This is a genomic window from Nonomuraea antimicrobica (genome assembly GCF_039536965.1).
Taxonomy (GTDB): Bacteria; Actinomycetota; Actinomycetes; order Streptosporangiales; family Streptosporangiaceae; genus Nonomuraea; species Nonomuraea antimicrobica.
This window is the reverse complement of record NZ_BAAAZP010000088.1, coordinates 1-54,707: the sequence shown is the minus strand read 5'-3', so window position 1 is coordinate 54,707 and position 54,707 is coordinate 1. Positions and strand designations below refer to the sequence as shown.

Genomic DNA, 54,707 nt, shown 5'->3' with positions numbered 1-54,707 from the left:
GCCGTCGCCGCGATGTCGTACGGGGCCATCACCACCGGCGTCCCGGCCGCCAGGCCCAGCGCGGCGGCGGCCTGCGGGGTCAGCGCGGCGACCGGGCACGGGCGGATCGGGGGGAGCAGCCGCCCGGCGTCCTCCAGGCCGAACAGGGCGAGCAGCTCCGCCGAGTACGCCCGCGTCCGCAGGTCCATGAACGGCGCCGAGGCGTCGGACTCGTCGGCGACCAGCTCTCCGGTCATCCGGGCGAAGATCCAGCCGCCGCAGGTCAGCATGGCGTGCGACCGTTCGAGCCGGGCGGGGTCGTTGGCGCGCAGCCAGGTCAGGATGGCGTGCGGCAGCCCGGAGGCCGCCGAGGAGCCGTTGAGCCGGAAGGCCGTCGCGGGCAGCCCTTCGCGGGTCCAGTCGTCCACGATCGAGGCGGCCCTGGCGTCGTTCCACAGGATGGCCGGGCCGGTCGGCCCGCCGTCGGCGTCCACCAGCCAGCAGCCGTCGCCCTGGGCCGTGACGGCCACGAACTCGGCGCCGCCCACCTGGGCCGCGACCTCGCGCACCGTGGCGGCCACCGCGTCCCAGACGGCGCCCATGTCCTGCTCGGTATGGCCGGGCGCGGGCCTGGACACGACGGTCGCCCGGCGGGCCACGGCCGCCTCCGCGCCCGTGGCGTCGTAGCCGACCGCCTTGATGACCGTGGTCCCCGCGTCCACGCAGATGATCGCCATCAGGCTCTTCCTGATGAGGTCCGCGACCGGCGCGACACGGAGTCGACGATCACGGCGAGCAGCAGCACCGCTCCCGTGACCACGAACCGGATCGAGGAGTCCAGGTTGAGCAGGGTCAGCCCGCTGGAGATCGACTGGATCACGATGATGCCGAGCAGCGCGCCGAAGGCGGTGCCGCGCCCGCCGAACAGGCTCGTTCCGCCGATCACGGCCGCCGCGATCGCGTTGAGGTTGACGTCGCCCGAGCCGCTGCTCTGGTTGGCCGCCGCCAGCCGGGCCGCGGCCAGGATGCCGCCGACCGCGGCGAGACTGGAGCAGAGCACGAACACGGAGGTGTAGATCGCCCGGACGTTGATGCCCGCCCGGCGCGCGGCCTCCACGTTGCCGCCCACGGCGTAGACGGCGCGGCCCCACTTCGTCCGCGACAGCAGGTAGTGCATGATCAGCACCAGCGCCACGAAGAAGACGAACATCCAGCCCACGCCCCGGGTCTGCCCGAGGTACCAGACCACGAACGCCAGCACCGCCAGCAGCGCCACGCTCCTGACCACCAGGGTGGAGACGCTCCTGGCCGACAGCCCCGCCTTGCGCCGCTCCTGCGCGTACAGGTAGCCGCTGACGAACAACCACACGGCGGCGACGACCGCGAACGTGTAGGACAACCACGCCGGTACGAAGTCGAGCTGCGCGAAGTTCACCAGCCCCGAGTCGAACGGCAGGTTGATCGACCCCTTGGTGCCCAGCACGTAGAGCTGAAGCCCGAGGAAGGCCAGCAGCCCGGCCAGGGTGATGACGAAGCTCGGCACTCCGAACCGGTTGAAGAGCTGCCCGTACAGCCAGCCGATGACCGCGCCCATGATCACCGCGGCGCCGACGGCCAGCCAGACCGGCAGCCCCTCGCTCACGAACAGCACGGCCAGCACCGCCCCCGACAGCCCGCTCACCGAGCCGACGGACAGGTCGATCTGCCCCACCAGCAGCACGCACACGATGCCGAGCGCGATGACGCCGACGGCGGCGGACTCCAGCGTGAGGTTCACCAGGTTCGCGCTGGACAGGAAGATCGGGTTGAGGATCTGGAACACCGACCAGATGACCACGAGCCCCACGACGACGGGGATGACGCCCAGGTCGCCGCCGCGGGCCCGGTCGACCACGTCGGCGAGCGCGCCGCGCAGGCCCTCGCGGTTCTGGAGCCGCTCGTCCTGGCGGTCGCTCGTCAATGTGCTCACGAGGGCTGTCCCTTCTGCGCCGCCCGCCGGGAGACCACGTTGTCGGTGGCGCCGGTGATGGCGGCGACGATGTCCTCGGTGGAGACCTGGTCCACGTCGAACACCCCGTTGTTACGGCCGAGCCGCAGCACCGCCACCTTGTCGGCGACGGCCTTCACGTCGGCCATGTTGTGGCTGATCATGATGACGCCCAGGCCGTTCTCGCGCAGCCGCTCGACCAGGTTGAGCACCTCGGCGGTCTGGGCCACGCCGAGGGCGGCGGTGGGCTCGTCCAGGATGATGATCTTGGGGTCGCCGAGCAGCGACCTGGCGATGGCCACGGTCTGCCGCTGGCCGCCCGACAGCGCCGCGACCGGCACCCGTACGCTGGGGATCTTGGCAGAGAGCTGGCGGAGCAACTCCCACGACCGGGTCTCCATGGCCACCTCGTTCAGCCGCAGCGGGCGGAGTTCGTGGCCGAGGAAGAGGTTCTGGATGACGTTGAGGTTCTCGCAGAGCGCCAGGTCCTGGAAGACGGTGGCGATGCCGAGCTTGTGGGCGGCGGCGGGGGCCGGGATCTCGACCTCGCGGCCCTCGAACGTGATCGTGCCCGAGTCGGGCGCGTGCACCCCGGAGAGGATCTTCACGAGGGTGGACTTGCCCGCGCCGTTGTCTCCCACGATGGCCACGACCTGGCCGGCGTCCACGTCGAGTTCGATGTCGGTGAGTGCGGCCACCGCGCCGAAGGTCTTGCTGATCCCGCGCAGGGACAGGACGCTCATTACTTGATACCGAGCTCGCCGCAGCCCTTGGCGTACTCGCCGGTGCAGACGTCGGCGGCCTTCATGATGCCGCTGTCGAAGAGCACCTGCTTGATGTTGTCCTTGGTCACTACCGTGGGCACGAACAGCTCGGACGGCGTGTTGTACAGCGTGGCCTTGCCCCCGGGCTTCTTGCCCTGCATGAACTCCCACGCCACGTTCGCCGACGCCTCGGCCACGATCTTGATGGGTTTGGAGATCGTGTTGAACTGGTCACCCGTGATGATGCGCTGGGCGGCGGCGGTCTCGGCGTCGTTGCCGGTGATCGGCGGCACCTTCACGCCCGCGGCCTTGAACGCGGAGATCGAGCCGCCGCCGGTGCCGTCGTTGGCCGCGACCACGCCGACGATCTTGTCCTTGAACTGGGTGATCTGGCCGCTGACCCACGACTGCGCCAGTTCGGGCTGCCAGCCGGGGGTGTCGTACTCGGCCAGCAGCTCGAACCCGCTCGAGTCCACCGCGCTGTGGACGCCCTTCTTGATCAGCCCGGCCGCCGCGTCCGTCGGCGAGCCGTTGACCTGGAGGATGCCGCCCTCCGCCTGCTCGGTCTTGAGGTGGTCGACCAGGGACTGGGCGATCATCGCGCCGATCTTCTCGTTGTCGAACGAGACGTAGTAGTCGGCGGGGGTGGCCGGGATGGGCCGGTCGTAGGCGATGATCGGCACCTGCTGGGCCTGGGCGGACTTGACGATGGTGGCCGCGGCGGCGGAGTCGACCGGGTCGAGCACGATGGCCTTGACGCCCTGGGCGAGCGCGGAGTTGGCCTGTTGCTGCTGCTTGGCGGCGTCGGAGTCGGCGTTCTGGTAGATGACCTGGCAGCTCTGGCAGAGCTGCTTCATCCTGGCCTCGAACAGCGGCTTGTCCTGCAGCTCGTAGCGGGTGGAGGCGAGGTCGGGCATGAGGAAGGCGACCTTGGCGTTCTGCAGGTCACCACCGTCTCCGGAGGCGCCGGAGCCGCACGCGACCAGCACCGAGCCGGCGAGCAGTGCCACTGCGGCGAAGGCCGAGGTTCGCATATGAGCTCTGTTCACGGGTTTTTTCCTCACTCACGCCGGGTTTCCGAACGCACGTTGCCCCCGTATCGGGGACGCCCTCTCACACGTGCGCAGACCCTGTAGTGCGGCCACGTTAGCGCGGTATCTGAAACTTTGTCCAGCAAAAGTGTTCAGAGCTGGTGGGCTGCGGCCACCAGTCCTTCTGCCGTGGGCGTGTCGGTGACGAGCTGGTTGAAGTAGCCGCCCCGTGCCCCGGCGACGATTGAGAGTACCTTCTCCGCGCCGACCGCGACCGCGATCGTGTGCGGGATGCGCCGCAGCTCGTCCGGCTGTGCGGCGACCAAGCGCTCGCTGCCAGGATACGTGACCGGCGACCCGTCGCGGTCATAGACGCGCATGCACACGTCGCCCACGGCCTGGCGCAGGCTCTCGGCGTCACGTGGCATGGTCGAGGGCGCCATCTGCCGCATCAGGGGCGCCGAGCCGACGCCCACGATCGCGCACTTGGCGTGCGCCCACAGGTCCATGACCCGGCGTACGGAGGGCTCGTGCTGCAGCGAGTAGAACAGCTCGGGGCCGGGGAGCGCGGGCGCGTAGAGGTAGGCGGGCACGCCGCCGGAGCGCTCGGCCAGGATGCGGGTGGTCTCGTTGGTCTGGAACCAGGGCTGCGGCTCCTCCAGGCCGCCCACGGCCGGGGCGATCGTGACGCCTGGGTACTGGCCGAGGCCCTCGCGGGCGCACTCGTACACGGTGGTGCCGGAGGAGACCAGCACGACGTCGCCCGTCTCCAGGCCGACCGTGGCCAGCGCGCGGGCCACGGCGGGGGCCAGCCACGGGCCCACCGAGGGGCCGTTGACCTTGGGCACCAGGTAGACGCGCCGCAGGTTGAGCACCTGCGCGACCTCGGCGGCCAGCGGGCCGTCGGCCAGCATGGCGGGCCGGTGCACCTTGATCTCGACGATGCCCTGCTTGCGGGCCTCGGTGAGCAGCCGGCTCACGGTCGCCCTGCTGACGCCGAGCCGCTTGGCGATGTCGCCCTGGGTGGCCTCCTCCAGGTAGTACTGCTGCGCGGCCGCGTACATCAGCTCATGGGGGAACCTGGCCTGCGCCTCGGGTGCGACGTCGGCAGGATTCATGCGCGCGCTCCTGGGTGCGATGCGGATGCGTGAACAGATTTGCAGAACTGATGCGCAACTACTATAGCTTTGTGCTTCCCGCAGGACAGGCTAGCCGTCGACCAAGGCGTCGCCGAGCGGTGTGCGGGTGTACAGCACGTTACGGCCGATACGCGCGCCGGTGACCAGGCCCGTCCCGCGCAGCGCCGCCAGGTGGCCGCCCGTGGTGCCCAGGCTGTACCCGAGCAGCGCGGCGAGCTGCGTCGTGGTGGCGGGCTCGGCCAGCTCGACGAGGATGCGGGCGCGGCTGCGCCCGATCAGCGCCGCCAGGTCCCGGTCCCGCGCGGGCGGCGCGACCGCGACGCCCCTGGCCGGATAGACCAGCGCGTACGGCCACGCGTCCGCCAGATAGGCGCCGACGGTGTTCATGAAGGCCGAGGGCAGGAAGAGCAGCCCTCTGCCGCCGAGCCGGTGGGCGCTCGGCGAGCTCAGCTCGACCTCGATCCGCCCGCTGGGGCGCCAGCGCACCTGCGGGCTGAGGTCCTCCAGCGCGGCCTGCCAGCCGTACGCGGCCAGCCGCCCGGCCCGATACGCGACGTCCCGTTGCAGGACGGCACGGAAACGCGGCCAGTCGTGGGAGAGGATCTCGCGCCACAGCGCCTCGTACCCGTCCGCGAACCGCGCCACCACCTCGGGACCCAGCAGCAGCCGCCGGACCCACCCGGCCACCGGCGGCCGCCCGGCCAGCGCCCGCTGGATCTCCGCGTGCGCCTGCTCCAGCGGCGTGGCCCGCAGGGCCGCCAGCTCCGCCTCGAACGGCACGTCCACGGCCGTGGGCGGGGGCGCGATGAAGTCGACGTTCATGGTCCCCCTGTTGCCGCTGATCGCCGCGGCGGCGCGCAGCACGGGATGCCCGGCCGCCAGCGCCTTGTACGTCTCCCGCCACCGCGCCGCCCACGGCCCGTGCGGGCCCGCCCGGTAGCGGCCCGCCAGCACCCACTGCGCGTGCATGGTCTCGATCAGCGGCGAGATCGCGAACCTGCTCGCCATCAGATCCTGGGGGACGACCTCGATCGTCACCAGCATCTTTCGGTTATATCCGAAGAAATCGCCTGGACATAGCGGTGGGCCCGAGCATCGAGACCGTGAAGGGCGCGACGTTCGGCGAGGTGTTCGCCGTCAAGGAGTTCCGCGTGCTGTTCGGCAGCTTCGTGCTGCTGGTCGGCGGGGAAGCGATCAAGATGCTGGCCCTGTCCGTGCTGGTGTACGCGCGGACCGGGTCGCCCGGGTTGTCGGCCGCGGCGTACATGGCCGGGTGGCTGCCGTACATCGTGGGCGGGCTGTTCCTGCTCTCGCTGGCCGACCGGATGTCGCCGCGGGCGCTGATGGCGGCAGGGGAGCTGGTCAGGGCCGTCACCTGCGCGCTGCTGGCCTACGCAGGGCTGCCGGTGTGGGCCATGCTGGCGCTGGTGCTGGCCACGGGGCTGTTCTCGCCGGTGTTCCTCGCGGCGCGGGCGGCCATGTTGCCCGAGGTGCTGCCGGGGGACGCGTTCGTGCTGGGGCGCTCGATGCTCAACATGGCCTCGGCAGGCGCGCAGATCGTGGGGCTGGCGGCCGGAGGGGCGTTCCTGGCCTTCACGGGGCCGTCCGGCGCGCTGGCGGCCACGGCGGGGGTGTCGGTGGTGGCGGCCGGGGTGCTGCGCTTCGGGCTGCCGTACCGGGCGGCCAGGGGCGCGGGCGGGCGCGGCTCGGCCGAGCAGGACTCGGGTGAGCAGGGCGTGGGCGGGCAGAGCGGCGGACAGGGGGCGGTGCGGCAGACGTTGCGGGTCAACCGGCGGCTGCTGGCCGACCGGCGGGTGCGCGGGCTGCTGCTGGCCGCGTGGCTGCCGCCCATGTGCCTGGCGGGGGCGGAGGCCATGGTGGTGCCGTACCTCGGCGGGCAGGGGGAGGCCGGGGTGGTGCTCGCGGCGGCGGCCGGTGGGATGGCGGTCGGGCAGTTCGCCGTGGGACGGTTCGCGGCGCCCCGTACGCGGGAGCGGCTCTCGTTGCCACTGGCGGTGCTGCTGGGGGTGCCGTGGCTGGTGTTCGCGTTCACGCCGGGGATCGTGGGGGCGTCCGTGCTGGCGGCGGTGGGGGCGGCGGGGCTGGCGTACCAGCTCGGGCTGCAGCGGCGGTTCGTGGACGCGGTGCCGGAGGAGGCGCTGGGGCAGGCGTTCGGGCTGCAGTCGGCGGGGCTGATGACGGGACAGGCGGCCGGTGCGGCGCTGGCGGGCGCGCTGGGCGAGGTGAGCGCGCCGGGGACGGCCATCGCGCTGTCGGGGGCGGCGGGGGTGCTGGTGGCCCTCGCCCTGGCCCGCGTGCTGCGGCCGGGAGCCCCGGTGGAGGCCGCCGGGAACGGCGAAACCGCCCGGCCGACTGGCCAGGCGGTCTCGTAGTGGTGATGGTGCGCCGCCAGGGACTCGAACCCCGGACCCGCTGATTAAGAGTCAGCTGCTCTAACCAACTGAGCTAGCGGCGCAACAGGTGTAACTGTATCAGCCGCCGCACGGTGCGCGAGCCGCCTCAGCCCAGCCGGTCCGCCAGCCTCTCGTACGCCCCCACCACCAGATCCCAGAACGCCGGCACGTTCAAGGAGGTCGCCACCAGCGCGTTGGCCTTCCGGTCGCCGACCCGGAAGTCCGTCACGGTCATGCCCCGGGTGAACTCCCCGGTCGTCTCCACGTTCACCACGGCCGGGACGCAGGTGAACAGGCCCGGGTCGAGCACGTACGCCACCGCGCACGCGTCATGGATGGCCGGCCCGCCCTCGGCCGTCACCACCCCGTAGAACTGCGCGGCCGGCACCAGCAGGTCCGCCAGCCGCCCCAGCGGCCGCATCCGCTCCAGCACCTCGGTGGTCACCAGGGCCGACAGCGTCACGTCGAGGCCCAGCATGGTGACCGTCCACCCGGCCTCGAAGACGATCGCCGCCGCCTCCGGGTCGGCCAGCATGTTGAACTCGGCGGCCGGGGTACGGTTGCCGCGCGTGTACGAGCCGCCCATGATGACCAGGTCGCGGGCCCACTCGACGACGCGCGGCTCACGGCGTACGGCGAGGGCGACGTTCGTCAGCGGTCCCACGGCCACCAGCGTGATCTCGCCGGGGGCGGCCCGCAGCGTGTCCACGATGAAGTCGACCGCGTGCCCTTCCGACGGCCCCAGCCGCGGCGCGGGCAGCACCACGTCGCCGAGCCCGGTCGTCCCGTGCACCTGCGTGGCCCTGACCGTGTGGCGCAGCAGCGCGCCCGCGCTGCCCGGCGTCACCGGCACGTCGCCCATCCGCAGGAACTCCCGCAGAGCGAGCGCGTTGGCCGTGGTCAGCGGGAGGTCGACGTTGCCGCCCACCGTGGTGACGCCCACCACGTCGAGTGCGTCGGGGGAGCCGGCGGCCAGGGCGAGCGCGAGGGCGTCGTCGATGCCGGGATCGCAGTCGATCAGAACCTTCTTCACGTCACCGGAGGATACGCGTGATCCGCCCGCAGGCGGCAACCGGTGTCCGGACATGGATCGGGCCGGGCAGTTCCCCCAAAGCTGCCCGGCCCGATCGGTTGCGGTCCAGGCCGGCGCTTTTCCCCCAAAAAGCGCCGGCGGTCCCGCACTTTGCGAACCGCGGTCCCCCTCCGCGTCCGCATCGGTGAAGGTCTGTCGGCCAGTCGCCAGTGCTCCTGACCTGGTACAACGCTACCGAGACGAATGCAACGGTCGCGTCATAACGGGGTCGAATATCTGTTTAATCCACCTACGGAAGCTTCAACCGAACCTCTGTACCTTCTTGGAGAGACGTACCCACCGTGCAGTACTTGTCGTGCACGCGCCCGGCGACCGCCCTGAACACCTCCTCGGCCTCCTCGGACGGCACCTCCACCTCGTACGTCACCGTCACGGGCCCGAGCCTGTTCTGCTCGACCTTCTCCGCCTGAACGGTCATCGCCAGCCGCACCAGCCGGTGCCCCCGCTTGGCGGTGAGCGGCTCGACGGTCACGATGTTGCAGCCGCCCACGGCCGCCAGCAGCAACTCGACGGGAGTGAACACCCCCTCCTGGTCGCCGCTCCCGATCAGAACCTCGGCGCCACGGGCGTTGGTGGCCCGGAATCCGCCCTCATCAGTCCGCTCGACACGCACGTTAGCCATGTTTCAGACCCTACTCAGAAAGCTTTAATGTTCGTTCAGGAAAGTGGGGCCATGGCTAGCGAGGCGTACGCCGACCAGGGGCCGGCCCTCTTCTGGAGCGGGGTCGCGGTCGCCGAGTTCGGCGCCATCCAGCCGGGCTTCGGCTCCCCGTGGCGGCCCACCACCTATGCCGCCGCCGCGCTCCTCGTGGCGCTCGGGCTCGTCGTCGTCAGGGCCGCCGACCGCCTGCGCACCCGGGAGGCCGGGCAACGTCTGCGGCTCGGCGGCTGGCTGGCGGGGGCGCTGCTGCTGGCGCACCAGTTCAGCGCCACGGCCCACGTCACGAGCCTCAGCTGGGTGGGTTCGATCCTGCTCTACACGATGGCGGCGGTGATGGCCGTCCTGAATCACCGGCTCCCCGGCGCGACCAGGCCGGCGCTGCTGATCGCGACCGGGCTCGACCCCGGCTCGCTGCGTGAGCGGCTGGCGGGCGAGCGTGACACCGTGGCCGTCTACCGGGCCGAGCGCGCCACCGACGAGCTGCGCGACCTCGAGGCGCGCTACCGTCTCATCCTCGTCGTGGGCGACGAGCACGACCCGCGGGTCAAGGAGCGGGTGAGCGCCTCCGGGCTGAGCCGGGAGATCCCCGACATCGCCGAGCGCGAGGTCGTGGTGGCCGGGCCGCGGCCGTTCAAGCGGTACGTCGCGGGCGCGTTGTCACGCCTTGCCATCCCGAGGTCACAGATTCATTTCAAATCAGGGGAGAAAGTTTAGGCCCACCGTACGCCCTGTCTGGCAGCCTGGGCCGCGGACTAGGAGGCAAGGTGACGACTTTCCCCGGAAGCACCCGTGTCGAGATGGTCATGGGCATGCCCGTCAGTGTGGACATCCGCACAGCCCTTCCGGCACGCGAGCTGACCCCCCTGCTGGATGACGCGTTCGCCTGGCTGAGATGGGTCGATGACACCTTCAGCCCGACGAAGGAGGACAGCCAGATCGGCCGGCTCAACCGCGGCCAGACGATCCGGCAGATCCCCGAGCTCATCGAGGTCCTCCACCGCTGCGACGAACTGAGCGAGGTCACCGACGGCTGGTTCGAGGCCCGCATCAACGGCCGGATCGACCCGTCCGGCTACATCAAGGGCTGGGCTCTCGAACGGCTCTCGCGTGCCCTGTGCAACGCCGGGGCCGTCGACCACCGCATCACCGCGGGAGACGACATCAGGGTGCGCGGCTCGGCCGCGCCCGGGAAGCGGTGGCGCATCGGCGTCCGCGACCCGCGTACCGACGTGGTCCGCAAGGTCGTCTTCGCCCACGACCTGGGCATCGCCACCTCGGGCGGGGCCCCGGTGATCAATCCGCGTACCGGGGAGGTACGGCACGGAATGGGCTTCGTCACGGTGATCGGGCCCGATCTCGGCCTGGCCGACGCGTACGCCACCGCCGCGTACGCCATGGGCCCGCTGCTGGCCCGCCGCTTCGCCACCGACCTGTCCCGCGAAGGGCTCTACGAGACCCTGTTCGTCCTGCCCGACGGGCAGGAGTTCAGCACGCCGGGCTTCGCCCACCACAGCGGCGCCGCGGCTCGTCTCGCTGGCTGACCCACCTGTCGTCGCCCGCCCGGCGCCCCACGCCGGGCGTCGGCGGCTCTCAGCCGGGAACCCCCTGTCGGTCGGGCACGTGTCGGTCGGGCACGGCCGTGGCGCCCGCTAGGCGTCGGGATGTTTGCGCAGATATTCGAGGTAGATTGGGCGTAGCGCCTCGCCCAGCTTGCCTTCGCCGGCCGCGATGGCATCGCTGAGCAGCGCGGAGACCTTGCTGAGGTCGTTGGTGGTTTCGTTCGGGTGACCGCTGGCCGCCTCGGCGGCCGGGATCACCTTCAACAGCTCCCACAGGAACCCCAGGTCCCCGTGGCGTACGGCGTAACGCACCGCCCGGTCGTGCAACTCCGCGGCCGGCAGCGATTCGAGCCCGTTCGCGTCCATCTCGCTCCCTCCCCTGCACGCCTCTTCCCCCGTTGGACCACCATAACCGGCGACTACCGACGGTAACCGGCGGGAATCGTCATGACTGCGCCCTCTATCGAGAGTCGATCTCAAGTGGGAGGATCCATCAGCGTGAGATTCATCATCAGAACGCTCGCAGCGGCAGTGGCCCTGTGGGTGGCCATCCAGTTCATCCCCGGCATCGACGTCAACGCGCCCACCAACACGGCCAGGTACTGGGGCGTCCTGCTGCTCGTGGCCCTGATCTTCGGCGTCGTCAACGCCATCGTCAAGCCCATCGTGAAGGCTCTCGGGTGCGCGATCATCGTGTTGACGCTGGGCCTGTTCCTCCTGGTCATCAACGCGGCCATGCTGCTGCTGACGAGTTGGATATCCGACCAGTTCGGCATCCCCTTCCACGTCGACAACTTCTACCCGGCCGCGTTCTGGGGCGCCATCATCATCAGCCTCGTGAGCTGGCTGCTCGGCCTGTTCATCCCCGACAACGACTGACCTTCCATGGAGCTCGACGGCGCCCGGCTGACCTGCGGGCAGGTCCACGAAGCCGGGTACGGCGGGGCCCGGGTCACGATCGCCTCGCTCGATCGGGCTCGGGCCGCGTGGGCCACCGCGCAGGGGCTCACCGGCCCCGTGTACGGCAAGAGCACCGGCGTGGGCGCCAACCGGGACGTCCTGCTGGAGGGCGGCGGCCTCGACCTGCTGCGCAGCCACGCGTGCGGCGCGGGCCCGCCGGTCGAGCCCGCCCGCGCCAGGGCGATGCTCGTGGTCCGGCTCAACCAGTTCCTCGCGGGCGGCTCCGGCGTCGATCCGGCCGTCTGCTCGGTCCTGGCCTACGCGATCAACCACGGCTACACCCCGCCCCTGCGGACGTACGGGGCCATCGGCACCGGCGACCTGACCGCCCTGGCCATCACCGCCCTGTGCCTGCTGGGCGAGCTGCCCTGGCACCACGACGGGTCCCCGGGCGAGGGCCCGCCCCGCCACGCGCTCGTCTCGGCGGACGCGCTGCCGTTCATCAGCTCGGGGGCCGCGACCCTCGCCGACGCCGCCATCGCCTGCCACCGGCTGCGTCACCTCCTCGACGCCGCCGTCGAGGTGGCCGCCCTGTCGTTCGCCGCCGTGGACGCCTCCGCCGAGCCGGTGGCCGCCGTCGTGCAGGAGGCGCGGCCCCACCCGGGCCAGGCGGTCGTGGCCGAGAGCCTGCGCGGGCGGCTGGCCCACGAGCCGGCCACCCGCGTCCAGGACCCGTACGGCTTCCGGGCCTTCCCCCAGGTGCACGGAGCCGCCGTGGACGCGCTCGGCCGGGCCGTCACCACGATCGAGACCGACCTCAACGCGGCCACCGAGAACCCCCTCATCGCCGGCGGCCTGGCCTGGCACAACGGCAACTTCCACGCGGCCGCCGTGGCGCTGGCCCTCGACGCGCTGCGGGCGGCGCTCGTCCAGACGGCGCAGCTCAGCACGGCCCGCCTGGCCACGCTCATGGACCCCGCCTACACCGGCCACCTGCCCTTCCTGGGCGACCGTCCAGGCGCGTCGGGCGTGCTCATCCTCGAGTACGTGGCCCAGGACGCCCTGGCCGACCTGCGCCATCTCGCGAACCCGGTGACGACGGGCACAGCGGTGATCTCCCGGGGCGCGGAGGACCACGCCGCGTTCGCCACCCAGGCCGCCCGGCACACACTGCGCTGCCTGGAGCCGCTGGAGATCGTGCTGGCCTGCGAGCGCACCGCGGCCGTCCGCGCGCTGCACGGGTCAGGCCCCGACCGGCCGCTCACGGGGGATCTGGAGGAGTCGCGCCGCGCCGTGTCGGGAGCCGCCACGCGGACGTGAGCGGCGGCGTCAGGAGCGCCTGGGGGGCCGAGCCGCGTGCCGCGGCGGACGTGAGCGACGGCCTCAGGAGAGGCGGGCGACCGAGCCGCGTTCCATGAGGGTGGGCTTCTGCATGACCCGGCGCCTGGTGCCCCCGTCGGCCGCGGCCGACATGAGCCGAACCGCCGCCCGCACGATGCCGTCGATGTCCCAGTCGACCGTGGTGAGGCCCGGCGTGAGCAGCCCCGACATCGGGTGGTCGTCGTAGCCCATGACCGACACGTCGCCCGGGATCGACAGGCCCAGCTCCTGCGCCGCCGCGTAGACGCCGTAGGCGATCGAGTCTGCGAAGCAGAACACCGCGCTGGGCTTGTCGCCGGTCAGCAGGTCGTGGGCGGCCGAGGTGGCCCCGGCCAGGCCGTGGGGCGCGGTGGTCAGCTCGACGTCGAGGCCCAGCCGGTCGGCCTCGGCCGTGACGTGCCTGTCGGCGGGCCGGTCGGGGGTGCTGGCCCGGGTGGGCGTCAGGACGGCGATGCGGCGGTGCCCCAGCGCCCGCAGGTGCTCAAGGGCCAGCGTGACCCCGGTGCGGTTGTCGAAGACGACCTCGCTGGCCGTGCCCGCGACCGAGTCGCCGATCGCGACGAGCGGCACCGACTCGCACAACTCGGCCCAGAATCCGGCCGCCGGGTCGATGGGCTGCACGATCAGCCCGTCGACGCGCTGGTCGCGCAGTTGCTGGGCCAGCGCGCGCTCCCTGGCAGGGTCGCCGAACGCGTCGAGGATCAGGGCATAGCGATCTTTCTCCCGCAGGCCCCTGCTGATGCCCACCGCGAGTGACTGCTGCCAGAGGTCCTCCAGCGAGCCGCACAGCAGGCCGATCATGCCGGTGCGCCCGCTGGCCAGGGCCCTGGCGATGGGATCGGCCTCATAACCGAGCTCGGCGGCGGCGGCGCGCACGCGCTCCATGGTCTCCTCGGACACCTGCAGGCCGCGCAGCGCATAGGAGACGGCCGCCGGTGACAGGCCCGTGGCCTGGGCGACCTCACGGATCGTCGCTCTCTTGCGAGGCATTACGCCAGCCTATTGCTTGCGGCCGACAGAAGCCGGTTTCCCCCCGGTGCTTGTCGGCTTTCCCTTGGGCCCCCGGCGCGGGGCCGCCCGTTGACAAAGGGGATGTGAAGCGGTTCACTGAACCGTATCACTGAAACGGTTCACAAGGTAAGCGTCACAGCGCAGGGGCGTTTACATGTATTGTGAGTAGGAAATAACGGGAGGAGGCCCGGGCCCATGAGCATCGACGTGCACCAGCACCTGTGGACGAGCGCGTTCGTCGATGCCCTGCGCGCCCGTACGTCCCCGCCCCATCTCGACGGCTGGACGCTGGTCCTCGACGGAGAGCCGCCGTACGAGGTCGATCCTGCCGACCACGAGCGGCGCGACACCAGCGGCCTGGAGCTGGCGCTGGTGTCGTTGTCGAGCCCGCTGGGCATCGAGTTCCTGCCGCCGGAGGAGTGCTGGCCGCTGCTGGACGCCTACCACGACGGAGCCCTGTCACTGGGCGAGCCCTTCGGGGCGTGGGCGTCCACCTGCCACAGCGAGCCCGACCCCGACCGGCTGGCGAAAGACCTCGACCGCGGGTTCGCGGGCCTGCAGATCCCGGCCACCGCCGTCCCCGAGGACCGGCTGCTGGAGGTGCTGACCGCCAGGGACCTGCCGCTGTTCGTGCACCCGGGGGCCGCCGCCCCCATGCCGGGCGTGCCGGCGTGGTGGCCGGCGCTGGTGCCGTACGTGCAGCAGATGCACGCCGCCTGGCACTACTTCCACGCCTTCGTCCGGCCGCGGCACCCGCGTCTGCGGGTCTGCTTCGCGCTGCTCGCGGGGCTGGCGCCGCTGCACTCCGAGCGCCTGATCACCCGAGGTGGCGGCGGACGCGGCCAGGTCGACCGGAACTTCTTCGTGGAGACCTCCTCCTACGGCCCGCGCGCGATCGACGCGATCGTCCGCGAGCTCGGCATCGACGTCGTGGTCAACGGCTCCGACGCGCCCTATGCCACGGCACCCGATCCGGGCATGGGCGCGGCCGCCGGCCACGCCATCAGGGTCGTCAACCCCCGTCGTCTACTCGGCAGAAAGGAGACTCGTACGTGAGCACGAACCAGATCCAGGACGGGGGCACCTGTGCCCGGCTCCCTGAGCGCACTCTCGACCGTCGCGAGCTGCGCGACCTGGTGAACGAACTGGCCGCACACCCGGAGGAGTGGGGCGACCAGGTCGACTTCCCGGCCGACGGAGGCCGCCACTACGCCTCGCTCTACCGCGACGCCTACGTGGACGTCTGGCTGTTGTGCTGGCGGCCCGAGGACGACACGGGCTGGCACGACCACGACATCTCCTCGGGCGCCGTGCACGTGGTGGAGGGGGCGCTGCGCGAGTGCAACCCGCGCATCGGGGGCGAGCACCTGGAGACGGTGGTGCCGGAGGGGCAGTCGTTCTCGTTCGGGCCCGACCACATCCACCGGCTCACCGGCGCGGTGGACAGGAGCGTCTCGATCCACGCCTACTCGCCGCCGCTGTGGCGGCTGGGACAATACTCGATCGACGGGACCGGCGTGATGCGCCGCGTGTCGGTGAGCTACGCCGACGAGTTGCGGCCTATGGACGAGCCGATCGCGGTGGCCTGAGCACACAGCAGCTTCCGCAGGGCTCGACGTCGGGCAGCGTGATCCACAGGCAGCAGGTCCTGCGGAAGTAGGCGTCGCCGGCCGGTTCGACCAGACCGTCGAGCGGCCGGCCCAGCTCGCGCAGCAGCCGCAGGTAGTCGCCGGGCACGATCGAGGTCAGCGGGTGGGCGATCGCCTCCGCCGTGGAGCCCCACAGCGTGCGCTCGCCCACTTTGGTCAGCGCGTTGATGGCCTCGACCAGCGGGCGCTGCCCCTCCTCGATCGCCTCGGCGACCGCGCCCGTGCCGGAGCCCCAGCTCACGCGGGTGGCGGCGAGCGTCACTCCGGCGGGCGACTCCTTGACGTACGTGTCGGCCAGGCGCATGATCGGCACCCGCCCGTCCAGCGCCCAGCCGAGCGCCACCGGCAGGGTGTGCCAGTATCCGTACGTCTTCCAGAACAGCGCAGCTCCGACGTGGCGGGGGGCGTTCCAGCGCGCGGCGGTCTCGTCGATGAGCCTGCCCAGCAGCGCGTACGGCTCGCGTACCAGCTCGGTGACCGGGGTCCAGCTCGCGTCGGGCTCGATGACGAGGCCGGGCTCCACCCCGAGCACCCCGCCACGCCCGTCGGCGACCCGCTGGAGCGTCTCGGTGAGCATCGCTGGAACCCCCGCAAGATCTAAAGGTTAGCCTTGCCTAAGGTAGCAGGGCGTCCCGCGAACCACCCAGCCAGGATCTGCAGGGCGAGCACGCCCAGGCCGGTCACCAGCGGCGTCGTCCAGCCGCCCGACACCTGCCTGAGGAACCCGAACAGCAGCGGCCCGAGCGCCGCGACCACGTAACCGACGGACTGGGCGACGGCCGACAGCGCGGTCACGGCGGCGGGGTCGGCCGGGCGCAGGGCGATGATCAGCAGCGCCAGCGCGAACGAGGCCCCTTGCCCGACGCCGAGCACGATCATCCACAACCAGGGCACGGTCATCGGGGCCAGCAGCACGCCCAGGTACCCGAGCGCGGTCAGCACGCCGGCCCCGACCACGTACGAAACCTGGGTGGCGCGGCGGCCGGCCAGGACGGGCACCGCCAGCGAGGTGCCGACCTGGACCAGGTTCGTCAGGCTGAGCAGGTAGCCCGCCTGGTCGGCGGGCAGCCCGGCCTCCTGGTAGATCGTGGGCAGCCAGGCCAGCATGACGTAGAAGGTGAGCGACTGCAGGCCCATGAGCGCGGTGACGTACCAGGTGACGCGGCTGCGGACCACGGTGCGGAACGGCCTGGGCGCGTTCTGGCCGTCGCCCCGCCCGCGCAGGGCCTGCGGCAGCCAGAGCAGCGCCGCCAGCAGCGCGGGGACGGCCAGCAGCGCGGACACGCCACGCCAGGTGAACCCGGTGGCGTGCTCGACCGGGACCACCAGCGCGGACGAGAGCGCCGCCCCGGCCACCACGCAGGAGACGTAGACGCCGGTCATGAGGTTGACCCGGGTGGGGAAGTGCTGCTTGACGATGGCCGGCATGGAGACGTTCATGACGGCGATGGCGGTGGCGGCCAGGGCGGAGCCGAGGTAGAGCACGGGGGCGCCGTCCGTGCCGCGCAGCGTGACGCCCGCCGCGATGACCAGCAGCCCCGCCAGCAGCGTGCGGTCGAGCCCGATCCGCCGCGCGAGCAGGGGGGTGAGCGGCCCGAAGACGCCCAGGCAGACCACCATGACCGTGGTGATCGCGCCGCCGCCCGCGGGCGAGAGGCCCACGTCTGTCATGATCTCGCCGAGGAGGGGGGAGACGCCCGCGATGGCCGGACGCAGGTTGAGCGCGGCCAGGGCGAACCCTGCCACGAGCAAGGCGGATCTGAACGACATGGATGACCACTCTCGCACAACCTCTTGACAACGTTGTCTACCTCGTCGGAAGTAGGAAATGATCCTGGCGTGAGACCGACGATGAAGGACGTCGCCTCGGCGGCGGGCGTGGCGCTCAAGACCGTCTCCCGCGTCGTGAACGGTGAGCCAGGCGTGCACCCGGCCACCGCCGAGCGCGTACGCGCGGCCATCGACCAGTTGGGCTACAGCCGCAACGAGAGCGCGCGGGTGCTGCGCAGGGGCACGACCGCCACGATCGGGCTGGTCATCGAGGACGTGGCGGACCCGTTCTACTCGGGTCTGAGCCGGGCCGTGGAGGCCGTGGTGATCGACCACGGCTGCCTGCTGCTGAGCGGCTCGTCCGGGGAGGAGCCTGGGCGGGAGCGCGAGCTGGTCGAGACGTTCTGCGCGCGGCGGGTGGACGGGCTGATCGTGGTGCCCGCGGGCGACGACCACACGTACCTGAGGCCGGAGCTGGAGGCGGGCACGCCCGTGGTGTTCGCGGACCGGCCGCCGGGGGCGGGGCTCGACGTGGACACCGTGCTCGCCGACAACGCGGGCGGGGCCCGGCACGCCGTCCGGCACCTCCTCGGCTACGGGCACCGCAGGATCGCCTTCCTCGGCGACGACGCGGCGATCTTCACCGCCTCCGAGCGGCTGCGCGGCTACCAGGAGGAGCTGGGCGGGCTCTTCGACGAGCGGCTCGTGTCGATGCGGCCGCCGTCGGAGGAGGCGGTCCGCGGGGACCTGGGCCGCATGTTCGCCCTCGACGACCCGCCGACGGCGCTGTTCACCGGCAACGGGCGTTACACCGTGACCACCCTGCGGGCGCTGGCGGGGCGGCGGGTGGCGCTGGTCGGGTTCGACGACTTCGAGCTGGCCGACCTGCTGGACCCGGGGGTGAGCGTGGTGGCGCAGGATCCGGCGTGGATGGGGCGGGTGGCGGCCGAGCTGCTGTTTCGCCGGTTGCGGGGGGACGGGGGGCCGCCGGAGCACATCGAGCTCCCGGTGCGGCTGATGGTGCGCGGCTCGGGCGAACTCCCACCGAGTCTCCCGACCTGAGCGCTTTCCGATCTGGGCGTCCCCCGATCTGGGCGTCCCCCGATCTGGGCGTCCCCCGATCTGGGTGCTTTTCGATCTGGGGGCCGGGGTCTGTGCCCCCAGATCGGAGCTACCGTGGTCAGGCCGGGCGCTCGTCCACTCCGACCGCGCCGACGCCGCTGGTGAAGATGCCGCCGCAGTAGCCCTGCGACTCGCCCGACCCGCCCGGCGGCAGCGTCACCCACTCGCCCACCACGTCGGGGGCCCGGCCGCAGACCACCACGGCGCGGAAGATCCAGGTGCGGCCGGTCGGGTTGTGGCAGGCGGCGATGCCCAGGTCACGGTCTTGGGCGTGGACGAACGTGACGCAGCGCAGGACCGTGGCCCGCGCCGAGGCGGACGACGGCAGCCCCGCGGACAGGAGCGCGAAGGCTCCGGCGGTCGCCGCCGCGATGCGCATTCCGGTGAACATTACCCCTCCTTGCGAAAGGATCGACCATCACTTTCCGCAGTCGATCGTACGCAAGGAGTGGCGACATTCCCATCGATTAAACGGCGCCCCGCTCGGAGCGGACGGGTCACGACTCCTGGAGGCGGCGGATCATGGCCTGCTTGGCCGTCGCGAACTCCTCGTCGGTCAGCACCCCCGACCTGTGCAACTGCCCCAGCTCCGCCAGGCGGCGCAGGACCGCGTCGTGCACGTCGTCGGAGACCGCGGACGGCGGGAGAGCCGCGGGCGACTCGGGCAGCTCGCGCGGCAACCGGGCCAGGACGGCCGCGGCGACCAGGGCGGTCGTGCCGCCGAAGCGCTGGATGCCCCAGCACACGCAGCGCAGGTCCTTCTGCGGCGACTTGGTGGGGACCTCGCCCTTGATCCGGAGGCGCAGCGTGCCGTAGCCCATGCCGGACTGCGGCTTCCACTCCACGCCTGACACGTCGGACAGCGGGTATTCCTGCGGCCCCGCCTCCTCCTTGGCCGTGCCGGCGAACCCGGTCCACTCCAGCCGCACGCGCTCGCCGTCAAAGATCGCCGTGCCGTCGCCGGCCGTGGCCGAGATCGGCACGTCGGGGACGGGCAGGAGGTAGTCGTCGCAGGGGCCGTTCGGCGTCTGGTAGACGAGCAGGGTGTCGCGGACCTCGTCGGCGAAGTATTCGGCGGCACCCGCCCGCGCCTTCGGCACGGCCAGCCGGTACGGGTCGGCCGGCGGCTCCAGCGACCCGGCGACCACGTCGGACAGCGCGTCGGCGCCCTTACGCAGCCGCAGCCGCAGGTGGCCACCCTTGCGCGCGGGCTCGAACGTCACCCCGGCCACCGCCTCCAGTGGCACGGTCACCTCGCCGAGAGTCCGGCGCAACTCGTGGACGTCTTTCCCGCTGCCGGGGATGATCCGCAGCATTTCCCCATTGAACGTCCACGACCCGTCTGGGACGGCGATCTCGGCCATATTCTCAGCCTAGGACACGCTTGCGGCACGATCACAGACGAAGGAGCGGGATGGAGATCTTCACGAGCTGGCCGTCCTGGGCGCACGCGCAGGGTCCGCTCGGCGCGGCGCTGCCGGCCACCACCGTGGACGCTCTGCGCGACGCGGTCGCCTTCGCCCGGCGCAAGCACGGGGTGCAGCAGCGGCCCACCGGGCGGCCGTACCAGGAGCATCTGCTGGAGGCTCTGGAGGTGGCCGTTTCCGGGGCGAAGCTGAGCGACCGTGACGTGCTGGTCGCGATCGTGCTGCACGACGTCCTGGAGGACACCTCGTGCACCGAGGGGGACCTCGCGCGGCGGTTCGGTCCCGAGGTGGCGGCGCTCGTGCGGTGGGTCACCAAGCCCGCCGGCGGCGCGAAGGCCGACCACCTGGCCTCGCTGGTGAAGGCGCCGCCGCGGGCCGTGCTGGTGAAGCTCGCCGACCGGGTGAGCAACGTCCAGGAGCTGCAGCGGATGCCGTGGCGGTTCCAGCGGCGCTACTACCTGGAGACGGTCGCGTACATCATGCCGCTGGCCGGGACGCACCCGTGGTTCGCGCGGTGGTTCGGGGAGTGGCGGGCGCGGTGGCGGCGGGTGGAGCGCTGGCCCGCCTAGCCGGGCTCATCCCAGCCGGGCACGCCAAGCCGGCCCGCTCAGCCTGGCCCGCTCAGCCTGGCCCGCTCAGCCTGGCCCGCTCAGCCTGGCCCGCTCAGCCTGGCCCGCTCAGCCTGGCCCGCTCAGCCTGGCCCGCTCAGCCGGGCTCGCCGGCCGGGTGTGCCGGCGGGTCGGTGGGTTCGTGCCGCCCGATCCTGGCCGCCCGGTTGCGTACGCCCTCGAAGTGCGCGTGCACGGCGGCCACGGCGGCGGCCCGGTCGCCCTTGACCACGGCCGAGTGGATGTCGCGGTGCCGTTTGGCGACGTCGGCGGGCGGTTCGTCCGGCGCCCCCAGCGCGTCGCGGAGCTGGTAGTACACCTCCCAGAACGCGCCCAGGAGCCGGCTCACCACGGGGTTGCCGAGCGGGCGGTAGAGCAGGTCGTGGAAGAGGCGGTCGGTCTCGGGGGAGACCAGGCCGGCCTCCGCCTCGGCCTCCATCCTGGCCATGACGTCGGCGACCGCGGTCAGGTCGGCCTGGGGGCCCAGCTCGATGAGGCGTTCCATGAGGCCGCTCTCCAGGATCTCGCGGATCTCGACCAGGTGGGCGAGGTGGTTCGCGCCGTTCTGGAGCGTGATGCGGCTGTGGAAGGTCAGCTCGTTCACCAGGCCCGCCAGGGACATGCTGCCCACGAACATGCCGAAGCCGTGGCGGATGTCGACGATGCCGACCGCCTGAAGGGCCTTCAGCGCCTCCCGGATGGAGTTGCGGCTGACCTGAAGCTCCTCCATCAGCTCGGATTCGGTGGGAAGGGGGTCGCCCGCCATCAGCCCGCGTCTGAGGATGAGGTCTTTGACGCCCTCCTGGGCCTCGATGGCGCGACTGGGACGCGCCGGACGCGGGGCGGTGGCCATGAAGAATCCTTTCGTCCTAGGTAACAATCCGGAAATCTTCCGTTGACCTCAAGCAGGGGCTGCGTTTAGCGTCCACCTTACGCACAAGATAGGACATGGGATGTCCCACGTTCTATGTCTTACCTCCAGGAGGCATCCGTGAGCTCTGAGTTCAGTCGCCGCGACTTCCTGCGTTACAGCGGGGCGACGGGAGCGGCGGCGTTCATCGCGGCCACGATCTCCGCGTGTTCCGGTGGCCCCGCCTCGACCGGGTCGGTCGGCGCGGGATCCAACAAGGACCTCGTCACCGCCGTCATCGGGTACGGCAACGACCAGAGCTGGGACCCCACGCAGACCGCCTCGGCGTTCGCGGTGGCCGGGATCGGCCACGTCTACGAGGGCCTGCTCGACACCGACCCGATCACGCGCGAGCCGTACCCGGCGCTGGCCACCGCGCTGCCCGCCGACCTGAACGCGACCACGTGGAAGTTCACCCTCAGAGACGGCGCCAAGTGGCACGACGGACAGCCGGTCACCGTCGACGACGTGCTGTTCACCTTTGAGCGCATCCTCGACCCCGAGGCGAACGTGCTGATCGGCAACTTCTTCAAGTCCTGGCTGCAGGAGGTGCGGAAGGTCGACGACAAGAGCGTGGAGCTGGTGTTCAAGTTCGCCTTCCCCGACGCTGCGCCCCGGCTGACGATCGCGAAGATCATGCCCAAGCACGTGTTCAGCCAGCCGGGCGCGTGGGACCAGGCCAAGAGCGGCAAGGCGGTGGGCTCGGGGCCGTACAAGCTGACGGCGCACAACCCCAAGTCCAACACCGCGTTCGAGGCGTTCGACGGCTACAACGGGCCGCGTCCTGCCACGGTCAAGAAGATGAACTGGCTGACGATCGTGGACGCCGCCGCCCGCGTGGCCAAGATCTCCGGCGGCTCCGCCGAGGCGCAGATCTCCGACAACATCCCGTACGCGAACGTCGACCAGCTCAAGCAGCAGGGCCTGACGGTCGAGGGCGGCAAGGGCATGAACCACATGTTCCTGATGTTCAACACGGGCGCCAAGCCGTTCGACGACATACGGGTGCGCCAGGCCCTGCACTACGCAATCGACAAGCAGAAGATGATCGACGTGGCGCTCAAGGGCCACGGCACGGCCTCCAGCTCCTTCCTCAACGAGGGCCACCCCGACCACAAGCGCGCCTCGGTCGTCTACGACTACGACCCGGAGAAGGCCAAGGCGCTGCTGAAGGAGGCCGGCGTCAGCGACCTGACGATCAACCTCATGGCCGTGAACGTGAGCTGGATCGTCGACTGCCTGCCGACCATCGCCGCCTCCTGGGAGGCCATCGGCGTCAAGACCACGCTGGAGCCGCAGGACACCGCCGCGCTGTTCACCAAGATGGACCAGTTCCAGGACTACCAGGTGGTCGCCGCCGCCTCGAACCCCAACCAGTTCGGCATGGACGCCGACCTGATCCTGCACTACAACTACGTGCCCGGCGGCCTGTGGATGAAGTACAGCCACTGGGACGGCACCAAGGACGCCGACAAGCTCTTCGCCATGATGGACGAGGCCGGCAAGGAGACCGACAAGGCCAAGCGCACCACGCTGATCCACGCCTACCTCGACTTCGTCGCCGAGCAGGCCATCCTCTACCCGGTCGTGCACAATGAGCTGATGACGGCCTGGGACCCGAAGAAGCTCTCCGGCATCCGCGCCCAGCCCTACCCGGGCATCAACCTGCTGCAGGCCAAGAGGACATGACGCTCGTCGCCCGGATGCTGCTGCGGCGGCTCCTCATCCTGATCCCGCTGGTGCTCGGCGTGATCGCGTTCGTGTTCATCGTCATGCGCTTCTCCAACAGCAAGCCGGAGTACGCCTACTTCCAGGGCGCGAACCCGACCCCCGAGCAGATCCACCAGTTCCAGGTCGAGAACGGCCTGCTGGACCCGCTCCCCGTCCGGTACGTGCGCTTCGTCGCCGAGCTGGCACAGGGCGACATGGGCACCAGCGTGCTGACGAAGAAGCCGGTCATCGAGTCGGTCACGACCGCGCTGCCGCTGACGTTGCAGCTCACGTTCCTCGGCCTGGCCGTGGCGGTGGTGCTGTCGGTGGCGTTCGGGGTCACCGCGGCGCTCTTCCGTGACCGCTGGCCCGACCAGGTGATCCGGGTGGTGTCGCTGGTGGGGGTGGCCGCGCCGCCGTTCTGGCTGGCGCTGCTGATGATCCAGTACCTGGCCGTCGGCGAGGGACTGTTCCCGACCAGCGGCTACATCAACCCGGCCGACTCGACCGTGGGGTGGCTGCAGTCGATGACGCTGCCCGCCCTGTCGTTGTCGCTGCCGATCGCCGCCCAGCTCACCCGCATCATCCGCACGTCGATGGTGGAGGAGCTGGACAGGGACTACGTACGCACCGCGATCGGCAGCGGCCTGCCGATGATCGTGGTCGTCGGCCGTAACGTGCTGCGCAACGCCCTCATCACCCCGCTGACCGTGCTGGGCCTGCGCATCGGCTACCTGATCGGCGGCACCGTGGTCATCGAGACGATCTACGGGCTGCCCGGCATGGGCCAGCTCATGATCAACGCGGTCCGCGACGGCGACCCGGCCGTCGTCCAGGGCGTGGTGCTGACCATCGCGGTCGGCTTCATGGTCGTCAACCTGGCCGTCGACATCCTCTACCTGCTGCTCAACCCCCGCCTCAGGAGCGCCACATGAGACAGTTCCAGTGGCGGGGCGGGCTGGCGGAGCGCCTGTCGCGGCCCGGCTTCGGGTTCCGCCGGTTGACGCCGCTGTCGTGGGTGGCGGTGGGCGTCGTCGCGCTGGTCGTGCTGGCCGCGGTGCTGGCGCCGTGGATCGCGCCGCACTCGCCGTACTTCCAGCAGGCCACGGGCGGCGGCCCGTCGGCCGAGCACTGGATGGGGCTCGACAGCGCCAACCGCGACATCCTGTCCAGGCTCCTGTACGGCGCCCGCTGGTCGCTCATCATCGGCCTCGGTGCCACCGGGCTCGCCCTCGTGGCCGGCGCGGTCGTCGGCGCGGCCGCGGCCACCTCGCGCCGGGCCGTGGACGAGACCATCATGCGCCTGCTCGACGTCGTCATGGCCTTCCCCGGCATCGCGCTGGCCGCGGTGCTCGTGGCGGTGTTCGGCGGGAGCATCTCCGTGCTGGTCATGGCCATAGCCTTCCTCTACATGCCGTCCGTGGCCCGGGTGGTGCGGGCCAACGTCCTGGCCCAGTACGGCGAGGACTACGTCGCGGCCGAACGCATCATCGGCGCCCGTACGACGCACATCATCGTCAAGCACGTCGCGATCAACTGCGCGGCGCCGGTGCTGGTGTTCTGCACGGTGATGGTGGCCGACGCGATCGTGTTCGAGGCGTCGCTGTCGTTCATCGGGGCCGGAGTGCGCCCGCCGAACCCGTCGTGGGGCAGCGTCATCGCCGACGGCAAGAACATGGTGCTGCTCGGCGGCTGGTGGGCCACGGTCTTCCCCGGCCTGCTGATCCTCATCACGGTGCTCGCGCTCAACATCCTGTCCGAGAGCATCGCCGACGCCTGGGCCGCGCCGGCCGCCCGCAAGGCCGCCGCGCGCAAGGACGACGAGTTCGAGCAGGCCCGGCCCGGCTCCGGCGAGGTCGTCGAGCTGCCCGGCCTGGCCGAGGCCGCGCGCAGGCTGGCCGAGCGGGCCCGCCCGCTGCCGCAGGGCCCGCCGATCCTCAAGGTCGAGCGGCTGCGGATCGGGTTCGCCGAGGGCGTGGACATCGTGGACGGCATCGGCTTCGAGGTACGCCCCGGCGAGGTGCTCGGCCTGGTCGGCGAATCCGGCTGCGGCAAGTCGCTGACCGCGCTGACCATCATGGGCCTGCAACCCCGCAACGCCCGCGTCAGCGGCCACATCCGCTTCGACCGGCGCGAGCTGCTCGCCGAGTCGCGCCGCGCCCGCCGCCGCCTGCTCGGGCACGAGATGGCGATGATCTACCAGGACGCCCTCTCCTCGCTGAACCCGGCCATGACCATCAGGGCCCAGCTCAAGCAGCTCACCCGGCGCGGCGGCCGGCGCAGCCCCACCGAGCTGCTCGAACTCGTCGGCCTCGACGCCCGCCGCACGCTGTCGTCCTACCCGCACGAGCTGTCGGGCGGGCAGCGGCAGCGCGTGCTGATCGCGATGGCGCTCTCGCGCGACCCCAAGCTGATCGTCGCCGACGAGCCCACCACCGCTCTCGACGTGACCGTGCAGGCCCAGGTCATCGAGCTGCTGCTGCGGCTGCGGGAGGAGCTGGGGTTCGCGCTGATCCTCGTCTCCCACGACCTGGCGCTGGTGGCCGACGTGACCGACCGCGTGGTCGTCATGTACGGCGGCCAGATCGTCGAGACCGGCGTCACGGCGACCCTGGTCGGCCAGCCCGCCCACCACTACGCCCGGGGCCTGCTGGGCTCGGTGCTGTCGCTGGAGGCGGGTGCCGAGCGGCTCACCCAGATCCCGGGCGTGGTGCCGGCGCCCGCCGACTTCCCGCCCGGCTGCCGGTTCGCCGACCGGTGCCCGATGGCCTCGGACGTGTGCCGTACCGACAGGCCCGCCCTGGAGGGGGACGACACCCACGCGGTGGCCTGCCACCATCCGGCGCAGGCGCTGGTGAGGAGTGAGCAGCGTGCTTGAGCTGAAAGACGTGCACGTCGTGCACAAGGCCCGCTCCGGCGGCGTGTTCTCGCGCGACCGGGTCCACGCGCTGACCGCCGCCGACCTCGTGGTCGCGCCGGGCGAGACGGTCGGCGTCGTGGGGGAGTCGGGGTGCGGCAAGTCCACGCTGGCCAAGGTGCTGGTGGGGCTGCAGCGGCCGACCTCGGGCACGGTGAGCTTCCGCGGACGCGACCTGTGGACGCTGAAGGAGCGCGAGCGGCGGGAGCTGATCGGGTCGAGCGTCGGGATGATCTTCCAGGACCCGTCCACGGCGCTCAACCGGCGCCTGCCCGTCCGGCAGGTGCTGCGCGACCCGCTCAACGTGCACAACCGCGGCACCGCCGCCCAGCGTGAGGCCCGCGTACGTGAGCTGCTCGAACTGGTGGGTCTGCCCGCGAGCGCGGCGGACGCGCTGCCGAGCCAGCTCTCCGGCGGCCAGCGCCAGCGCGTCGCCGTGGCCAGGGCCCTCGCCCTGGAGCCCGAGCTGGTCGTGGCCGACGAGCCGACCAGCGCCCTCGACGTGTCGGTACGCGCCCAGATCCTCAACCTGCTGCTCGACCTGAAGTCCCGGCTCGGGCTGGCCGTGGTGTTCATCTCGCACGACATCCAGACCGTACGCAGGATGAGCGACCGCGTGGTCACCATGTACCTCGGGCGGATCGTCGAGCAGACCCCGGCGCAGTCGGTGCCGCTGGGGGCGCGGCATCCGTACACGCGGGCGCTGTTCTCGGCCACTCCCGGGCTGATCTCGCCGATCAACCCGATCCCGCTGGTGGGCGTCGTGCCCTCGGCCACCAAACCGCCCAGCGGGTGCCCGTTCCGCACGCGGTGCTGGCGGGCAGATGACATCTGTGCCGCCGAATGGCCGCTCGCGCGGGCAGAGGCGGGGCACCTCTTCCACTGCCATCATCCGGTGGCGGCGGGAGCGACCGATCTCGAGCTGATCCAGGAGCGTGTATGACGAAATCCCACACCGCCGAGTCCGCGACGCTGACCGGTGTCATCCCCCCGGTGTGCACCCCCCTGAACCCTGACTTCTCGGTGGACACGGCGTCTCTGGTGCGGCTGGTCGATCATCTGGTCGACGGCGGTGTGGACGGGCTGTTCGTGCTTGGTTCCACATCGGAGGTGGCGTACCTGACCGACGGGCAGCGGCGGACGGTGCTGGACACCGTGGTCGGACACGTGGCCGGGCAGGTGCCGGTGCTGGCCGGGGTGATCGACATGACCACGCCGCGGGTGCTGGAGCACGCGCGGGTCGCGATCGAGGCCGGGGCGACGGGGCTGGTGGCGACGGCGCCCTTCTACACGCGTACGCATCCGGAGGAGATCCGCACCCATTTCAGGACCCTCGCGGCGCGGACCGGGCTGCCGGTCTACGCCTACGACCTGCCGGTCTCCGTGCACGTCAAGCTGGACGCGGGCCTGGTGCTCGACCTGGCCGCCGAGGGCGCGCTGGCCGGGGTGAAGGACTCCAGCGGCGACGAAAGCGGCCTGCGACGGGTCATCATGGGGCGGCAGGCGCCGTTCAGCGTGCTCACCGGGTCAGAGGTGACCGTGGACTCGGCGCTCTGGATGGGCGCCGACGGCGTGGTGCCCGGGCTGGGCAACGTGGACCCGCAGGGCTACGCCGAGCTGTACCGCTGCGCCGCCAGGGGCGACTGGGAGGCGGCCAGGGCCGAGCAGGAGCGCCTGGCCAGGCTGTTCGAGATCGTCCGCGTCGGCGGCGCGCGCATGGGCGGCAGCTCGGCCGGTCTCGGGGCGTTCAAGGCCGCGCTGCACCTGCGCGGCGTCATCGACTGCCCGATCACCGCGCTCCCGCAGATCCCGCTGAACGACGACGAGGTCGGCCGGATCGGCAAGCTCCTGGCGGGTGCCGGCCTACTGTGAGCGGGCCGGACTGGCCAGTTGGGCCACGTCTTCCGCGCCGTCCTCGATCAGCTTCGACGCCAGGTCCGCCAGGACCCGTCCGACGGCCAGTTCGTCCCCGATGCCGGGTACGGGCCGGTCGTCCGGGTTGCGGCGGGCGTGCGCCACGCTCTCGTGGCGTTTGCCGTCCGGGGTGTACAGGACGGCCGTGGCCGTGGTCACGGCGTCGGCGTCGTCCTCGCTGATCCAGATCTGGACATTCCACTGTTTGTACTCCATGACGACCACCTCCTCACCTCCAGGGTCTCTCCAGATGGGCCAGAGGTAAAGCTGACCTGCGCAAACCCCGCCACAGCCGGGGTTCGCGGCAGTGCGGTCAGCGGTTGACGCCGTCGGCGGGGCGGCGCAGGAGATCGAGGTCGGCGCGGCGCGGCAGGCTCTCCCAGTCGCCCTGGGAGGTGACCGCGAACGCCCCCGCCGCGCACGCCGTGGCCAGCCGCTCGGCCGGGTCGGCCCCCGCCAGCCAGTCGGCCAGCCAACCGGCCGCGAAGGCGTCACCGGCCCCGACGGAGTCGACCTCGGTCACCCGGTACGGCTCCGCCCGCCGGACCTCACCGTCCGACAGCTCCATCGCCCCCTTGGCGCCGAACTTGATCAGCACGTGCCGCGGCCCCAGCGCCGCCAGCGACTTGGCCAGCTCTTCCGCCCCTTCGACGTCGGCGATCAGCCGACCCTCGGCCTCGGTCGCGAACAGCACGTCGACGTCGCCGACGACCTGCCGCAGCCACGCCCCGGCCTCCTCGGGCGTCCACAGGGCCCGGCGGTAGTTGACGTCGAGCGAGACCGGCACCCCGGCGGCCCGCGCCTCGGCCATCGCGTGCCGTACGGCCTCGCGCGCCGACGCCGACAGCGCGGGCGTGATCGCGGAGACGTGCAGCACCCGGGCCGACCGGATGAGCCCGGGGTCGAGGTCGGCGGCGCACAGGCGGGAGCCCGCGCTGTCCTTGCGGTAGTAGCGCACGTCGATGAGGTCGGCCGTGCGCCTGCCCTTGATCATCAGCCCGGTGGGCGCGGCGGGGTCGGGGATCGCGCGCACGTCGACGCCCTCGCCCGCGAGCGTGGCCCGGATCAGGTCGCCGAACTCGTCGGCGCCCACCCGGCCCACCCAGGCCGCCTCGCGGCCGAGCCGGGTCACGCCGATCGCGACGTTGGACTCGGCCCCGCCCAGGCCCAGGTCGAAGTCTCGGGCGAAGCGCATCGGCCCCGTGCGGCGGGCGGCGAACAGCGCCATGGTCTCACCGAAGGTCACCAGCTCGGTCATCGGCTCGGGCTACCCAGCTTTCTTGAGATCCGCGCCGCCGCCCCGGCCACCAGCGGCCCCAGCTCGCGTACTCGCGCGGCGGTGATGCGCGAGGTGAGGCCGGAGACGGAGATGGCCGCGGCGACGGCGTCGTGGTGGTTGAAGATGGGCGCGGCGACGCAGCGCACCTCTGGTTCGTTCTCGCGGTCGTCGACCGCGTAGCCGCGGCGTCTGATGTGCGCCAGCTCCACGCGCAGCCGCTCGACGTCGGTGATCGTGTGCTTCGTCCGCGGCTCCAGGGCCAGGTCGGCCAGGGCCTCCTCGGGCTGCCAGGCCAGGATGGCCTTGCCCACGGCGGTGGAGTGGATGGGGCCGCGGCTGCCGATGCGCGAGGCCATGCGGACGTTGGCCTCGTTTTCCACCTTGTCGATGTAGACGACGTGCGGGGGGTCGTAGACGACCAGGTGGACGGTCTCGCGCACCTCGCTCATCAGCCGGTGCGACTCCTCGGCGGCGACGGCGCGCAGGTCGAGCGTGGCCAGGTACGCCTGCCCGAGCCGCAGCGTGCCGTGCCCCAGCCGGTAGACGCCGGTGCGGCGGTCGCGGTCGAGCAGCTTGGCCTCGACGAGCGGCACGGTCAGCCGCAGCACCGTGCTCTTGGACAGGCCCACTTCCTCGGAGAGCTGGGTGAGGGACAGGCCGGAGTGCTCGCGTACGTGGTCCAGCACGGCCAGGGCGCGTCTGAGCGAGGCGGACCTGTTGCGTTCTGGCACAGGGTCAAAGATACCCGCGAAATCGCGATGCAACATGTCGTTGTGCATTGCACAACAACCTGCCCGAAGGCTTCACGGCTCGCCCGGTGGTTCCTAGTGTCGCGCTCGGGAGGTAATAGTGAAGTTTCTTAACTATGCTGCCGCCGGCGTCGCCCTGCTCGCGCTGGCCGCCTGCGCCCCCTCGACCGCCCCTGCCTCGGGCGGCGGCGACGAGAAGACCGGCACGCTGCGCGTCTGGCTCTACGACGAGCCCAACCGCGCACCCAAGGAGAAGGTCGTCAACGAGGCGATCAAGGAGTTCACCGCCGCGCACGCGGACGTCCAGGTCGAGATCACCTACATCCCGACCACCCCGGCCCGGCACGAGAGGTTCAAGGGCGCCTTCAACGACCCGGCCAGCTCCCCCGACGTCGCCGAGTACGGCAACACCGACCTCGCCGAGTACGCCGCCGCCGGCGGTTTCGCCGACCTGACGGCCGACCTGCAAGGCCAGGACATGACGCCCGACCTGCTCAAGTCGGCCGCCGTGGACGGCAAGCAGTACGGCCTGCCCTGGTTCATCGGCATCCGCGCCCTGTACTACCGCACCGACGTCTTCGACGAGCTGAAGCTGGAGCCCCCGACGTCGATCGCCGAGTTGACCGAGAGCGCCCGCACGATCCGCGAGAAGAAGCCCGACCTGTACGGCATCGCCGTCGGCGGCGAGTACACCTTCGGCGCCCTGCCCTTCGTCTGGGACGCGGGCGGCGACATCACCGCGCTCGACTCGCCCGAGTCGCGCAAGGGCGTCAAGGCGTACACGGACCTGCTGTCGGACGACGTCTGCCCGCCGCAGGCGTGCGTGTCGCTCACCGGCGGCAAGACCGTCGAACTGTTCGCCGGTGGCAAGGCGGCCATGGGCATCCTGGGCAACTTCAGCCGCTCGGCCGTGGACGCAGGGGCGGCGGCCGGCAAGTACGCGGTCGTCCCCCTGCCCGGCTCGGCCCCGGGCTCGATCGCGCCGGCCTTCGCCGGGGGCAACAACCTGGGCGTCATGAAGAACGCCAAGCACCGGACGCTGGCCGTGGAGTTCGTCAAGCTGCTGGGCGGCAAGGCGTACCAGACCAAGATGTACGAGGCCATGGGCAACCTGCCGACGCTGACCGGCGCGCGTGACGAGCTGGCCGCCAAGGACCCGTTCCTCAAGCCGTTCCTGGACACGGTCGCCAAGGGCACCAGGTTCGTGCCGATCGACCCCGCCTGGGTGAAGATCGACAACGGCAAGGTCATCCCCACGATGCTGCAGAAGATCGCCACCGGCCAGGCCACGGTGGACGTCGCCACCACCGAGGCGGCCGACGCCGTCAAGTCGGCCTTCGGCCGCTCGTGACGGCTGAGGCGGTGGCCGTGGCCGGCCGCAGGGAGCGCGAGGGCTCCCGGCGCGGGCGGGCGCGGCCGTGGCTCTACCTGTTGCCGGCGGCGGCCGTGCTCGTGCCGATGTTCGGCTACCCCGTGTACATGCTGGGCCTGCTGTCGGTCTTCGACTACCGCCAGGCCCAGGTCAGCGGGGGACAGCCGAGCACGTTCGTGGGGTTCGCGAACTACGCCGCGCTGCTGGAGGACGGCCGGTTCTGGGAGGTGCTGGCCCAGACGGTCGGGTTCGCGGCGGCGCTCGTGCTGGCCACGCTGGCGGTCGGCGCGTCACTGGCGGTGCTGCTGACCCGGGTCGGGCCCCTGCCCAGGATGGCGCTGTCGCTGGCCGCGATGGGGGCGTGGGCGGCGCCCGCGATGACCGGTTCGACCGTGTGGATGTTCCTGTTCGACGCCGATCTCGGGCTGGTGAACCAGGTGCTCGGGCTCGACGGGTTCAACTGGTTCTACGACCGGTGGGTCACCTTCGGCGTGGTCGGGGCGACCATCGTGTGGCACTCGTTCCCGCTGGTCATGCTGACGCTCTACGCGGGCATCCAGGCCGTCCCCGGCTCGGTGCTGGAGGCGGCGGCGCTCGACGGGGCCTCGGCCTGGCAGGCGTTCTGGAAGGTCGTCGTGCCGATGCTGCGGCCGCTGATCACGATCGTGGTCATCCAGTCGGTCATCTGGGACTTCAAGGTGTTCACGCAGATCTACGTGATGACCAACGGCGGCGGCGTGGCCGGGCAGAACACCGTGCTGAACGTGTACGCCTACCAGACCGCCTTCGGCTCCTCCGAGTACGGGCTCGGCTCGGCCATCGCCGTGGTCATGACGCTCGTGCTGCTGGTGTTCACCCTGTTCTACATCCGGGCGCTGCACCGAGGCGGGGAGCGGCTATGAGACCTGTCACCCGACGGCGCCTGGTGCCCAACACCGTGGCCTGCGTGGTCGCGTTCCTGACCGCGTTCCCGCTCTACTGGATGGTGCTCTCGGCGCTCAAGCCGGACGGCGAGATCCAGTCGCTCGACGTCCGGCCATGGACGGCCCACCCGACCCTGGACAACTTCGTCAGGGTGCTCACCGGGGAGGGGTTCGGGCGCTACCTGCTCAACAGCGCCGGTGTGGCGCTGGCGGTGGTCGTGCTGTCGGCGGCGGTGGCCTTCCTCGCCGCGGTGGCCGTGACCAGGTTCAGGTTCCGCTACCGGACGACCGTGCTGATCATGTTCCTGATCGCGCAGATGGTGCCGGTGGAGGCTCTGACGATCCCGCTGTTCTTCGTGGTCAGGGATCTGGGGCTGCTGAACACGCTGGCCTCGCTGGTGGTGGTGCAACTGGCGTTCACGCTGCCGTTCGCGATCTGGATGATGCGCGGGTTCGTGGCCGCCGTGCCGGAGGCGCTGGAGGAGGCGGCGATGATCGACGGGGCCGGGCGGGCGACCGTGCTGTGGCGGATCCTGTTCCCCCTGGTCGCCCCGGGACTGGTGGCGACCAGCGTGTTCTCCTTCATCACCGCGTGGAACGACTTCATCTTCGCCAGGACCTTCATCATCTCGGCCAAGGACAACCAGACCCTGCCCGCCGCGCTGCTCGTCTTCTTCAAACCGGACGAGAACGACTGGGGCGGGATCATGGCGGCCTCGACGCTGATGACGATCCCCGTACTGATCTTCTTCGTGGCCGTGCAGCGGCGGCTGGTGTCAGGGCTTGGAGGCGCCGTCAAGGACTGAGACGCCGTCAAGGACTGAGACGCCGTCAAGGACTGAGACACGGTGTTCGTCGCCCGGGGCCAGGAACTCCAGCAGGCGCCGGGCCTCCGCCTCGACCTCGTCCAGGCACCCGATCGGCTCCCACTGGTGGAGGGTGAGGGTGGAGACCCCCTTGGCCCGGGCGACGGTCCAGTCGCCGGCCGTGACGCCGTCCACCAGGATGGCGCGCGGCACCACGTTCGTGCCCGCGAAGCCCTTGAGCGCCGCCGCGCCGGTCTCCGAGATGACCCTGGAGCGGTCGGCGTGGGAGAGGAAGAGGTTGTCGAAGTCGTACATGAGGCGGGGCGGGGCGGGGGCGTCCTCGCCGGGGCGTACGGCCTGCGGCAGGTCGTACAGGGTCCTGCCGGTCTCGTCCCTGAACCTGACCAGGTCGAGCGACTCCACCACCTCGCCCAGCCGGGTCAGCCCCGACCACGTCTGCACGTCCATGACCGACGCGGGGCCGAACGCCGCCAGGTATCGCCGTACCAGCTCGGCCGGGGTCATCGGCGGCGCGTCGAAGCCGTCCAGCCAGGACTCCGCGCTGGTGTGCGCGACCGGCCCGCTCCTGCCCCACACGCCGCGCGGCGGCACCTGCACCAGCGGCACCAGCCAGCGCACACCCTGGCCCAGCGCGTGCGGGTCGTTGCCCGGCCAGCGCTCGGCCAGTGCCCGGCCCAGCTCGGCGAACGTCATCGGCCGCGCCTCCAGCAGCGCCCTGCCGGTCGCCGCCAGCTCGTCCAGGTCGACCCCGGCCAGTCTCTTGCCGAACGTCGTACGCGTCATGCGCTCGGTGACCGGCTGCAGCAGCGGCCGCATGGCCAGGCAGTCGCGGGCCGAGACGAGGTGGATGGTCGAGCGTTGCAGCGCGATGCGGACGAGGTCGCGCGAGAGCAGCAACGCGGCGGCGTCGGCGGCCTCGAAGCCCTCGATGCGGTTCCACAGGCCGGTGTACCAGGTGTGCGGGGTCTGCGCCTGCAACCCGCCCAGGTGCTCCACGACCTCGGCCACCGAGCGGTCGGTGCGGCGCAGCAGGTGTTGCCTGTCCAGCGTGGCCCGGTTGAGCGCCCGGCGGTTGATGAGGGGGTCCATGGCAACAGAGGGTAGGGGCTATTGCGGCCGGTCCCGGGCCGCAATAGCCCCTGCGACACCGGCTGATCGCCGGTATTTGGCCTCTAACGCCCGATGGTACGCGCGATTGCGCGATCTGTGAGGAATTCATGCCACTCGGTGTGCGGGCGGGCCGAAGAACTCGGGAACGTGCCACGCGGCGGGCACGGTTTAGGGCTGCGGGCCTTTCGTTATGATCGAAATTGACCGGAATTGCCGTTCGGGGGAGTGAGATGTCCGAAGCCCGGCCGAAGACCCTGCTCGCGATGGGCCCTCAGGTCGCCCCCCGGCTCATCACCGGCCCGGTGCGCGACCGCCTGCTCGCCGTCGCCGACGTGCACCCCGACCTGGTGGTGTCCGACTTCGCCGACCCCGCCGTGGCCGGGGCGCTGGCCGAGGCCGAGGTGCTCTACACGGGCTGGGGGTGCCCGCCCGTCACCGGCCAGGTGCTGGCCGCGGCGCCCCGGCTGCGCGCGATCGTGCACGCGGCCGGGTCCGTCAAGGACCACGTCACCGAGGCGTGCTGGGAACGCGGGCTGCTCGTCTCGTCCGCGGCGGCGGCCAACGCCGAGCCCGTCGCCGAGTACACGCTGGCCGCGATCCTGTTCGCGAACAAGCGAGTGCTCGACAGCGCCCGCCTCTACCGGCAGGAGCGGACGCGGGTCGACCTCGACGCGCGCTTCCCCGGCTTCGGCAACTACCGGCGCACGGTCGGGATCATCGGCGCGTCCAAGATCGGGCGGCGGGTGGTCGAGCTGCTGCGGCCGTTCGAGCTGGACGTGCTCGTCGCGGACCCGTACCTGACGGACGACCTGGGCGTGCCGCACGTCGAGCTGGACGAGCTGTTCGAGCGCTGCGACGTGATCAGCGTGCACGCGCCCGCGCTGCCGGAGACCCGGCACCTCGTCGACGCCGCCCGCCTGGCGCGGATGCCCGACGGCGCCACCCTGATCAACACCGCCCGCGGCGCGCTCGTCGACCAGGAGGCGCTCATCGCCGAACTGGCCTCCGGGCGGCTGTACGCGGTGATCGACGTCACCGAGCCCGACCCGCTGCCGCCCGGCTCGCCCCTCTTCGACCTGCCCAACGTGCTGCTCACCCCGCACGTCGCCGGATCACTCGGCGGCGAGCTGGCCCGGCTCGCCGACCTGGCCGTGGACGAGCTGGCCAGATACGCCAAGGGCCTGCCGTTCGCGCACGGCGTGGCGGCCGGGGAGTTGGCCACGCTCGCCTGATGACTTGCGTGGCGCGCTGGCCCTACGCTGCTCTGCATGCACAGACGGGTGATCGACGGCCGCTTCGAGCTCGTGGAGCGGCTTGGCGGCGGGGGCATGGGCCTCGTGTGGCGGGCCTGGGACGTGGCCCTGCACCGCGAGGTCGCGCTCAAGGAAGTACGCCCGCCCGACCCCTCGATCGACGAGCACGACCCCACCCACGCCCGTGAGCTGCGCTCGCGGGTGCTGCGCGAGGCCCGCGCGCTGGCCAGGCTCAACCACCCCCACGTGGCCACGATCCACCACATCGTGGACCCGGGCGAGCAGGGCTACCCGTGGATCGTCATGGAGCTGGTCACCGGCGGCTCGCTGCAGGACCGCATCCAGCGCGGCCCCATGCCGTCCGTGGAGGTGGCCAGGCTCGGCCGCGAGGTCCTGTCGGCCCTGCGCGCGGCCCACGCGGTCGGCATCCAGCACCGCGACGTCAAACCCGCCAACGTGCTGCTGCGGGATGACGGCAGGTCGGTGCTGACCGACTTCGGCATCGCGGCCATGCGCGAGTCGACGAGCCTGACGGCCACCGGGTCGTTCATCGGCTCGCCGGAGTACATGGCGCCCGAGCGCATCAACGGCGTCGAGGGCGACCCGGCCTCCGACCTGTGGTCGCTCGGCATGATGCTGTACGTCGCGGTGGAAGGACGGCACCCGCTGCGCCGGAGCACCACGCTGGCCACCCTGGCGGCGGTGCTCAACCAGGACGTGCCGCCGCCGGAGCGAGCAGGGACGCTCACGCCCGTGCTGGTCGCCCTGCTCACGCGCGACCCGGCGGGCAGGCCCGACGCGGAGACCCTCGACCGGATGCTGGCCGCGGCCGCCGACCCGCACGCCCCACCCCCGCCCCCCTGGCACTTCGCGCCCGGCCGCGCTCCTGGCCCCGGCCACGGCCCCACCTCCGGCTCTGGCCCTGTGCCCGGCCCTGGCCCCGGCTCTGGTCCTGTGCCCGTCCCGGGTCCTGGCCTAGCTCCCGGTCCTGGCTTCGTCTCTGGGCCCGTTCCTGGTCCTGGTCCTGGGTCCGGTCCTGTGCCCGGTCCTGGTCCCGGGCCGATGCCGCCGGGCGGGGGGCACACCGTGCCACCCGCCGCCGGTCACACGATGCCGCCCGGCTACGGCGGACCGGCTGCGCAGCAGCCCCCGTGGGGCGCGGGGCCGATCCCGCACTCGGGCACCCAGAACACCCGCCGCCCCCGGCGCGGCGGACGGGGAGCGGCGGTGGCGGCGTCGCTGTCGGCGGTCGTGGTGGCAGGAGTACTGGTGTGGCGGTTACTGCCCGGCACCTCCGCCGAGGACGCGGGGGAGGGCGGCACCCCGATCCCCAACGGCTTCACGCTGACGCGCCCCTCCATCGAGACCGGCTCACCCCGCACCCCCGACACCACGCCGACCACCCCGGCCGCCAAGGAGAACCTGCTGACCCCGGCCGGGATGCGCGGGCTGATCAGCAAGCTGAAGCCGACCATCGGCGGCACCAAGGTCGTCAAGATGACGGTGTACCCGGAGTACGCCACCGTCGACGCGCCGCTGAAGCGCGACCCCGAGCTGTACGACACCTACTTCTACCGCGACGGCGCGGTGGGCGACCCGCGCACCGGCGGCGAGGTGGACACGCCGCTGGTGGACCTGTCCACGTTCGACTGGGACAAGCTGCCCGCCCTGCTCAGGAGGGCCGACAAGGACCTCGGCGTGCCCAAGCCCACCAGCCGCTACGTCATCGTGGACCCCGACTACGCCTTCACCTCGACGCGACAGGTGCTGCTGGTCTACGTCAGCGACGACTACCGCGGCGGGTACCTGGTGGCCAGCCCGCAGGGCAAGGTGCTCAAGCTCTACCCCAGCTAGAAGCCCCACAGGCCGCCCGCCGTCCGAGCGGGGCCGGTCGGTCAGCAGACGTCCTGGTAGGCGCTCTCCGGGATCAGGCGGGCCCACTCCGCCTTGCTCAGCGAGCCGCCCGCCCGCGCGCACACCGCGCGTGCCGTCAGCGCGGGATCGACCGCGACCTCGCGTACGGTGCCGTCGAACGCCACCCCGCGCAGCCGCGTGCCGTCCTCGCTGAAGGCCGGTCCCGCGGCCCACGAGCCGACGTTGCCGACCTCGCGCAGGGTCGCGGTGTCCCAGATCGACGTACGGGTGGCGTCGATGGCCAGCAGGTCGCCCTTGGGGGAGAAGCGCAGCTCGTCGACCGGGGCCGTGCCGGTCTCGACGGTGCCGATGGGCTCGCGCTCAGGCACGTCCCAGACGAGCACCCGCCCGCCCTCCAGCCCGAACGCCAGCCGCCCCCCGTCGGGCGAGAACGCCAGCGCGGTCACCGCGGCACCGTCACCGGCCTTGGCGGCCCGTTCGAGCGGGGTGATCCGGCCGGTGCGCAGGTCGAGCAGCCCGGTGCCGGCGGCCAGCGCCGAACCGTCGGGGCTGAAGGCCAGCGCCAGGTCACCCGCGCCCTCGTACGCCTTGATGCGGCGGCCCTCGCGTACGTCCCAGGTCTCCAGGGTCCGGCCGCGCGCGGTGGCCAGCGTACGGCCGTCGGGGGAGAGGGCCACCGCCGGCACGTCACCGCCCGCCTCGATCGCGGCGACCTGCCGCCCGGAGGCCACCTCCCACACGGTCACCGGGTCGCCCGCCACGGCCAGCAGCCGGCCGGCCGCGTCGAAGGCCAGGTCGCCGGCGGCGGCGATGCGGCCGAGCTTCCTGCGCTGCTCGGTGTCGGTGAGCTCGATCGTGTTGCCGACCTCCTTGGCGGCCACCCGCCCGTTGCCGGAGAAGGCGGCGACGTGGCCGTCGTCGGCCGGGGCGGGCAGGCCGGAGACGTCGAGCGTGACGACCGAGCCGGTGCCGCTGAGATAGCGCAGCGCCCGGCCGTCGGCGGAGAAGGACAGGCCGTGGCCGGGGTCGGAGAGGTGGTAGGAGCCGAGGAAGCGGCGCTCGGCCACGTTCCAGACCCGTACCTCGCCGTCGCCGGGCAGGGCCAGCAGCCGGCCGTCGGGGCTGAACGCGGGCGGGCCGGTCGACGAGGTCAGGGTGGTCTCCAGGCCGTTCATGACCTCGACCCCCCATCCCGGGTTCCGTCCGACCAGGGGGGTGCCGTCGTTGGCGCGTGCCGCCTTGTCGTCGCCGGTGCCCGGCCGTGCCTGCGCGGTCGTGTCCTGCTTCGTGTCCGCCGCGATGCCGGGGCTGCTGGAGGCGGCCGGATCGCCGAAGGAGCCGGGACTGGGGGAGGTCACGGCGCCGGGGACGCCGGACGCGGTCGGCGTCGGCAGGGCGGCCACGCCGGAGCCGGGGGAGGCGGCCGGAGCCGGTGGCGTGGGCGTGTCGCGCGGAGCGGCGGGCGCCGCCTGAGCGCTGGACGTCTCGTCGCTCCGAGGGGCGGCCAGCGTGCCGAGGTCCTCCGTGTCGTCGGGTACGGCGTCGTCGGGGACGGCTCCGGTGCCCGGCGGCTGCGCGGGCCCCGCCGGGGGGTTCACCGCGCCCTTCGGCCCCACGAGCGTGATCCCATCGCGGCCCGCCACCGCCAGCGTGGCCCCGTCGGGGCTGAAGGACAGGGCAGGGGCCGCCGCGTCCGCGCCCGTGAGCGGCGCCACCTGCACGACCGCCGTACGGACCCGGCGCGGCGTCAGCTCCCACAGCTCCACCCGCCCGTTGAGCCCGGAGACGGCCGCCCGCGTCCCGTCGGGGGACAGCGCCACCTTCCTGTCGGTCACCTCGAACAACACCCGGGACCCCCGGTAGACCCGCGTCTGGTTGCCCCGGCTGACGGCGTAGACGCCAGAGGCGGGCGCCCGCCCGGTGGTCACGTCGAACGGCAGCCCCGACGCCCCCTCCGCGAAGCGCCCGTCGTCGCTCATCGCCATGCTCCCCGGCGGCAGTGTGTACGAGGCCACCCGCCGCCCCTCGGCCACGTCCCAGACGGTGACGGCGCCGGTGTCCCATCTGACCAGTTCGTCGCCGCGCAGCAGGTAGCGGGCCCGCGCGTCGGCGTCGGGATCGGTGAACACCCCCAGCTCCGGCTGCACCAGCGACGCCTGCAACGCGGCCCGCGCCTCGAAGACCGGCGACAGCCGCCACGCGGCCACGCTCAGCCGCATCGCCGTGCGCGGATCGGACGTACGCAGCGCCTCGGCCCGCGCCGCCACCGCCCGCGCGTCGGCCTCGATGAGGCGCTCGCGCAGGTCGTTCTGCCCGTGTACGGAGACCACGGTCATCGTCACCGCGACCGCCAGCACCGCCGCCACCGTCGTCAGCATGGGCGTCAGGAGCTTCCTGCGCTGCTTCGACAGGGTCACGCTGTCGTTGATGAAGTCGCGTTCGAGCTGGTTGAGTCGTACGTGGCGGCGCTTGGTCGCGGCCCAGCCGAGCGCGGAGTCCAGCTCGTGGCCGCGCAGGAGGTGGCTCCTGCCGCGACGGTGTTCCGACCAGTGCCTGGCCGCCTCGCGGATGCGCCGGTGCACCACCATGCCGTCGCGTTCGTCGGCCATCCAGCGGCGCAGCCGGGGCCAGGCCCGGTAGAGCGCCGTGCTCGCCGGGACCACCCGATCGTCGCTGACGGCCACCAGCTTGCCCACGGCGGTCTCGGCGGGCGGCACACGTATGCTGCGGCGTACCAGCAGGCCGGCCTCCATGAGCGGGCCGAGCACGCCGCCCTCGTCGTGCGGGCTGTCGCCGTCGAGCAGGCGCAGCAGCAGCCCCGGCACCTCCTCCTGCTGGCCGGGCGTGAGCGACTGGTAGGCCCGCTCGGCCACCTCGCCGAGCGACGGCGTCCGTACGTACGCCTCCGGCGCGCGCAGCTCGACCTCGCTCGTGACCGGCAGCTCGGCCGCCGCCGGCCGGTCGCCGGGCTCCTTGGCCAGCGCCCGCCCCACCGGCTCGCGCAGCGGCTCGGGCAGGCAGCTCAGGTCGGGGTCGAAGGTGAGCAGCCGGTGCATGACCGTGCCAGGACTCTCACCGTGGAACGGGTCGTGCCCCGTGGCCGCGAACAGCACCACCGCGCCCCACGCGAACACGTCGGCCGCGGGATCGGCCGCCTGCCCGGTCGTCAGGACCTCGGGCGCCTGATACGTGCACGTGCCGCCCACCGGGCTCCTCGACGGCAGCCCGACCTCGATCACCTTGGGCCCGTCGTCGGCCAGCAGCACGCTCTCGGGGTTCAGCCCCGAATGCGTCAGCCCGGCCTCGTGCAGCGCGCAGAGCGCCGCCGCCAGCGCCCCGGCCAGCGCGACCAGCTCGCCGCCCGCGTAGGGGCCGTGCAGCTCGACGCACTGCCGCAGGTCGGGCCCGCCGACGAACTGGCTCACCACATAGGGGACGCCCTCGTCGGAGCCGACGGCCACCACCTCGGCCAGGTGGCGGCAGGTCACCCGCTCGAATCGGTGTGCGACCTCACCCCGCGGCACGGTGACCGCGAACCTGCGACCCTCGTCGTCGTAAGCGTCGTAGACGACGCCGCGTCCGCCCGCGCCGAGCCTGGCCGCCAGCCAATGGCCGCCAAGCCTCTCGGGGTCACCGGGCACCAAGCGCATCGTCACTGATGCTTAGATGCACGACACCGCCCAATGGTTGTCCGGAAGACGCCACAGGCCCCCCGCGCGCCTCGGGGGACCCATGCGTCATGATCATTATGCCAGGCTTCCGGCTCGCGCCTGCCACTCCGGCCGGAGTATCGCCATGAGCACCGCGTCGTGCCACTTTCCCTCCCACAGCAGGGCGTCGCGCTCGACGCCCTCCTCGATGAAGCCGACCTTCTCGTACACGTGTCGCGCCCGCCCGTTGAAGTCGAAGACGCCGAGCCTGATCCGGTGCAGCGGCGTCGTACGGAACGCGTGGCCGAGCACCAGCTCGATCGCCTCGGTGCCGTAGCCTCTGCCGACGGCGGCCGGGCCGAGCACGATGCGCAGATTGCAGGACAGGTTGGCGGTGTCGAGCTCGTTGAGCACGACCTCGCCCACGAACCCGCCGTCCGCCGTGATGGCCAGGTCGAGCCGGTCGGTCTGGGCGGCGCGGGTGGCGTACCACAGGCGCAGGCGCTCCTCGTCGAACTCGCCGTGCGAGCCCGTCAGCCGGCGCACCTCCGGGTCGGAGATCACCTCGAGCAGGTCTTCGACGTGCTCGAGGCCGACCGGGCACAGCGTCACCAGCTCGCCCTTCAGCGTGGGTTTCTCGGCGAACATCCCTTTTGGCTATCAGTCTCGACCGGTTTCGGGCAATCCCATTCTGCGCAAAACCTCGTCGCGCACCTGCTCGGGGCTTAGCGTACCGACGTCGCAGACCAGGTCCGCGACCTCGCGGAAGAACCGCTCGCGGCGGGCCCGCATGGTCGCCGGGTCGTAGTCGGGGCGGTGGTCGCTGGTGCGCATGCGCTCGGCCAGCACCTCGTCGGGGGCGTCCACCCAGACCACGAACGCCGCGCGCAGCGCCGCGCGCACCTGGGGGTGCTCCAGCGTGCTGGCCGCCGCCGCGACCACCTGGGGCGGTCCCGCGAGCGACTCCAGCACGTGCTCGGCCTCGTAGCGGTGCAGCGCCTCCTTTCCCTCGCGGGCCGCGATCGGCGCGGAGGTGGCGCCGTGCCGGTCACGGAGGTACTGGTCGCTGTCGGTGAAGGGCAGCCCGAGCGCCTCGGCGACCAAACGGCCCGAGGTCGTCTTGCCCGAGCCCATGAGCCCGATCATCACGACGGGTTTGATTCTCGACATGGGGATAGAAGTTCTTTCGTGTCAAGGAGGTAAATCTGATGACCGTCGCCGGAAGCATCATCCTCATCATGCTCGGTGCGATCCTCACCTGGGCCGTCGAGGTCGACCTCGCCGGCCTCGACCTCAACGTGGTGGGCGTCATCCTCATGCTCGGCGGTCTGGCCGGACTCCTGTTCGGCATCTACAGGATCAGGGTCACCCGCAGGGCGGTCGGTCCCATCGGCGAACCGGTGCACAGCAGCGAGGAGCCCGTGGCCCGCCGGACCACCGTCCACGAGGAACGACGCCACTACGACGAACCACCGCTGTAGGAGGTGAATCGACATGCCAGCCGTTCAAGAGCTGCCGTCGACCATCAAACGTTCGCCGAAGAGGGCCCAGAACATGTGGATCAAGGCCCACGACTCGGCCGTCAAGGAGTACGGCGAGGGGCGGCGTGCGCACATGACCGCGTTCGCCGCGCTCAAGAACTCCTTCGAGAAGGTCGGCGACCACTGGGAGCCGAAGACCCAGAAGGGCCCCTCCGGCAAGGGCACCACCGCCCGCGCCGGCGCCGGCCGGATGACCGGGGCCGTGGACGCCAGCGCCAGCAAGGAGCACCTGCAGAAGGTGGCCGCCAAGCTGGGCGTGGTCGGACGCTCGAAGATGAGCAAGCAGGAGCTCCTGAGTGCCATCAAGAAGGCCGGCAAGAAGGTCATGCCGAAGGCCGGCATGGGGACCAAGGCCGGTATGGGCACCAAGGCCAGCATGGGGACCACGAAGTCCCGCATGGGTACGAAGTCCGCTGTGGGAACCACGAAAACCCGCATGGGGACGAAGGCCGGCATGGGGACCACCAAGTCCCGCATGGGGTCCAAGACCGGCATGGGTACCAAGGCCGGCATGGGCACCAAAACCGGCATGGGGACCACCAAGTCCCGCATGGGGACGAAGAAGTCCCGCTGACCCACGTGACCCACTCATGAACGCCCGGACCCGCTCATCGGGCCCTCGTTCATGAGTGGGTCACTTCATGCGTGCCCCCGTCACAGTGCTCTGGTGACAGCGCCCTCGCGACGGGCCCTCGCGACGGGCCGGCGCTCACAGCAGGCTCTTGACGGCCCCGGCGATGGCGTGGCGGTCGATGCCGGCGTCGGCGAGCTGCTCCCGCGGCGTCGCCGACCCGGGCAGCCCCGTCACGGCCAGCTTCACCACCCGCGGCCCCAGCTCGCTCACCGCGTCCATCACCGCGTCGCCCAGGCCGCCCTCCAGCCGGTGGTCCTCGACCGTGATCAGGTTGCCGGTGGTGGTGGCCGCCTCGGTCAGCGCCGCCGCGTCGACCGGTTTGACCGAGTACAGGTCGATCACTCCCACGGCGATGCCCGACTCACGCAGGTCGTCGGCCGCCGCCAGGGCCTCGTGCACGGTCACGCCCGCCGCCACGATCGTGGCCCGGTCGCCGGGCGTGTGCCGCAGCACCCGTGAGCCGCCCACCGGGAAGCGTTCGCCCGGCTGGTAGATGACCGGCGTGTCGCCCCGCGTGGTCCGCAGGTAGGACACGCCCTCCAGCCCGACCATCTCGGCGACCAGGGCCGCCGCCTGGTTGGCGTCGCACGGGTAGAGCACGGTGCTGCCGTACACGGTGCGCAGCATGGCCAGGTCCTCCAGGCCCATCTGGGACGGGCCGTCCTCGCCGATCGCCACCCCCGCGTGCGAGCCCACCAGCCGGATCGAGGCCCGGCTCACCCCGGCCATCCTGATGAAGTCGTACGCCCTGGTCAGGAATGCCGCGAACGTGGCCGCGTACGGCTTCCAGCCCCGCACCTGCAATCCCACCGCCGCCGCCACGAGCTGCTGCTCGGCGATGTACATCTCGAAGAACCGCTCGGGGAACTCCTTGGCGAACGCCTCGGTCCTGGTCGAGTCGGCCACCTCGCCGTCCAGCGCCACGACGTCCCCGCGGGCGGCGCCGAGCGCGGCCAGCGCCTGCCCGTACGCGGTCCGCGTCGCGACCCGCTCGCCCACCGCGTACGCGGGCAGCTCCAGCCCGTCCGACTCGAACCGGAACGGCGCCGCCTTCACCGCGGGCTCGTGCACCGCGACGCGTACGTTCCTGAGCCCGCCCAGCTCCTTCACGGCCTTGTCCGGGTCCTTGAGCGGCTTGCCGTGGGCACCCTCGCGGTTCTCGACCTCGTGCGCGCCTTCGCCCTTGCGGGTCTTGGCCAGGATCACGGTCGGGCGGCGGCGGGTGTTGCAGGCGTCGCCGAGCGCGAAGTCGATCTGCCCGGGGTCGTGGCCGTCGATCTCGATCGTGTGCCAGCCGAACGCCCCGAACCTGCGCGCGTACGCACCGGTGTCCCAGCCGTGCCTGGTCGGGCCGCGCTGTCCGAGCCGGTTGACGTCCACGATCGCGGTCAGGTTGGCCAGCCCTTCGCAGCCGGCGTGCTCGGCGGCCTCCCAGATGGAGCCCTCGGCCAGTTCGCTGTCGCCGCACAACACCCAGACCCGGTACGGCACCCGCTCCAGCCGCCCGGCCATCGCCACGCCCACCCCGACGGGCAGCCCCTGGCCGAGTGAGCCGGTGGCCACGTCCACCCAGGGCAGGCGGGGGGTCGGATGGCCCTCCATGCGGCTGCCCCGCCGCCGGAACGACAGCAGCTCCTCGTCGGTGATCGCGCCCGCCGCCTTGTAGAGGGAGTAGAGCAGCGGTGAGGCGTGGCCCTTGGAGAAGATCAGGTGGTCGTTGGCCGGGTTGTCCGGGTCGTCGAAGTCGTAGCGGAGGTAGCAGGCGAACAACACGGCCATCAGGTCGGCGGCGGACATGGACGAGGTCGGATGGCCGGAACCGGCTTCGGCCGCGGCCCGTACGGAGTCGACGCGGAGCTGCGCCGCCAGCTCGGCCAGGTACTGAAGATCGCGTTCAGGCATCAAGAACCTCCTGGAGAACCGTTTGCTGCGACGCGAGCCCCGACGTCACCACGACCCACCGGCCCGCGCGGTGGCGTCGTGCCGTGCTCAGCCCGCCTCTCCGTTGTGCCGCCGCTTCTGCTTTTTCACGGCCAGAATCATGTCGACCACCGTGACGACGGCCATCAGGACCGCGATGCCCGCCAGGACCCACGCCCTGGTGAGGATCCCCAGCACCGTGAACGCGAACAGGAACACCAGCAGGTACGAGCCCACCCTGATGTGCACCACGTCGCGGGGCGTGGCGGGGACCATGGCATGACCTCGTTGATCCCGCTCTTCATGCCACTTTCCGTTGTCCGACATGCCGCTCACCTGCCCGCCCCGTTTGCGGCCTAACGTCCGGGGGTAGCCCCGCTCGGCGTACCAGTGGAAAGGGAGCTTTTGACCTGATTAATACAGTTTGAGGTGTTGATACCTGGGCATGCGGCGACAGAAGAGGGAGGCGAGCGATGGAAGCTCCGCAGTACGTCGCGGCCCGTGTCCAGCAGGCGCTGGCCGAGGACGGACGCACGCACGAGCTCGGAATCCGCGTCGACATCAGAGGCGACCAGCTCTTCCTGCGCGGCCAGGTGAGCGAGGCCGCACAGCGCGAGAGACTCGGTCAGGTGGCGCACGAGGCCGCGCCCGAGCTCCATCTGCACAACGAGATCAACGTCGTTGAGGCCACCGAGCCAGGGGAGGATGAGCGTCTTGACTGACCTGCGCATAGCCGCCGTGGGTGACATCCACCTGGGCGAGGACGGCAGAGGCCAGTACCGCAAGAGACTGGAGGGCATCGAGGACCGCGCCGACGTGTTCATGCTGGCGGGCGACCTGACCAGGCACGGCACGATGGAGGAGGGCCAGGTGGTCGCCGACGAGCTGCGCGGCCTGCCCATCCCGGCCGTCGCAGTGCTCGGCAACCACGACTACCACTCCGACCTCCAGTACGAGATCGCCAATGAGCTGCGCGAGGCCGGGGTGATGGTGCTGGACGACGACGGCGCGGTGATCCAGTGCGGCGACAAGAAGGTGGGCGTGGTCGGCGGCAAGGGGTTCGGCGGCGGGTTCGCGGGGAAGTGCGCGAGCGAGTTCGGCGAGCGCGAGATCAAGAACTTCGTCTCCCACACCCGCAACATCGCCGAGGCGTGGAAGGTGGCGTTGAAGGAGATCGTGGCCGACCACCGCGTCGTGCTGTCGCACTACTCCCCGATCAAGGAGACGCTGGAGGGCGAACCGCACGAGATCTACCCCTTCCTCGGCAGCTACCTGCTGGCCGAGGCGGTCGACACGGCGGGCGCCGACCTCATCCTGCACGGTCACGCGCACAAGGGCAGCGAGAAGGGCATGACGCCGGGCGGCATCAGGGTACGTAACGTGGCGCTGCCGGTGCTCAACCGGGCGTACGCCGTCTACTGCCTGAGCTGCGACGAGGGCCTGCAGCCCGTGGCCTGACCCCCTGAACGGCACGCCCCTGACGTCGAAGCCGCCGACCCCGCCCGGCCCGGCCGGTAGCCCGATGACGACGAGAACGATCTCCCAGAGCAGGTCATGGCGCCCCACGCCTACTTGACGATCGTTTGGGTAGCCCGCTCACATGAGCAGCCACGGGCACGCGGTCACCGACGCCATCCTCGACACGCTCAAACGGGCCAGCTCGGGGTTGAAGGACGCCGGGGTGAAGTTCGCGCTGGCCGGTGGCTGCGCGGCGTACGCCCGTGGCGCGGCGCCCTCCCTGCACGACGTGGACTTCGTGCTCACCGAGCACGACGTGCCCGCCGCGCTGGAGGCGCTGCGCGGCCTGGGCTTCCAGACGGCCAAGCCGCCGGAGGACTGGCTGGTCAAGGCGTACGACGAGGGGCGGCTGGTGGACCTGATCTACCGGGTGTCCGACCTGCCGATCACCGACGAGCTGCTCGACCGGGCCGAGCCGCTGAAGGCGTCCGCGGTGATCGTGCCCGTGCTGGAGGCCACCGACCTGGTGATCACGTGGCTGCTGCCGCTGTCGGAGCACGCCTGCGACTACGGCGCGCTGCTGGCCCAGGTGCGCGCGCTGCGCGAGCAGGTGGACTGGCCGCGCGTGGCGGCGGTCGTGTCGGACTCGCCGTACGCGATCACGTTCGTCACCCTGCTGGAGCGGCTGAGCGTGCTCGACGGCCCGGTGGTGCCGTCGGGCGACTCGAAGTGGCCCTGACCAGCCGCCGACCAGCCGCCGATCAGCCGCGCCGCGTCGCGGCGGTGACCCGCTTGAGAATGCGGTCCCACTCGGTGCCGAACGGGTTGTCCTGCACGAGGTACGTCCACGTGGCCGTCGGCCGCTTCAGATCCGGCTCCGGCGCCTCGAACGACTCCAGCGACCGCTTCTCCACCTCCGCCAGCAGCGACTTGTACTCGGCCACCGCCTCCCGGTGGAACTCGTCGACCGGGCTCATCCGGCCCAGCGCCCGCAGGTGGATGCCTTCGCGCAGGTCGGTCAGGAACGCCAGGTGCTCGGTCCAGCAGCGGTCGATCGCGTGCAGCACGATCTGCCGGGCCGTCTCGTCGCGGGTTTCTTCCGGCAGGTCCTCCCACCGCTCGGAGTCGGCCTCGGCCAGCGCCTTGGCGGCGGCGTCGCCGTGCAGCACCTTGTCGCGCCATTCGAGGATGAGCTCGCGCTGGCGTTCGAGCAGCCGGGTGTAACGCCACGTGTTGCGGTGGATCTCCAGGTTGACGCCCTCAGCGACGCGCTGCGCGTGCCCCACGAGGTACGCGCCGCGCCGGTGGCGCACCACCCCATCGGCGTCGGCGGCGGGCGGACGCTCGTCGGGCACGAACTGGGTGATCAGATCATCCTTCATGCTGACGAAGAACACCGAGCCGCCCGGGTCGCCCTGCCGCCCGGCCCGCCCGCGAAGCTGGTCGTCGAGACGGCTGCTGGCGTGCCGGCCCGAGCCGATCACGTAGAGGCCGCCCAGCTCGGCCACGCCCTCCCCGAGGCGGATGTCGGTGCCACGACCGGCCATCTGGGTGGAGACGGTGATGGCGTCGCGCTCGCCCGCCCTGGCGATGATCGCGGCCTCTTCCGCGTCGTTCTTGGCGTTGAGCACGACCGGCTCCAGGTCGCGCCGCTGCAGCAGCTTGGCCAGGTTTTCCGATTCGGCCACGTCGAGCGTGCCGATGAGGATGGGCCGGCCGGTCTCATGGACCGCCTGGATCTCCTCGACCAGCGCCGCGTCCTTGTCGGGAACGGTCGGGTAGATGCGGTCGGGCTCGTCGACCCGCACGCACGGCCGGTTGGGCGGGATCACCGCGACCTTGAGCCCGTAGAACTCGCCGAGCTGCTCGCTGACGGCCACGGCCGTGCCGGTCATGCCGCAGATCTGCGGATAGCGGCGGATCAGGCCCTGGACGGTGATCGAGTCGAGGATCTCGCCCTTCTCGCTCGGCGGCAGCGCCTCCTTGGCCTCCACGGCCGCCTGCAGGCCGTCGGGCCAGCGCTGCAACAGCGCCACCCGGCCGCGCGAGGGGTTGATGAGCTGCACCTTGCCGTCGCGCACGATGTAGTCGACGTCGCGCGCGAGCAGTGAGTGGGCGTGCAGGGCCAGGTTGAGCTCGATGAGCGCGCCCGGCTCGTGCTCGTCGTAGAGCTCGACGCCGAGGAGGTTCTCCACGCTGTCGGCGCCCTTGGGGGTGAGGTAGACGTTGCGGGCCTGCTCGTCGATCTCGTAGTGGTAGCCGCGTACGAGCTGCCTGACCAGCGCGGCCATCTCCGGCACCGCGTTGCCCGGGTCGGCCGCCCCGGCCATGACCAGCGGCACGCGGGCCTCGTCGACCAGCACGGAGTCGGCCTCGTCGATCAGGGCCACCTCGGGCGCGGGCACGATGATCTCGCCCGCGTCGGTGCGCAGCCGGTCGCGCAGCACGTCGAACCCGATCTCGCTGACGGGCCCGTAGGTGACGCTCTTCGCGTACGCCTCGCGGCGCTCGTCGGGCGAGGAGTTTTGCCCGATCCAGCCCACCGTGACGCCGAGCGCCTCGTAGAAGGGGCCCATCCACTCGGCGTCGCGCCGGGCCAGGTAGTCGTTGACCGAGATGACGTGCACCCGCTTGCCCTGCAGGGCGTAGCCGGCCGCCGCCATGGCCCCGGAGAGGGTCTTGCCCTCGCCGGTGGCCATCTCGGCGACCTTGCCGTCGAGCAGGGCCAGCGTCCCCAGGAGCTGCACGTCGTACGGGCGCAGCCCGAGCGTCCGGTCGGCGGCCTCGCGCGCGACCGCACAGAACTCGGCCAGGTCCTTCATGTCGGGCACGGGAAGCTCGTCGAGCCCGCGCACCCGCTCGGCGCGCGCGTCGGCCGCCTTGACGGTCTTCTGGTAAGGCGTCAGGGGGACGCCTCCTGGACGATCCAGGAGGTTCCTCAGTATTCCCTTGATCGAGGCCACAGTTCCTCCAACGCGCGCTGCGCCGACACCGTTCCCCCGGCCGGGGCGGAGAGCGGAGCGACGATTCGGCAAGCGCCGCCGTACCGGACCTTAACTCATCCGGGGGCCGGGACCGTCACATCACGCCGTATCGGCCCGTGTGGTCAGCACCACGACGGCGGCCAGCAGCAATGCGCAGCCGCACCACGCCGCCGGCGTGAGCCGTTCGCCGAACACCACGACGCCCAGCAGCGCCGCGCCCACCGCCTCGCCGAGCGAGATGATCGACACGGTGGTGGCCCGCAGGGCGGTCAGCGCACGGAAGAACAGCCCGTACGCCAGCGCCGTCGGCACCGCCCCCAAGTAGACCAGCAGGGCGACCGTCTCCCAGGTCAGCACCGGCACCACCCCTTCGGTCAGCGCGAACGGCGCCAGGCACACCGCCCCGACCACGAACCCGCCGACCGCCACGGTCACGGGGTCGTCGCCGTTGTGGCGCCTGGACAGGAGCGTGACCCCGGCGTACCCGGCGGCCGAGGTCAGGGCGAAGGCGACGCCGAGCGCCGAGGAGGCCCTGGCCTGCACCGCCGCCTCGCCCGTGAGCAGGACGAGCCCGGCCAGCGCGGCGGCCAGGGCGACGAGCCCGACCCGGCCGAGCCGCTCGCGCAGCAGGAAGCGGCTGCCCAGGGCGGTGAAGACGGGAGTGGCGCCCATCGTCACCACGGTCGCCACGGCGACGCCGGAGTGGGCGATCGCGGCGAAGTACGCGGTCTGGTAGACGGCCATCCCGGCGCCGACGACCAGGAGACGCCCGTTGAGAGGTCCGTTGAGAAGCCCGCCGACGCGGGCCCGGCGGGCCAGGACGAGGAGGAAGGCGGCGCCGAGCAGGTAGCGCCACAGGGAGACGCCGACGGGGCCGAGGCCGCCGGTCTCGAAGAGCAGGGATCCGGCGGCGCCGCCGGTGCCCCAGGCGGTCGCGGCCACGGACACGTAAAAGGTGCCCCGCCGGGCGGAGACATGGGTCATGACAGGGGTTCTCCGGGTGGAGTGGTCGGAATGGGCCCGGTGTGCGGGCAGCAACCACCCCCGGATCGGTCAGACCCGGAAAGTCAGGAAACGCCGCCGCCCGCTAGCGGGCCGGCGGCGGGGAGCAGATGAGGCGCCGATGCATGGGCCCCACCTTAGCCGGGCCACCCCGTGTCCCGCCGCCCGCCACCGCCGGCGAGCGGCGGTCGGCGGGGCCGGATCATCGCGTCCGGCTCCCGGCCGGTACGGCGGCGTGCGCGGGCTGCCGTTTCGACAACAGCCGTTTGAGCCGGGGCGCGAGCGGCCGCTCCACGAACCGGTACACCAGGTACGCCGCCCCCAGCATGACCACGATCATGCCCACGAGCAGCACGTACCTGTTCACCGTGCCCTCCAGCCGGGCGAACAGGATGAAGCCGACGTGCGCGTGCAACAGGTACAGCGGATACGTCAGCGCCCCCGCCGTCACCAGCCAGGGCCGCGCCATCCACTGCGTCACCCGCAGCGCCACGAACGTCATGACCAGGAAGATCAGTACGACCACGGCCGTGATGACCGCCGGCGAGTACGTCACGGAGTACCGGTCGCCGACGGCCTCGGCGTACCCGATGGCCCGGTAGACCGCGTTGCCCAGGCAGATCGGCACCAGCAGCGCGATCTGCCAGTCCAGCCCGAACCGGTAGAGCATGAACAGGGCCATCCCGGCGATGAAGTAGTGGGAGAACTCCGACTGCACGACCAGGTCCGCGAAAGAGGGCAGCACCCGCAGCTCCACCAGGAACGTCAGCGCCAGCCAGCCCCAGAGCCCGGCCATGACCAGGCGGCGCGTCACCCCGATCCAGACGGCGACCAGCATGAGCAGGTAGAACCGCATCTCGGCCCACAACGTCCAGTAGACGACGTCCACGTTCTCGATGTCCGGCACGGCCTGGAACATCGTCAGGTTGACCAGCACCTGCGGTAACGACACCTGGAAGAGACTCTGTCCCAGCAGCACGGTGACGAGGGCGGTGACGGCGATGCCCACCCAGTACGCCGGATAGAGCCGCACCACCCGTGACACCACGAACTGCCGTGGGTTCCTGCCCCACGCGCTCATCAGCACGACGAATCCGCTGATCAGGAAGAACAGGTCGACGCCGAGGTAGCCGTACTTCGCCCACCCGCTCTCGGTGACGAAGCTCACAGTGGTCTTCCCGCCGGCCCAGCCGGAGAACACGTAGTGGTACAGCACCACGCACAGCGCCGCCAGCAGCCGGAGACCGTCGATCTCATAGAGCCGTTCCGGCCTGGTTCGCATGGCTGTCGCCCCTCTTCTCGCATGGCAGTCGTGGAGAGGGTGACGCCATCAGCTTGATGGCTGGTTAAGGCACGTCAAAGGCACTCTTACGGGTTCACCCGAAAAACGACGGGAAGATGGCCAAGTAGCCGTAAGGGCCGAGTCATCTCGTGATGGCCAAGGTCAAGGGGGCCGGCGGTGGGGATCGTCATACCTGACAGAAGATGGCAGGTACGGCTGGCAGGCTCCCCGGCATGACGACGAAAGCAAACCTCCTCGCCTTCAGCATCGACTGCGCCGACCCCCGGGCACTGGCCGCCTTCTACCACGAGGTCACCGGAATGGAGATCACGTACGCAGAGGACGAGTACGCCGCCCTCACCGACGGCACCGTCAGCATCTACTTCGGCCGTGTCGCCGACCGCAAGCCGGTCGTGTGGCCGAGCCCCGACAAGCAGTTCCACCTCGACTTCCGGGTGCCCGACATGGAGCGGGCGGCCGAGGAGTACGTCGCCCTGGGGGCCACCAGGCCCGAGTTCCAGCCGGGGATCACCGAGGAGGGCACCCGCTGGATCGTCCTGCAGGACCCGCAGGGCCACCTGTTCTGCCTCTGCCCACTCCAGTCGTAACGCGACAAGGGCCGAGGTGGGCCCAAGGATGGCGACAAGTTCGTGCAGGTCGCGACTGATTTAGTCTGATGTTTCCGACCAAAGGATGACCCTCGGGCCTGCCTGGACTCTTAAGCTGGAGCAATGCTGCTGAACGTACCCCTGCTCCTGCGCGGGCCGCGATGACCTGGGTCGGCATGCTGATCGCGCTGGCAGGGGCGCTGGGCTACGCCCTCGGCGCCGCCCTGCAACAGTACGAGGTCGTTGCCGAGGGCGTCTCGCTGAGCCTGGTGAGACGCCCCCGCTGGTGGGTCGGCGGCATCATCTCCTTCACCGGCGCCTGCCTGCACGCCGTGGCGCTGAGCTTCGCGCCGCTGGTCGCCGTCCAGCCGATCAGCGTCGCCACGCTGGTGTTCGCCGTGCCGCTGGCCGCGTTCATGTACGGGCGCAGGCCGTACCGGGCCGAGATCCTGGGCTCGATCGCCGTGGCCGTGGGCCTGCTCTGGCTCATGCTCCTGGTGCCCACGCACAACGTGACGCCCAGGCTGGGCGACGCGGCGGCGCTCGGGTTCATCGCCGTGATCGGGGTGATCACGCTGGTCACCCAGGTGGTCGCGGGCAGGGTGCACGGGGCGTCCAGGGCGCTGCTGCTGGCGGTGGGGGCCGGGGCCGTCACCGCGAGCGTGTCCACGTTCGTGCGGGTGGTGGGCGGCGGGATGCAGGGCGACTGGGGACGGCTGGTCCACTGGTTCAGCCTGGCCGTGCCCGTGCTGCTGGTGTGCGCGGTGGTGCTGCTCCAGCGCTCGTACGCGGTGGGCTACTTCGGCATCGCCTACGCCGGGGTCCAGGTGGTCGATCCCATCACCTCGGTGCTGGCCGGGGCGATCCTCCTCGGTGAGCCGCTGCCCACCTCGCCCTCGACGGCCGTCCCCGCCCTGATGGCCGCCGCGCTGACCATCGGCGGCACGATCACGCTGGGCCGGCTCACCCCTGACCATCACGGCAAACCCAGCACGCCGCCGCCCGTCGCCGTCTCCGGGCCCGTCGCGCCGCGACTCGAGCGTGCGGTCCCCGTCCACTCCGCGCCGGTGGACGCGACCTCCCGTCCCTCGACCGCGACCTCGGAGCTGGGCTGAGCGTCAGCACACCTCCCGGTACGGCACCTCCGGCAGGTGCCGCGCCCATTCCGCGGGCGTGAGCGGGCCGTACCGCCCGCACACCCACACGCCCGGATCATCCGCAGGGATGCCTGGTGGCGCCAGGTCGATGGTGAGCACCGTGCCGCGTCCCGCCAGCACCCGCAGCCACCTGCCGTCGCCGGACAGCGCCGCCCGCGCGGGCCGGTCGGCCGAGGCCGGCAACTGCCGCTCGGCCAGCAGGGTTCCGTCGGCGAGCCGCCACACCCGTACGCGGTCGCTGTCGGTGCTGACCAGGAGCCGCCCGTCCGGGCTGAAGCGCAGGAGGCCGGGGGAGGGGCGCAAGCGGGTGTACCGCGCGGGGACGCCGTCGAGCCCGTAGACCTGGATGCCGCTCTCCTCGGCGATGGCCACCCGCTCCCCGTCGGGCGCGAACGTCGTGTACTCCCACGGCATCCGCTCCAGCCACGGCGCGGGCGACGCCCGGCCCGCGCGCCTGACCTGCGACTCCCGCCCGTCGAACACCAGCGCCACCCGGTCCTGGGGGCCGACCACGGCGTACTGGCCCACGTACGCGGCCCGCTGCGCCCGCAGGTCCCAGGCCCACCGCTCGCCCGACTGACGGGCCGCCGCGAACAGCAGCCCGCCTCCCGGGCTGAACCACGCCATCTGCTCGCCCGGCGCCCCGAGCCCGCGTCCGAAGGGCGGGCCCACGGTCCCGGTACGCAGGTCGTACAGGTAGGAGCGGTCGACCCCGACGAGCGCCAGGGTACGGCCGTCCGGGGCCCAGGCCATCGCGCGGACGCTCTGCGCCGGCCCCGCCGTCGTGGCGACCGTACGGCCCGAGGCCAGGTCGTACAGGCGCAGCACGCCCTCCTCCAAGGCGGCCAGCGTGGCCCCGTCGTCGGTGATGGCGTGCAGCGTGCGCGGCCCCGCGTACGGGTCGGCGAACACCCCCACCGCCACGTCCCCGGCCTCCAGCGCCCGCCGCGCCTCCGGGATCGGGGCCAGCCGCCAGGCGGCCAGGCTCAGCTTGCGCGCGGTCACCGGATCGGCCACCCGCAGCGCCTCCGCCCGCGAGGCCGCCACCCTGGCCATGGCCTCGTCCAGCCGCTCGTCGGCCACGCCGCGCTGCCAGAGGGCGAGCAGCGCGGCCACCAGCGCCACCGTCAGCAGCCCC

54 protein-coding genes and 1 tRNA gene (1 of these 55 running past the window's edge) are annotated in these 54,707 nt (G+C 71.7%); 26 read left to right on the top strand and 29 right to left on the bottom strand.

The features are described 5' to 3' along the window. From ABD844_RS23190 to ABD844_RS23165, 6 genes are all read right to left on the bottom strand, one after another. Positions 1–716, bottom strand: partial view of an FGGY family carbohydrate kinase gene (locus ABD844_RS23190; protein WP_344881527.1) — the start only. 760 nt of this gene lie to the left of the window's left edge; the window shows 716 of its 1,476 coding nt (coding positions 1–716); the start codon lies at positions 714–716; the stop codon falls past the left edge of the window. Next, the gene (locus tag ABD844_RS23185) at positions 716–1,948 is read right to left on the bottom strand and encodes a sugar ABC transporter permease (protein WP_344881524.1); all 1,233 of its coding nucleotides are present in this window, start codon (positions 1,946–1,948) and stop codon (positions 716–718) included. Before ABD844_RS23185 ends, ABD844_RS23190 begins: the two co-directional genes overlap by 1 nt. Next, the gene (locus tag ABD844_RS23180; RefSeq protein ID WP_344881521.1) at positions 1,945–2,709 is read right to left on the bottom strand and encodes an ATP-binding cassette domain-containing protein; all 765 of its coding nucleotides are present in this window, start codon (positions 2,707–2,709) and stop codon (positions 1,945–1,947) included. Before ABD844_RS23180 ends, ABD844_RS23185 begins: the two co-directional genes overlap by 4 nt. Further along, entirely contained in the window at positions 2,709–3,764 is a 1,056-nt protein-coding gene (locus tag ABD844_RS23175) for an ABC transporter substrate-binding protein (protein ID WP_344881518.1), read from the bottom strand. The genes ABD844_RS23180 and ABD844_RS23175 overlap by 1 nt, the downstream gene beginning before the upstream one ends. Positions 3,765–3,913: 149 nt before the next feature. Further along, positions 3,914–4,879, bottom strand: coding sequence for a sugar-binding transcriptional regulator (locus ABD844_RS23170; protein WP_344881515.1), 966 nt, complete (start codon positions 4,877–4,879; stop codon positions 3,914–3,916). Between the two features lie 90 nt (positions 4,880–4,969). Next, the gene (locus tag ABD844_RS23165) at positions 4,970–5,944 is read right to left on the bottom strand and encodes an ArsR/SmtB family transcription factor (RefSeq protein ID WP_344881512.1); all 975 of its coding nucleotides are present in this window, start codon (positions 5,942–5,944) and stop codon (positions 4,970–4,972) included. A gap of 59 nt (positions 5,945–6,003) precedes the next feature. Between ABD844_RS23165 and ABD844_RS23160 the strand changes: the two genes are divergently transcribed. After that, positions 6,004–7,293 (top strand): MFS transporter, encoded by a 1,290-nt coding sequence (locus ABD844_RS23160; RefSeq protein WP_344881509.1) that lies wholly within the window; start codon positions 6,004–6,006, stop codon positions 7,291–7,293. Between the two features lie 6 nt (positions 7,294–7,299). Here the strand turns inward: ABD844_RS23160 and ABD844_RS23155 are convergent. From ABD844_RS23155 to ABD844_RS23145, 3 genes are all read right to left on the bottom strand, one after another. Beyond that, positions 7,300–7,376 (bottom strand) — tRNA-Lys (locus tag ABD844_RS23155). A gap of 44 nt (positions 7,377–7,420) precedes the next feature. After that, positions 7,421–8,347 (bottom strand): nucleoside hydrolase, encoded by a 927-nt coding sequence (locus tag ABD844_RS23150; protein ID WP_344881506.1) that lies wholly within the window; start codon positions 8,345–8,347, stop codon positions 7,421–7,423. A gap of 289 nt (positions 8,348–8,636) precedes the next feature. Continuing rightward, the gene (locus ABD844_RS23145; protein WP_344881503.1) at positions 8,637–9,029 is read right to left on the bottom strand and encodes an OsmC family protein; all 393 of its coding nucleotides are present in this window, start codon (positions 9,027–9,029) and stop codon (positions 8,637–8,639) included. Positions 9,030–9,080: 51 nt separating this feature from the next. On the opposite strand from ABD844_RS23145, the gene ABD844_RS23140 reads away from it, so the two are divergent. Together ABD844_RS23140 and ABD844_RS23135 are read left to right on the top strand one after the other, a co-directional pair. Next, positions 9,081–9,782 carry a hypothetical protein gene (locus ABD844_RS23140; RefSeq protein ID WP_344881500.1) on the top strand — a complete coding sequence of 234 codons (702 nt, stop codon included), beginning with the start codon at positions 9,081–9,083 and terminating at the stop codon, positions 9,780–9,782. A 50-nt stretch (positions 9,783–9,832) separates the two neighbouring features. Then, entirely contained in the window at positions 9,833–10,609 is a 777-nt protein-coding gene (locus ABD844_RS23135; protein WP_344881497.1) for an FAD:protein FMN transferase, read from the top strand. 108 nt (positions 10,610–10,717) lie between these two features. Here ABD844_RS23135 and ABD844_RS23130 read toward each other — a convergent pair whose 3' ends face one another. Continuing rightward, positions 10,718–10,993 carry a hypothetical protein gene (locus ABD844_RS23130; RefSeq protein ID WP_344881494.1) on the bottom strand — a complete coding sequence of 92 codons (276 nt, stop codon included), beginning with the start codon at positions 10,991–10,993 and terminating at the stop codon, positions 10,718–10,720. A gap of 132 nt (positions 10,994–11,125) precedes the next feature. Between ABD844_RS23130 and ABD844_RS23125 the strand changes: the two genes are divergently transcribed. Together ABD844_RS23125 and ABD844_RS23120 are read left to right on the top strand one after the other, a co-directional pair. Continuing rightward, positions 11,126–11,506 (top strand): phage holin family protein, encoded by a 381-nt coding sequence (locus ABD844_RS23125; protein WP_344881491.1) that lies wholly within the window; start codon positions 11,126–11,128, stop codon positions 11,504–11,506. Between the two features lie 6 nt (positions 11,507–11,512). Beyond that, complete coding sequence (locus ABD844_RS23120) at positions 11,513–12,847, top strand: aromatic amino acid lyase (RefSeq protein WP_344881488.1); 1,335 nt, start codon at positions 11,513–11,515, stop codon at positions 12,845–12,847. A gap of 63 nt (positions 12,848–12,910) precedes the next feature. Here the strand turns inward: ABD844_RS23120 and ABD844_RS23115 are convergent, their stop codons facing one another. Continuing rightward, the gene (locus tag ABD844_RS23115) at positions 12,911–13,897 is read right to left on the bottom strand and encodes a LacI family DNA-binding transcriptional regulator (protein ID WP_344881485.1); all 987 of its coding nucleotides are present in this window, start codon (positions 13,895–13,897) and stop codon (positions 12,911–12,913) included. A 216-nt stretch (positions 13,898–14,113) separates the two neighbouring features. Here ABD844_RS23115 and ABD844_RS23110 point away from each other — a divergent pair, with 216 nt between their 5' ends. Both ABD844_RS23110 and ABD844_RS23105 read left to right on the top strand, forming a co-directional pair. Further along, the gene (locus ABD844_RS23110; RefSeq protein WP_344881480.1) at positions 14,114–14,974 is read left to right on the top strand and encodes an amidohydrolase family protein; all 861 of its coding nucleotides are present in this window, start codon (positions 14,114–14,116) and stop codon (positions 14,972–14,974) included. Then, a complete protein-coding gene (locus tag ABD844_RS23105; RefSeq protein ID WP_344881477.1) occupies positions 14,971–15,507 on the top strand; it encodes a cysteine dioxygenase in 537 nt (178 codons plus the stop codon). The genes ABD844_RS23110 and ABD844_RS23105 overlap by 4 nt, the downstream gene beginning before the upstream one ends. Here the strand turns inward: ABD844_RS23105 and ABD844_RS23100 are convergent. Together ABD844_RS23100 and ABD844_RS23095 are read right to left on the bottom strand one after the other, a co-directional pair. Continuing rightward, a complete protein-coding gene (locus tag ABD844_RS23100; RefSeq protein WP_344881474.1) occupies positions 15,479–16,144 on the bottom strand; it encodes a hypothetical protein in 666 nt (221 codons plus the stop codon). The two genes, ABD844_RS23105 and ABD844_RS23100, sit on opposite strands and share 29 nt — an antisense overlap. A 20-nt stretch (positions 16,145–16,164) precedes the next feature. Continuing rightward, on the bottom strand, positions 16,165–17,337 hold the full coding sequence (locus ABD844_RS23095; protein ID WP_344881471.1) for a CynX/NimT family MFS transporter: 1,173 nt from the start codon (positions 17,335–17,337) through the stop codon (positions 16,165–16,167). A 69-nt stretch (positions 17,338–17,406) separates the two neighbouring features. On the opposite strand from ABD844_RS23095, the gene ABD844_RS23090 reads away from it, so the two are divergent. After that, a complete protein-coding gene (locus ABD844_RS23090; RefSeq protein WP_425568631.1) occupies positions 17,407–18,399 on the top strand; it encodes a LacI family DNA-binding transcriptional regulator in 993 nt (330 codons plus the stop codon). Between the two features lie 118 nt (positions 18,400–18,517). Here ABD844_RS23090 and ABD844_RS23085 read toward each other — a convergent pair whose 3' ends face one another. Further along, positions 18,518–18,850 carry a hypothetical protein gene (locus ABD844_RS23085; protein WP_344881467.1) on the bottom strand — a complete coding sequence of 111 codons (333 nt, stop codon included), beginning with the start codon at positions 18,848–18,850 and terminating at the stop codon, positions 18,518–18,520. Between the two features lie 106 nt (positions 18,851–18,956). Beyond that, entirely contained in the window at positions 18,957–19,823 is an 867-nt protein-coding gene (locus ABD844_RS23080; RefSeq protein ID WP_344881464.1) for a DUF4429 domain-containing protein, read from the bottom strand. 50 nt (positions 19,824–19,873) lie between these two features. On the opposite strand from ABD844_RS23080, the gene ABD844_RS23075 reads away from it, so the two are divergent. Further along, positions 19,874–20,455 (top strand): HD domain-containing protein, encoded by a 582-nt coding sequence (locus ABD844_RS23075; protein WP_344881461.1) that lies wholly within the window; start codon positions 19,874–19,876, stop codon positions 20,453–20,455. A gap of 136 nt (positions 20,456–20,591) precedes the next feature. Here ABD844_RS23075 and ABD844_RS23070 read toward each other — a convergent pair whose 3' ends face one another. Next, on the bottom strand, positions 20,592–21,347 hold the full coding sequence (locus ABD844_RS23070) for a FadR/GntR family transcriptional regulator (protein WP_344881458.1): 756 nt from the start codon (positions 21,345–21,347) through the stop codon (positions 20,592–20,594). Between the two features lie 138 nt (positions 21,348–21,485). Here ABD844_RS23070 and ABD844_RS23065 point away from each other — a divergent pair, with 138 nt between their 5' ends. From ABD844_RS23065 to ABD844_RS23045, 5 genes are read left to right on the top strand one after another with little or no spacing between them, the layout of a single operon-like run. Continuing rightward, positions 21,486–23,093 (top strand): ABC transporter substrate-binding protein, encoded by a 1,608-nt coding sequence (locus tag ABD844_RS23065; RefSeq protein WP_344881456.1) that lies wholly within the window; start codon positions 21,486–21,488, stop codon positions 23,091–23,093. Further along, positions 23,090–24,049, top strand: a complete 960-nt coding sequence (locus tag ABD844_RS23060; protein ID WP_344881454.1) for an ABC transporter permease — start codon at positions 23,090–23,092, stop codon at positions 24,047–24,049. Before ABD844_RS23065 ends, ABD844_RS23060 begins: the two co-directional genes overlap by 4 nt. Beyond that, positions 24,046–25,992: a dipeptide/oligopeptide/nickel ABC transporter permease/ATP-binding protein gene (locus ABD844_RS23055; protein ID WP_344881451.1), complete on the top strand. Its 1,947-nt coding sequence runs from the start codon at positions 24,046–24,048 to the stop codon at positions 25,990–25,992. The genes ABD844_RS23060 and ABD844_RS23055 overlap by 4 nt, the downstream gene beginning before the upstream one ends. Further along, on the top strand, positions 25,985–26,974 hold the full coding sequence (locus tag ABD844_RS23050; RefSeq protein WP_344881448.1) for an oligopeptide/dipeptide ABC transporter ATP-binding protein: 990 nt from the start codon (positions 25,985–25,987) through the stop codon (positions 26,972–26,974). The genes ABD844_RS23055 and ABD844_RS23050 overlap by 8 nt, the downstream gene beginning before the upstream one ends. Next, positions 26,971–27,903, top strand: coding sequence for a dihydrodipicolinate synthase family protein (locus ABD844_RS23045; RefSeq protein ID WP_344881445.1), 933 nt, complete (start codon positions 26,971–26,973; stop codon positions 27,901–27,903). The genes ABD844_RS23050 and ABD844_RS23045 overlap by 4 nt, the downstream gene beginning before the upstream one ends. Here the strand turns inward: ABD844_RS23045 and ABD844_RS23040 are convergent. The 3 genes from ABD844_RS23040 to ABD844_RS23030 all read right to left on the bottom strand — a co-directional run bounded on the left by ABD844_RS23040 (position 27,895) and on the right by ABD844_RS23030 (position 29,991). Beyond that, positions 27,895–28,161, bottom strand: coding sequence for a DUF1876 domain-containing protein (locus ABD844_RS23040; protein WP_344881442.1), 267 nt, complete (start codon positions 28,159–28,161; stop codon positions 27,895–27,897). The genes ABD844_RS23045 and ABD844_RS23040 overlap by 9 nt on opposite strands. A gap of 97 nt (positions 28,162–28,258) precedes the next feature. Next, positions 28,259–29,203 carry a sugar kinase gene (locus ABD844_RS23035; RefSeq protein ID WP_344881439.1) on the bottom strand — a complete coding sequence of 315 codons (945 nt, stop codon included), beginning with the start codon at positions 29,201–29,203 and terminating at the stop codon, positions 28,259–28,261. After that, entirely contained in the window at positions 29,200–29,991 is a 792-nt protein-coding gene (locus ABD844_RS23030; RefSeq protein ID WP_344881436.1) for an IclR family transcriptional regulator, read from the bottom strand. Before ABD844_RS23030 ends, ABD844_RS23035 begins: the two co-directional genes overlap by 4 nt. Before the next feature lie 82 nt (positions 29,992–30,073). Here ABD844_RS23030 and ABD844_RS23025 point away from each other — a divergent pair, with 82 nt between their 5' ends. From ABD844_RS23025 to ABD844_RS23015, 3 genes are read left to right on the top strand one after another with little or no spacing between them, the layout of a single operon-like run. Continuing rightward, positions 30,074–31,324 (top strand): extracellular solute-binding protein, encoded by a 1,251-nt coding sequence (locus ABD844_RS23025; RefSeq protein ID WP_344881433.1) that lies wholly within the window; start codon positions 30,074–30,076, stop codon positions 31,322–31,324. Continuing rightward, positions 31,321–32,247, top strand: a complete 927-nt coding sequence (locus tag ABD844_RS23020; RefSeq protein WP_344881430.1) for a carbohydrate ABC transporter permease — start codon at positions 31,321–31,323, stop codon at positions 32,245–32,247. Before ABD844_RS23025 ends, ABD844_RS23020 begins: the two co-directional genes overlap by 4 nt. Continuing rightward, positions 32,244–33,074, top strand: coding sequence for a carbohydrate ABC transporter permease (locus tag ABD844_RS23015; protein WP_344881427.1), 831 nt, complete (start codon positions 32,244–32,246; stop codon positions 33,072–33,074). The genes ABD844_RS23020 and ABD844_RS23015 overlap by 4 nt, the downstream gene beginning before the upstream one ends. Here the strand turns inward: ABD844_RS23015 and ABD844_RS23010 are convergent. Then, positions 33,045–34,184 carry a winged helix DNA-binding domain-containing protein gene (locus tag ABD844_RS23010; RefSeq protein WP_344881424.1) on the bottom strand — a complete coding sequence of 380 codons (1,140 nt, stop codon included), beginning with the start codon at positions 34,182–34,184 and terminating at the stop codon, positions 33,045–33,047. The two genes, ABD844_RS23015 and ABD844_RS23010, sit on opposite strands and share 30 nt — an antisense overlap. Before the next feature lie 251 nt (positions 34,185–34,435). Between ABD844_RS23010 and ABD844_RS23005 the strand changes: the two genes are divergently transcribed. Together ABD844_RS23005 and ABD844_RS23000 are read left to right on the top strand one after the other, a co-directional pair. Then, positions 34,436–35,437 carry a hydroxyacid dehydrogenase gene (locus tag ABD844_RS23005; protein ID WP_344881422.1) on the top strand — a complete coding sequence of 334 codons (1,002 nt, stop codon included), beginning with the start codon at positions 34,436–34,438 and terminating at the stop codon, positions 35,435–35,437. A 36-nt stretch (positions 35,438–35,473) separates the two neighbouring features. After that, on the top strand, positions 35,474–37,312 hold the full coding sequence (locus tag ABD844_RS23000; RefSeq protein WP_344881419.1) for a serine/threonine-protein kinase: 1,839 nt from the start codon (positions 35,474–35,476) through the stop codon (positions 37,310–37,312). 41 nt (positions 37,313–37,353) lie between these two features. Here the strand turns inward: ABD844_RS23000 and ABD844_RS22995 are convergent, their stop codons facing one another. The 3 genes from ABD844_RS22995 to ABD844_RS22985 form a co-directional block, all read right to left on the bottom strand. Further along, positions 37,354–40,983 (bottom strand): protein kinase family protein, encoded by a 3,630-nt coding sequence (locus tag ABD844_RS22995; protein ID WP_344881416.1) that lies wholly within the window; start codon positions 40,981–40,983, stop codon positions 37,354–37,356. A gap of 96 nt (positions 40,984–41,079) precedes the next feature. Beyond that, a complete protein-coding gene (locus ABD844_RS22990; RefSeq protein ID WP_344881414.1) occupies positions 41,080–41,631 on the bottom strand; it encodes a GNAT family N-acetyltransferase in 552 nt (183 codons plus the stop codon). A 12-nt stretch (positions 41,632–41,643) separates the two neighbouring features. Further along, positions 41,644–42,153, bottom strand: a complete 510-nt coding sequence (locus ABD844_RS22985; protein ID WP_344881412.1) for a shikimate kinase — start codon at positions 42,151–42,153, stop codon at positions 41,644–41,646. A gap of 38 nt (positions 42,154–42,191) precedes the next feature. Between ABD844_RS22985 and ABD844_RS22980 the strand changes: the two genes are divergently transcribed. Both ABD844_RS22980 and ABD844_RS22975 read left to right on the top strand, forming a co-directional pair. Then, complete coding sequence (locus ABD844_RS22980; RefSeq protein ID WP_344881408.1) at positions 42,192–42,464, top strand: hypothetical protein; 273 nt, start codon at positions 42,192–42,194, stop codon at positions 42,462–42,464. A gap of 13 nt (positions 42,465–42,477) precedes the next feature. Then, positions 42,478–43,098 carry a ChaB family protein gene (locus ABD844_RS22975; RefSeq protein ID WP_344881405.1) on the top strand — a complete coding sequence of 207 codons (621 nt, stop codon included), beginning with the start codon at positions 42,478–42,480 and terminating at the stop codon, positions 43,096–43,098. Positions 43,099–43,233: 135 nt separating this feature from the next. Here ABD844_RS22975 and ABD844_RS22970 read toward each other — a convergent pair whose 3' ends face one another. After that, positions 43,234–45,060, bottom strand: coding sequence for a transketolase (locus tag ABD844_RS22970; protein WP_344881402.1), 1,827 nt, complete (start codon positions 45,058–45,060; stop codon positions 43,234–43,236). A gap of 87 nt (positions 45,061–45,147) precedes the next feature. Then, positions 45,148–45,354, bottom strand: coding sequence for a hypothetical protein (locus ABD844_RS22965; protein WP_344881399.1), 207 nt, complete (start codon positions 45,352–45,354; stop codon positions 45,148–45,150). Between the two features lie 197 nt (positions 45,355–45,551). Between ABD844_RS22965 and ABD844_RS22960 the strand changes: the two genes are divergently transcribed. The 3 genes from ABD844_RS22960 to ABD844_RS22950 all read left to right on the top strand — a co-directional run bounded on the left by ABD844_RS22960 (position 45,552) and on the right by ABD844_RS22950 (position 47,275). Continuing rightward, the gene (locus ABD844_RS22960; RefSeq protein ID WP_344881396.1) at positions 45,552–45,800 is read left to right on the top strand and encodes a BON domain-containing protein; all 249 of its coding nucleotides are present in this window, start codon (positions 45,552–45,554) and stop codon (positions 45,798–45,800) included. Continuing rightward, entirely contained in the window at positions 45,784–46,536 is a 753-nt protein-coding gene (locus tag ABD844_RS22955) for a metallophosphoesterase family protein (protein ID WP_344881394.1), read from the top strand. The genes ABD844_RS22960 and ABD844_RS22955 overlap by 17 nt, the downstream gene beginning before the upstream one ends. A 142-nt stretch (positions 46,537–46,678) precedes the next feature. Next, positions 46,679–47,275, top strand: coding sequence for a nucleotidyltransferase (locus ABD844_RS22950; protein ID WP_344881391.1), 597 nt, complete (start codon positions 46,679–46,681; stop codon positions 47,273–47,275). A 22-nt stretch (positions 47,276–47,297) separates the two neighbouring features. On the opposite strand, the gene secA2 is transcribed toward ABD844_RS22950, so the two are convergent. From secA2 to ABD844_RS22935, 3 genes are all read right to left on the bottom strand, one after another. Beyond that, the gene (gene secA2, locus ABD844_RS22945) at positions 47,298–49,499 is read right to left on the bottom strand and encodes an accessory Sec system translocase SecA2 (protein ID WP_344881388.1); all 2,202 of its coding nucleotides are present in this window, start codon (positions 49,497–49,499) and stop codon (positions 47,298–47,300) included. Between the two features lie 120 nt (positions 49,500–49,619). Beyond that, the gene (locus ABD844_RS22940) at positions 49,620–50,504 is read right to left on the bottom strand and encodes a DMT family transporter (RefSeq protein WP_344881385.1); all 885 of its coding nucleotides are present in this window, start codon (positions 50,502–50,504) and stop codon (positions 49,620–49,622) included. A 220-nt stretch (positions 50,505–50,724) separates the two neighbouring features. Continuing rightward, positions 50,725–51,804, bottom strand: a complete 1,080-nt coding sequence (locus ABD844_RS22935; protein ID WP_344881382.1) for an acyltransferase family protein — start codon at positions 51,802–51,804, stop codon at positions 50,725–50,727. Between the two features lie 233 nt (positions 51,805–52,037). Between ABD844_RS22935 and ABD844_RS22930 the strand changes: the two genes are divergently transcribed. Together ABD844_RS22930 and ABD844_RS22925 are read left to right on the top strand one after the other, a co-directional pair. Further along, positions 52,038–52,412, top strand: a complete 375-nt coding sequence (locus ABD844_RS22930) for a VOC family protein (RefSeq protein ID WP_344881379.1) — start codon at positions 52,038–52,040, stop codon at positions 52,410–52,412. Positions 52,413–52,573: 161 nt separating this feature from the next. Further along, positions 52,574–53,527: a DMT family transporter gene (locus ABD844_RS22925; RefSeq protein ID WP_344881376.1), complete on the top strand. Its 954-nt coding sequence runs from the start codon at positions 52,574–52,576 to the stop codon at positions 53,525–53,527. A gap of 3 nt (positions 53,528–53,530) precedes the next feature. Here ABD844_RS22925 and ABD844_RS22920 read toward each other — a convergent pair. Beyond that, on the bottom strand, positions 53,531–54,707 hold a 1,177-nt coding region (locus ABD844_RS22920; RefSeq protein ID WP_344881373.1), incomplete at its 5' end, for a WD40 repeat domain-containing protein.

What these genes read in the sequence shown, in the direction of transcription:
- ABD844_RS23180 (WP_344881521.1), bottom strand. Translation starts at nt 2,709, where the DNA reads ATGAGCGTCCTGTCCCTGCGCGGGATCAGCAAGACCTTCGGCGCGGTG.
- ABD844_RS23175 (WP_344881518.1), bottom strand. Translation starts at nt 3,764, where the DNA reads ATGCGAACCTCGGCCTTCGCCGCAGTGGCACTGCTCGCCGGCTCGGTG.
- ABD844_RS23170 (WP_344881515.1), bottom strand. Translation starts at nt 4,879, where the DNA reads ATGAATCCTGCCGACGTCGCACCCGAGGCGCAGGCCAGGTTCCCCCAT.
- ABD844_RS23165 (WP_344881512.1), bottom strand. Translation starts at nt 5,944, where the DNA reads ATGCTGGTGACGATCGAGGTCGTCCCCCAGGATCTGATGGCGAGCAGG.
- ABD844_RS23145 (WP_344881503.1), bottom strand. Translation starts at nt 9,029, where the DNA reads ATGGCTAACGTGCGTGTCGAGCGGACTGATGAGGGCGGATTCCGGGCC.
- ABD844_RS23140 (WP_344881500.1), top strand. Translation starts at nt 9,081, where the DNA reads ATGGCTAGCGAGGCGTACGCCGACCAGGGGCCGGCCCTCTTCTGGAGC.
- ABD844_RS23130 (WP_344881494.1), bottom strand. Translation starts at nt 10,993, where the DNA reads ATGGACGCGAACGGGCTCGAATCGCTGCCGGCCGCGGAGTTGCACGAC.
- ABD844_RS23120 (WP_344881488.1), top strand. Translation starts at nt 11,513, where the DNA reads ATGGAGCTCGACGGCGCCCGGCTGACCTGCGGGCAGGTCCACGAAGCC.
- ABD844_RS23115 (WP_344881485.1), bottom strand. Translation starts at nt 13,897, where the DNA reads ATGCCTCGCAAGAGAGCGACGATCCGTGAGGTCGCCCAGGCCACGGGC.
- ABD844_RS23110 (WP_344881480.1), top strand. Translation starts at nt 14,114, where the DNA reads ATGAGCATCGACGTGCACCAGCACCTGTGGACGAGCGCGTTCGTCGAT.
- ABD844_RS23100 (WP_344881474.1), bottom strand. Translation starts at nt 16,144, where the DNA reads ATGCTCACCGAGACGCTCCAGCGGGTCGCCGACGGGCGTGGCGGGGTG.
- ABD844_RS23095 (WP_344881471.1), bottom strand. Translation starts at nt 17,337, where the DNA reads ATGTCGTTCAGATCCGCCTTGCTCGTGGCAGGGTTCGCCCTGGCCGCG.
- ABD844_RS23085 (WP_344881467.1), bottom strand. Translation starts at nt 18,850, where the DNA reads ATGTTCACCGGAATGCGCATCGCGGCGGCGACCGCCGGAGCCTTCGCG.
- ABD844_RS23080 (WP_344881464.1), bottom strand. Translation starts at nt 19,823, where the DNA reads ATGGCCGAGATCGCCGTCCCAGACGGGTCGTGGACGTTCAATGGGGAA.
- ABD844_RS23075 (WP_344881461.1), top strand. Translation starts at nt 19,874, where the DNA reads ATGGAGATCTTCACGAGCTGGCCGTCCTGGGCGCACGCGCAGGGTCCG.
- ABD844_RS23070 (WP_344881458.1), bottom strand. Translation starts at nt 21,347, where the DNA reads ATGGCCACCGCCCCGCGTCCGGCGCGTCCCAGTCGCGCCATCGAGGCC.
- ABD844_RS23060 (WP_344881454.1), top strand. Translation starts at nt 23,090, where the DNA reads ATGACGCTCGTCGCCCGGATGCTGCTGCGGCGGCTCCTCATCCTGATC.
- ABD844_RS23055 (WP_344881451.1), top strand. Translation starts at nt 24,046, where the DNA reads ATGAGACAGTTCCAGTGGCGGGGCGGGCTGGCGGAGCGCCTGTCGCGG.
- ABD844_RS23045 (WP_344881445.1), top strand. Translation starts at nt 26,971, where the DNA reads ATGACGAAATCCCACACCGCCGAGTCCGCGACGCTGACCGGTGTCATC.
- ABD844_RS23040 (WP_344881442.1), bottom strand. Translation starts at nt 28,161, where the DNA reads ATGGAGTACAAACAGTGGAATGTCCAGATCTGGATCAGCGAGGACGAC.
- ABD844_RS23035 (WP_344881439.1), bottom strand. Translation starts at nt 29,203, where the DNA reads ATGACCGAGCTGGTGACCTTCGGTGAGACCATGGCGCTGTTCGCCGCC.
- ABD844_RS23030 (WP_344881436.1), bottom strand. Translation starts at nt 29,991, where the DNA reads ATGTTGCATCGCGATTTCGCGGGTATCTTTGACCCTGTGCCAGAACGC.
- ABD844_RS23015 (WP_344881427.1), top strand. Translation starts at nt 32,244, where the DNA reads ATGAGACCTGTCACCCGACGGCGCCTGGTGCCCAACACCGTGGCCTGC.
- ABD844_RS23010 (WP_344881424.1), bottom strand. Translation starts at nt 34,184, where the DNA reads ATGGACCCCCTCATCAACCGCCGGGCGCTCAACCGGGCCACGCTGGAC.
- ABD844_RS23005 (WP_344881422.1), top strand. Translation starts at nt 34,436, where the DNA reads ATGTCCGAAGCCCGGCCGAAGACCCTGCTCGCGATGGGCCCTCAGGTC.
- ABD844_RS23000 (WP_344881419.1), top strand. Translation starts at nt 35,474, where the DNA reads ATGCACAGACGGGTGATCGACGGCCGCTTCGAGCTCGTGGAGCGGCTT.
- ABD844_RS22995 (WP_344881416.1), bottom strand. Translation starts at nt 40,983, where the DNA reads ATGCGCTTGGTGCCCGGTGACCCCGAGAGGCTTGGCGGCCATTGGCTG.
- ABD844_RS22990 (WP_344881414.1), bottom strand. Translation starts at nt 41,631, where the DNA reads ATGTTCGCCGAGAAACCCACGCTGAAGGGCGAGCTGGTGACGCTGTGC.
- ABD844_RS22985 (WP_344881412.1), bottom strand. Translation starts at nt 42,153, where the DNA reads ATGTCGAGAATCAAACCCGTCGTGATGATCGGGCTCATGGGCTCGGGC.
- ABD844_RS22980 (WP_344881408.1), top strand. Translation starts at nt 42,192, where the DNA reads ATGACCGTCGCCGGAAGCATCATCCTCATCATGCTCGGTGCGATCCTC.
- ABD844_RS22975 (WP_344881405.1), top strand. Translation starts at nt 42,478, where the DNA reads ATGCCAGCCGTTCAAGAGCTGCCGTCGACCATCAAACGTTCGCCGAAG.
- ABD844_RS22970 (WP_344881402.1), bottom strand. Translation starts at nt 45,060, where the DNA reads ATGCCTGAACGCGATCTTCAGTACCTGGCCGAGCTGGCGGCGCAGCTC.
- ABD844_RS22965 (WP_344881399.1), bottom strand. Translation starts at nt 45,354, where the DNA reads ATGGTCCCCGCCACGCCCCGCGACGTGGTGCACATCAGGGTGGGCTCG.
- ABD844_RS22960 (WP_344881396.1), top strand. Translation starts at nt 45,552, where the DNA reads ATGGAAGCTCCGCAGTACGTCGCGGCCCGTGTCCAGCAGGCGCTGGCC.
- ABD844_RS22955 (WP_344881394.1), top strand. Translation starts at nt 45,784, where the DNA reads ATGAGCGTCTTGACTGACCTGCGCATAGCCGCCGTGGGTGACATCCAC.
- ABD844_RS22950 (WP_344881391.1), top strand. Translation starts at nt 46,679, where the DNA reads ATGAGCAGCCACGGGCACGCGGTCACCGACGCCATCCTCGACACGCTC.
- ABD844_RS22940 (WP_344881385.1), bottom strand. Translation starts at nt 50,504, where the DNA reads ATGACCCATGTCTCCGCCCGGCGGGGCACCTTTTACGTGTCCGTGGCC.
- ABD844_RS22935 (WP_344881382.1), bottom strand. Translation starts at nt 51,804, where the DNA reads ATGCGAACCAGGCCGGAACGGCTCTATGAGATCGACGGTCTCCGGCTG.
- ABD844_RS22930 (WP_344881379.1), top strand. Translation starts at nt 52,038, where the DNA reads ATGACGACGAAAGCAAACCTCCTCGCCTTCAGCATCGACTGCGCCGAC.
- ABD844_RS22925 (WP_344881376.1), top strand. Translation starts at nt 52,574, where the DNA reads ATGACCTGGGTCGGCATGCTGATCGCGCTGGCAGGGGCGCTGGGCTAC.